Source organism: Micromonospora sp. NPDC002717, from assembly GCF_040295705.1.
Taxonomy (GTDB): Bacteria; Actinomycetota; Actinomycetes; order Mycobacteriales; family Micromonosporaceae; genus Micromonospora.
Genome location: NZ_JBEOVW010000020.1, coordinates 75,217 through 125,375, shown reverse-complemented (window position 1 = coordinate 125,375; position 50,159 = coordinate 75,217). Strand labels below are relative to the sequence as shown.

Genomic DNA, 50,159 nt, shown 5'->3' with positions numbered 1-50,159 from the left:
AACGGAAAGATCCACTCCTGACGGGTCGCCGAGATCACCTGCACCCCGACATGATCCACCATGGACCGACCGCCGAGTTACGAGACGTCCTTTAGCGACTCGACGCCGAGGGGCTGTTGTCGCTGCTGGTTGATGCCCAAGAGGCGAGAAGGGTAAGGGCCTCCGCGGTCGGGGAGGCCGGCTCGGCGGCGTAGATCGTCATGACGAGTCCCTGCTCGGCGATCAGTTCCATGCTTTCGTACGCGAGCTCGAGGTCGCCCACCACGCGGTGGTGGAAGGTCTTGACACCGGTGCCGTGGATGCGCACGTTGTGCGAGCCCCAGCGGCGGCGGAAATCGTCGCTGCGGGTGGACAGCTCGCCGACCAGGTCGTGCAGACCCTTGTCGTGCGGGTCCACGCCGGCTGCGGTGCGCAGGTTTGCCACGAGCATGTCGGCCGCGAGGTTCCAGTCTGGGTAAAACCGGCGCGCGGCGGTGTCGAGGAACGTGAACCGGCCGAAGTTCGGTGTGTGGGTGGGGTCGGCGTAGACGTCGCTGTACATGGCCCGGCCGAGCAGGTTGGCGGCGAGCAGGTCCTGTCGCCGGTTCACCACGATTGCTGGGGCGGTGATGGCATCAAGGGACCATTGGAGGCTGGGCCGTACAGTCCACCGTTTTGACCGCGGGCTGCGCCGCAGCAGCGCGCTGCTGCCGTTGGCCTCCTGCGCGAGGCGAATGAGGTGGGCGCGTTCGGCGTCGTCGAGCTGCAGAGCGCGCGCGATGGCGTCGAGGACGCTGGCGGAGACGCCGGCCAGTTGGCCGCGTTCGAGCTTGGCGTAGTACTCGACGCTCATGCCGGCTAGTGCCGCGACCTCGCTGCGGCGCAGGCCGGGCACGCGGCGCTGCCCGCCGGCGGGGATTCCGGCCTGCTTCGGTGTGATCTTGGCGCGGCGGGAGGTGAGGAAGTCGTGCACTTCGGCTCGGTTGTTCACGCCTTCGACGGTACGACGCGCCGTCTTGAACTGGGATGTACTGCGAGTACACCCATCGTCGGTGGTTCCCCCCGTTACCTTTTTGATCGTCCCCAGCCGGGGACTTCTCGGTCGCCCGGCCTGGTATGACTTACCTCCCCTGTCGTTCCGATGATCCGGGGGGTGTTGTCGCCGGGCCGGGTGGCGTCGATGGACCGCTGATAGGGACACGACCACTCGCGGGGTTGGGGTAGGTCTCTTCGTAACGTGGGTGCCGGCAGTCGACGCCAGACTGGCGACCAGCCGAGGCGACGTCGCGGGGAGGCGATACGTGCACGGCGACTACGAGGTGTTTCTCGGTCTCGATGTCGGTAAGGACGGCCACCATGCCGTCGCGTTGAACCGGGACGGCAAGCGGCTGCACGACGCGACTTTGGTCAACACCGAGGGAAAGCTGCGGCAGGTGTTCGACAAGCTCGCCCGCCACGGCCGGGTACTCGTGGTGGTCGACCAGCCCGCCTCTATCGGCGCCCTGCCGGTCGCGGTCGCCCGGGCCTGCGGTCATCAGGTGGCCTACCTGCCCGGACTGGCGATGCGCCGCATCGCGGACCTGCACCCCGGTAGTGCGAAGACCGACGCGCGCGACGCCTACGTGATCGCCGACGCCGCCCGGACGCTGCCGCACACGCTGCGCCGCGTCGACGTCGGCGACGACGCCGAGTCGCACGGCGGTCAGGTCGCGGTCTTCTCCCGATTGGGTGCCGGTAGCACCTTCGTGTGCTGGCTGCCAGCGACCAACCGCACCGACGATGATCCGCCCCCAAAAACGTTGCCGCTGTGACCAGGTGTTTCGGTTCAGCTGATCTTCGTCCAAGTTGCCGCGCTCTGGCTATTGCTCTCCTACTTCACGCCTGAACCAACGGCTGAAATTTTGGGGTGACATGACCGAGCGAACCACCGTGAAAGACCAGACCCCCCAGGCGCGTAACCACGCCGTAGTGCTTCGGCAGGTCGTACTCGTCGGCGAAACCACCCGGGCCGCTCTGGCCAGCGAGTGTGGCTATCGACCAGCGAGATGCTCGTTTTAACGGTTGCCTGCACCCCGATCTGCGGCGCCAGGCTACGGGTGGATCATTGCTGGTTCGCGGCCTGGTGCTGCTCGTTCGTGACGGGTTCGAGCCAGGTGGTGGGGTCGCCGCCGTCGGGGAGGTTCTCGAGCATGGCGAGGTGGCTCATGAAGGTGTCGGCGGCGGCCCCGTGCCAGTGCTCCTCGCCGGGCGGGCAGATCACGGTGTCGCCGGCGCGGACGCGCAGCACGGTGCCGGCGCGGGTGCCGACCAGGCCCACGCCCTCGGTGACGTGCAGGGTTTGGCCTACGGCGTGGGAGTGCCAGTTGGTGCGGGCACCAGGGGTGAAGCGGACGAGGGCGACGGTCATCCGCGACGGCTCAGTGCCGTTGTAGATGGGGGTCAGGTAGACGTCGCCGGTGAAGTTCTGCGCGGGTGTCTTGACGGTGGGGTTGACGGGCTTGAGTTCCATCGCGTGCTCCTCGGTGTGGTGCTCGGTCAGGGGCGCAGCAGCGTCTTGATCGCGCGGCGTTCGTCCATCGCAGCTGGGCCCTCTTCCAGGGAGAGCGCCACGAGCCGCGGTGACTGCCGCTCCAGGTACGGCGGCAGAAGCCCCGCGGTCGGTTGCGGTCGGGCGTGTCGTCGGCCTCGTGCCCTCTCGCGGGGTTACTGGGCGGTGTAGGCGCCGTCGACAGGGAGGGCCACGCCGGTGACATAGCTCGCCGCGTCGCTGCACAGCCATAGCACCGCGGCGGCGATCTCCTCGGGGCGTCCGAGCCGGCCCATCGGGATCGCGGCGACCGCAGCCTCCGGGTCGAGTTCCCCGCCGGCGGTCATCCGGGCGACCATCGGGGTGTCGATCGTGCCGGGGCAGACCGCGTTGACGCGGATGCCGAGCGGGCCGTATTGCAGAGCGGCGCTCTTGGTCTGGCCGAGCACGCCGTGCTTGGTCGCGTGGTAGGTGGCGCGCCCGTTGCCGCCGACGAGCCCGCCGAGAGAGGAGCAGTTCACGATTGCGCCGGACCCCTGCATGCGCATCTGGGCGAGCTCGTGCTTCATCGACGCCCACACGCCGCGCAGGTTGACCGCGACGATCTTGTCGAACGCCTCCGCTGTCTCGTCGGCCGAGTCGACCGGCGGGAGCATGATGCCGGCGTTGTTGAATGCCATGTCGAGGCTCCCGAACGCCTCCACCGTGCGGTCGACCGCGTTCCGGACATGCTGCTCGTCGGTTACGTCACAGGCGATGCCCAGAGCCCGGTATCCCTCGTCGTTCAGCTTGGCGGCGAACCGCTCGGCGGTCTCGCCGTCGCGATCGGCGATCGCGACTGCGGCACCGGCCTCGGCGAATGCACGCACCGTCGCGGCGCCCATCCCGGCGCTCCCGCCGGTGACGATGGCGGCCTTGCCAGAGAAATCGTAGGTGACCATGACTGCTGTCCTTTCCTTGTGGTCCTGTTGGTCGAGTTGCGCGGTCAGTCGGCCGAGTGCGGGATGATCTCGACGGTCGCCGCCTGCGGGGCGACGTGCGGCCACTCGGCGTGCGACACAGCGGTCCCGCCGGCCGGCGCGGCTAGTGGGAAGGGAGGAACGGGTAGTCGTTGTAGCCTTCGGCGCCGCTCGCATAGAACAGGTCGGGCCGAGTCGGGTTCTCGGGGTGGTCACCCTTCCAGCGTTCGACGAGGTCGGGGTTGGCGATGACGGCCCGGCCCACGGCGACGGCGTCGACGAACGGTGCCTGCAAAAGTGTCCTGGCCTCCTGGAGCGTGGTCGTCGTCGCGAACCCGCTGTTGACGATGATGCTGCCCCTGAAATGCTGGGCGAGCTGCTCGGCGAGCTCGCCGGCCGGCTTGTGATGCAGCACCGACAGGTACGCGAGCCCCGAGGGCTGAAGTCGATTCAGCAGGCCGCCGTAGGTGGCCAGTACGTCGTCGCGGTCGGTCTCGAAGGTGTCCTGGTAGTTGTGCTCGGGCGAGATGCGCACGCCTACGCGTCCCGCCCCCACGGCGTCCGCGACGGCGGTGACGACCTCGATGACGAAGCGTGCGCGGTTGTCCGGGGAGCCGCCGTATTCGTCGGTGCGCTGATTCGATGCTGGTGAGAGGAACTGTTGGAGCAGGTAGCCGTTGGCTGCGTGGATCTCCACCCCGTCCAGCCCGGCCTCGACGGCACGGCGTGCCGCCGCGACGTGCTCTTCAACAGCCTGCTGGATGTCGTTGATGGTCATGGTCTCGGGCACGACGAACCGCTGCTTGCCGCCTGGTGTGTGCACCTCACCGTCGATCGCGATCGGGCTGGGGGCGATGACCCGGCGGCCGCCGTTGGTCTCAGGGTGCGCCGTGCGACCGCCGTGCATGATCTGTAGGACGATGCTGCCACCAACGGCGTGCACGGCATCGGCTACTCGACGCCAGCCGTCTGCCTGTTCGTCGGTCGCGATGCCAGGCTGTCCGACATACGCCTGCGAAGCCGGGCTCGGGTAGGTGCCCTCGGTGACGATCAGCCCTAGGCCTGCCCGCTGCCGGTAGTGCTCGACCAGGAGGTCTCCGGGGACGCCGTTCGGGGCAGACCGCAGCCGCGTCATCGGCGCCATCACTATGCGGTTGGCCAACGCGATCTCCCCGAAGGAGACCGGTGTGAACGGCGACGTCAGGATGGTGTCTGGTTCAGCGGTGTCGAGCATATTCTCCCACTCTCGGTAGATCTTCACATCGTGCAGCAGCCGGACCGGGGCCGGTCCCGGATCGAGCCGAAACGGTGCACGCCAGACGCATCGCAGCCGACTCGTCAGAACTGTCAGTACGAAGGGAGCGACCACGGTGACGGCGAGAACATCGGGCCGTCGATGACTCCCGCGTTGTGGATCACCGTGTCGAACCGTCCGAACAGTTTTGCTTCCTCGGCGACCTTGCGGGCTCATCGATGTCGGCGAGATTCCCGTATACGGTGCGCTGCATCAGACCCAGGACCCCGGAGTCTTCGATGCGTCGCCCATTGCGGGCAGGGTCACTTCGTGCCCGGCCTCTGCGAGCGAGATGGCGGTCAGCAGGCCGAGTCCTGTCGAGGCTCCAGTGACGAGGATGCGAGGCACTGCTGCCGGGTTCCTTTGCGTGTTTAGTCGGCGCGTTCGATGGTCACAGGACGCGAATCGCTCCAGCCTTCGAGGATCGATACATCGCCGTCCACCTGGCCGATCCGCGCGATCCCGTTGAAACGGCCGACGTCGGTGTAGTAGAGCACCAGAGCACGACTGGGTGCGTAGTACCCGATGGTGCCGGCGGGGGCGCTCTCACCTGCCGGCATGCCCTCCATCGTGAGCGGCTGCGGTGGCTCGGCGAGCACCTCTTGACGGCCGTAGTCGGAGAAATCGAGGGTGAGCGGCAACTGGTCGAGTAGTGATTGAGCGGCGGGGTTATCCCAGAGCCTAGCTTCGAGGGTTTGGTCGCCGATGACGATGCGGATGGGGATCTCGCTCATGGTCTCTCCTGACGGCTTCGGCGCGGGCTCTGACGTAGTCGGCGGTGTCGTTTGGGTCGGCGGTGCGGTGGTCGCTGGCGGATCCGTGGCGGCTGATGGTGCCGATTCCGGAGTGTCGTCTGCGGAGAATGCCGTCAGCCCGGCGATGGCGAAGACAAGCGCGAGGACAGTGATGCGCCGCCCCTGGTGTTCGTTGTGCGGTTACCTGGCTTGCTCATGAATTGATAACGCCTCGCTGATCGCGCTGGTCAGTCGGCCCGTTCGATGGTGACGATGAAAGGGGCGCTTCGTCCCTGAACCGCGGACAGGTCGCCGTCGATGCGGCCGAGTCTGGCGCTGCCATTCCAGCAGCCGATATCGGAGTAGTGCACTGAGACGACGCCGCTGGGCGCGTAGTAGCCGAGGTCGCCAGCTACCGGGCAGTCCTCTTCGGGCATGCCCTCCATCCCGATCGGCTGTGGTGGCTGTGCGATCACTTCTCGGCCGCCGTAGTCTGAGAACTCAAGCGTGAGCGGGAGTTGTTCGAGGAGCGACCGCGCGGCGGGGTTGTCCCAGAGCGCCGCGTGCAGCGTCACGTCTCCGATCACGATGCGGACCGGGGTGTCGGTCGTGGTCATCTCGGAGGGCTCGGGCGAGGTGTCCGTGGCAGGTGTCTCAGGCGTCGATGGGACAGTCGTGGACTGCGTGGCCGGTGCGGGATCGTCAGACGCGGCACAGGCAGTCAGCCCGATGCAGGCGAGCACCAGCACAACCGCAGCAGCCCGCCAGCTGTGTCTCCCTCGTGAACCGGTTCCGCGGCGAATCATGCAGCTTCTTCGCCGACCGTGATGCGGAACGGACCGAGCGCTGTGTGGAGGTGCCAGAGGCGCTCGGCGAGTGCGGCGGGATCGTAGAGCGGGTCGCCGCCGCCGATCGCGCCGATGCTGCCGATGACGCTGACGTTCTCCGACTTCGGCGGAAAGGAAAAGGTCGCCTCCCCGACCGGAGAGCTCGACTACACGGATGCTGAGGGCTTGAACCCGGTCGCCGGAGACCTGTTCTCCTACATCCCGTGGGGGAACATCGGGTTCTTCTACACCTCCGAAGGCAACACCGTCTCCAACTCCCTCACCAAGATCGGCTCAACCGATGACATCGACCAGATCGTGCGGCTTGATGGGCAAGAAGTGACCATCGGCATCGCCAGATGACCCCCGACCCCGAGGCCTCCGCCGCGGGCGTGCCGCTCGGCCGACTGGGGTGTCCCGAGGAGGTCGCAGCCGCCGTGCTGTGGCTGTGCAGCGACGCATCCAGCTACGTCACTGGCGTAGCACTCCCGGTCGGCGCCGGCTACGTCGCCTGATCCCGGGACGGTCGGCGAGGAACGAACGGAGCAGAGACCCGTATGACCGAGATGACCAGACGCATCCTCCTCCTTTCCGCGACCGTGTTTGGGGCGGGGTTTCTGGCCGCCTGCACCAGCAGCCCTCGGCAGCGCGAGGACACACCGAGCTCGGCACCCACGATCCCGGCCCCGGTTCAGACCGACGGCAGTGGCCTGGCACCCCGGGGCGAGCTGTACGGGGTGGACATCTACAACACGCAACACGTCGCGGACGAGCTGCGCTACATCGAGGAGAACATCCAACCGCTCACCGACGGCGATCCCAAGCGCATCCTCATCACCGGTTCCACCGCCGGTGTCGGCCAGTTCGCCGCCGCCTACTTCCTCCGGCGCGGGCACACCGTCGTCGCGCACGCACGAAACGCGCAGCGTGAGGCAGACGTCCGGCGCGATCTCCCCGGTCTCGAGGCCGTCGTCGTCGGCGACCTGCTGAATCTGGAGGAGACCCAGGCGCTGGCCGAGCAAATCAGCGCGCTGGGAGCCTTCGACGTCATCATCCACAACGCCGGCGAGTACGGCCTCCCCAACGAGCAGATCCTCAACGCCAACTCGCTGTCCCCGTACCTGCTGACCGCTGTCGTCGACGCTCCTCGCGAGCAGATGATGTACCTCACCTCCGATCTTCACCTGAGCGGCGACCTCAAACTCGACGAGCTGCGCTCCGGCGGAACGAACGTCAACTACAACGACAGCAAACTCCACATGGCGACGCTCGCCACCGGGGTAGCCCGACGGCGCCCGTTGCTCCGCGTCAACGCGGTCGCCCCCGGCTGGGTGCCCACCCTCATGGGGGTTCACAACGGCCCCTACGCCCCCGACGACCTCCGCGAGAGCTACATGACCCTGGTTCTTCTGACTGAAGACACCTACCCGGGAGGCCAGGTCACCGGGCAGTTCCTCTTCCAAAGGAAACCGGAGACGCGCGTGCATCCCGCGGTGCACGACCCTGAATCGCAGGATGCGCTGCTTTCCGCCTTCGCTGAGCGAACGAAGGTATCGCTCAGCTGAGGCGCGACCGACCTCACAACTTTTCGGAAGGATCGACTCCCCATGCACGTCAACAAAGGCACCACACGACACGCCCGCACCCGTCGTGGCAGGCTCGCGGCGGCATCCATCGCCGCCGCCGTAATGCTCATCGTCTTCCCCGCCAATGCCGCGAAGGCTCACCACGGGTTCGACGACTTCGACACCGATCGCCTCTACTACATGGCGGGTACCGTCTCGGAGGTTCGTTGGGGCGAACCGCACTCCTACTTCACGGTGACGCTTGAAAGCGATCTCCCCGCTGACACGCCCGAACTGGCTCTGCCTGAGCAGCTGCAGGCTACCGAAGACAGCGGACCGATCAACGATGCCCCGTCGTACAGCGGCTCCCATGACGTGCTGGAGGTTGTTATCGCGCCGCCGAGCTTCACCGGGAGGTGGGGTCTCGACCGTCCGCTCGTCGACGGTGAGCGGGTCGAAGCGGTCGGCTACATCGGCAGGAGTCACGACGACGAGTTCCGTCCGGTCGTGTTCTGGTTCGAGGACGGTCAACCGGTCAACCAGGTGCTCGGCAGTCAACTGCCGGCGAGGCCGCTGCCGGTTCCGTATCCCGAGAGCGATGCGCCGGCAGCCAACCCAGGCCGGGATGCGTCAGCTGCTGCGGAGGATTCCGAGGGCACGTCGGCGATTGTGGTGTGGGGCACGGTCGGCGTCGTCCTGGTGGTCGTCGTTGTGGGCGGGGCGCTCTACCTACGGGCACGCTCGCGCCGGGCGTGAGGGCGCTCGTCATGGACGACTTCTTCTCCTGGCTCGAGGACGGCTGGTTCGCCGAAGCCATCCGTGGCACGGCCTACCTATATCCGGTGCTCGAGAGCATCCACATCATCGGTATCGCCCTTCTCATCGGCCCGGCCGCGGCCTTCGATCTCCGGCTGCTGGGACTCGGCAGGCAGAAGCTGCGGGTCACGACCGTGGCCAACTATCTCCTCCCGCTGTCACGCCTCGGGTTCGTGATCGCGGCGGTCACCGGCGTCCTCATGTTCCTGCCAGGCGCCAGCCTCATGGCTGACCGTGGCAGCGCTCCGTGGAAGCTCGGCCTCATCCTGATCGCAGGCCTGAACATCCTGATCTTCCACAGGCGCACCTACCGCGGTGTGTCTGACTGGGACTTGGGCGAGCCATCGCCTGTGCCTGCCCGGATCGCCGCAGTCGTCTCCCTGACGTCGTGGACGAGTGTCACGGTCGCGGGCAGGCTCCTGGCCTACACCTGACGCCACAGCGGACAGAACCGTCAAGAAGGATCAACGTCAAATCGCTCCGTTTGACAAGATCGGCGCGATGGCGCCGTGGCCTCGGTGGTGATCGCTGCTCTGACGGCGGCGCTGGTGCCGGTGAGGAAGAGGGCGAACTCGCCAGAGAGACCGAGTGCGGCGGCGCTGCCGGACGGGTCGAGGTGGGCGACCGTGGCGTGCATGCCCGTGGCGGTGGCAAATGATGCCGAGCAGCAGCAGGTAGTGCGGGAGGATGTAGGTGCGGGCGGACACCCGAGTGTGAGTGCGGGGGTCCGCGGCGTCGAGGGCGGGGGCCGCGAGGCGTGTGTCGGTAAAGTAGGCCGAGAGCAGCACTGCGGCCAAGTTGTAGGGCGCGATACGGATCGCGGCGGCGCAGGTCGCGGTGGCCGCCGTTGGATGGTCAGCTGAGGCGGATGCCACCGATCTGGCTGACCATCTTCGGGTCGCGGTGGTCGAAGGCGACGCTGGCATCGGTGTCGAGCGTGGCGATGCGGGTCATCTCGTCGTCGGTGAGCTGGAAGTCGAAGACGTCCAGGTTCTCGGCCGGTCGCCCGGGTGGACGTACCCCGACGTCGAGACCGACCACGACGGGTTCGGACATCCGCATCCACTCCTTGAGATCGACGCCGCGTTCATGCTGGTCGGCCCGGCAAGGGCCGGACCGGGTCAGGGCCTCCAGACTCTAGACGCTCTTGTGGACGCCGCAGGCACCTCTTATCTTTGGCATGTCCTCAAGGGCGTTCATCAATGGGCTGAGGCTGTACTCGAAAACGAGAGTTTGCCCGGCGGAGCGACTCTGCCCTCGGCGGCGTGCGAAGTCTCCTCATGGCTCGGTCAGGCCTTCTCGAAGGTGATGCTCCGCCGGTCGACCGACACCTGCTTTTCCACCACGGTGCCCAACTCTGTGGTGTACCAGCAGTAGAACGGCGTCGTGCCGAAGGGGAACACCGCCTGGTCGGGCATCGCGGCGTCGCACATCGCGGTGCCCGGCCGGGCGTTGTTGTTGGCTGCTTCGCTGTTCCACAGAAACCCCACGTTCGTCCGGGACAGCACGCCGACCGAGGCGACGGCGGACCAGGTCAGGTACTGGTCGGCGATCGACACGGTCACGTCCATCGGCACCGCGAGGTCGTCGAACTTCACCGTGCACCTCGCCTTCACGTTGCCGGTGATGAACTTCTTGTTGCAGGTCACGGACGTATGCGCGGGCGAGCCGGCCTGGTTCAGTACCTGTTGTTGCAGCTCATACATGATCTTCGCGTGCGCTGTACCAGGAGCGCCGTAATCCGTGGTCGTGGCGGGGCCGTCGGCGGTGTACGGGTTGGCGCTCGACACCGGCCGCCCGGGCCGGGGCGGCGCGGCCGGCGTCGAGGAAGGCGCGGTTGCGGCCGTGTCGGGACCCGAGCAGGCAGCGAGGGCAAGTAGCAGCAGTGGTCCGAGGCTCGCACGGAAAGGTCGCATCTGGTCAGGGTATCGACCAACGCCACCATGGCCGGAGTACGACAAACAGCCGTGTTGGAGCAACTTCACTCCGGCAGAAGACCGCAATCGTCACCCCGCCAAGATCCGCGCTGTCGGCGAACGCGCCCTGCTGGTCGGCCGCCCGCCGGGATGCGCGCTCGTGGCGTTCGACTGCTCGGGCGTGAGCGATCGTGAGCAGCCGGTCGATCTCGGGCAGCATCTGCGGGTCGGGCATGACATGCTGCCGAAGCCGTAGAGCGCGTAGCCGGGGTGTGGCACGACCGTGTCCAGCCGGGCGAAGTCGAACTCGTCCCGGTGCTCCTCGAATTCCTTGGGCGGGAAGCCGAAAAGCCTCTCGAACTCGGCTCGGCCCAGGTCCAGGCTGAGCCGGAAGACGCCGGGGCGGTCGAGCTGGGAGGCCTCGTCGAAGCCCGGCACATCATGTTCGACAATGGTGGCGAAGGGCTGGCGGCGGTCCGGGCCGACAAGAAGAACGGGTCGCCCCAGGCATCCTCCGGCGATCCGTTTTCCTCGCTCGCCACGAGCTGCTCGGCGCCGGGCAGCGCGAGGCTACGCTCGGCGAGCATCGTCGGGTCGGTGCCGGTCGGGAAATGCAGCGCCACATCCGGGTGCTCGACAGTGGCCTGATTCAGCGGGAAGTACCGGTAGTCATGCGTCCTCTGCTCGGTCGGTTCCACGACGGACGCGAGGACGTATCGGGGGAGATGGATCTTCTGCTGTAGTTTGCCCTCGTACGGCGAAGGGGCGGGTGCCGAGATGTCGAGCGCGGGACTCGCGCCAAGGCTGCCGACGATCACCGCATACCGGTCGCCGAGCAGGGACCGACGATTGCGCCGGCGCTGAACCAGGACACCTCCATCCCGGCCATCGTCATCGTGCCCGGGTGGCGCTGCAGGTGCCCGTTGTGCGCGAAACCAGCGTCGGCCCGCGAAGCGCCTCGGCTGAGCGGATCGCGAGCAGGTTCTCGGCCATCAGCGCGTCCCGGACCGCGGCCAGGCGGGCGAAGCGTTCGTCCTGTGGAAGCGGCGCTGCGGCCTCGGCGTGGTAGCGCAGCAGTGCGACCGCGCTCGTCGCCTGGGCGAACGCCGCCCGCCAGCCCTCGGGCCGTTGAGGCGCCTGCAGGTACAGCTCCGTCAGCAGGTCGTCGACGATCACCCGCAGGCGCTGGGCGTCGGCCGAGCGTCCGATCGACCTGCCGGGGTCCCAGATCGCGGCCGGATCGCTCCACCGCGCGTCGTTACCGATCAGGCCGTCGATCTCCCCGGCTCGGTTGGAGCCGAGGAAGTCGCACAACTGGGCGAGGTAGCGCCGCGGACTCGGGGCGCTGGCGATCTCCAGCGGGGCGTCGAAGCCGTGGAACGTCAGGCGCTCGGAAGGCGGCCGCCTGGCGTTCCACCGCATCCGGGAGTGTCAAGTTAACGGCTGATCTTGGTTGTTGAGGTGGTCAGTGGCATTGAGGGCGCTGTTGCGCAGGGGCGGCAGCCCTGTGGCAATCGACCTAGAGGTGAAGACGCCGATCACGCGCTGCGCGGCGGTGACGACCGGGAGCTGGTCGTAGTCGTGCGCACGCATCACATCGAGCGCGCTTCCGACTTTCGTTCCCACGGGGACGGTCAGGAGATCCTGGTCGTCGGGCACAAGCTGGCCGACCCTGGCAAATCCCGGCGTCCTGAGCACGGCCGCTGACACGTCGAATGCTGCGCCACTCACGCGGCCGTGCCTCCTCGAATCCGACGGCGACTCTATCCGGCGCAGTTGCGTCAGCTTTCATGCGCCTGCTCCCAAGAATTCCAGGGCACGCGCCGCCCGTCGACCGCTCAGTACGCTGGACCGAGCAGCTGAACGGCCGCTGCGAGCAGAGTACGACGTTCCTGGGACTGGCGAGGCTGGACGCAGGCCGCGGCCGACGTTGCCGGCTGCGAGGGCCCCAAGCAGATGAGGCCTATTGCCTTGAGCTGTCTGGCTCCTGCTCAGGTCCATCGGTGGCTTGGTGTCGTGCTGTCGCCCCCTCGGGCGGTTTCCTCAATTCGTAGAAGGTTGTCGATGATCGCGGCGATGCCGTCTTGGGCGGCGGGTGAGAGTTTGGTGATGGATCGTGCCATCACGCGGACGCGCTGGCTGTGTTCTTCGGGTTCTTCGTGGTCGCCGAGTAGGTACCCGGCGGGCACGTCGAAGAACTGGGCGAGCGCGCGGAGCGTGGATGCTTTGGGGTTGATTCGGGGTGCGCGCAGCAGCTTGCGGATGCCTTCGGCGGTGATGCGGTGGCCGGCCTTGGTGAGTTCCCGGGCAACCTCGGCCTCTGTGTAAGGTGGCCGCCCTTCGGTGCTGGCCTCGAAGAGGGTTCGGAGCCTCGTTTGGATCAGGTGGGAGGCTGCGTCTTCGGCCTGGTCGGCTGGTGTGTCCTTCATGGAGTCTCCCCAACTCCAACCACAGTTGGCCACAACAAAAACTGCGGTTGACGCTCTTTGTGACCTGTGCTTAGCTCTCGGTATCGCTCTCGCAACTGCGGTTCGGTTGGACCCGAACTGGAGTTGCCTGGAGCGTAGCGGATCGGGTTGCCGTACGCGAGACGGCATCCCGGCACGCGGGCGGCGGCGTAGGAGGGGACACGTCGTCGCTGTAGGGCCCGCTTCGTCTGGTCAGCGTCCAGGTCGCGACAGTAACGGGGGACCGGCCGCGTCGATGTTGGCGTCGGTCAGTGCTGTACGGCAAGCCTTACGGGGAGGTGGACGTGCAAGGTCCATCGGACGAGCAGCCCGAACAGCTCGCCGCCCGCGCGCCTTCCGGCGGGCGCGGCGGCGGGCAGGGGGAGCCGGCGGGCAGGGAGAGGGCCCTCCCGCCGGCTCCCACCCCCGAGCAGATCGCGGCCCGAGCCGTGACCTTGGTGCCTTCGGGGCCGCGTCATGTCGGTGAGGCAGCGGTGCGGGAGATCCCGCGGGAGTTCGGCGCGGGAACCCGGGTGGAGAGGCTGTGGTGGCGGGCGGCGTCGCTGCGGGCGGGCTGTCCGCTGGTGTGCGTGTCCTGGGCGGACGGTGGGGTGGGGCGGTCCGTGTTGACCGTCGGGCTCGGCGGGCTGCAGGCTCTTGCTGTCCCCGACCCGCTGGTGGCGGTCGATGCGACCTTACGGGCATGGGGTGGCCGTGTTGAGGAATCGATTCGGAGGCGGCAAGGAGGCAGTACACCGCACCAGCATCGGCGCCCGGTGTTGACGCCGCAGGGTGGGTCGTCATGAACCGCGATCTGACCAAGCTGAAGATGGGTCTGCCCCAGGTGTGGGCGGCGTTCCTCACCGATTGGGATCGGTCGCTGCGGTCGGGAAACTACCCATCGACCACGCGCTACAACTACCTGCTGGCCGCTGCTCAACTGGGCCGGTACCTCGCTGGCGACAGCGAACGGGAGTCAGGGGAGGCGGCACTGACTCCGACCGCCGTGACGGGGCGGCACGTCGAGGCGTTTCAGGCATGGATGATCGAGACCCGGTCGCCGGCCACGGCCCTGAACAAGCACAAGGCCCTGCAGCAGTTCTTCAAGTGGCTCACGGTCGACGAGGAGGAGATCGACCATTCGCCCATGCTGCGGGTACGGCAGCCCAAGACGCCAAAGCGACTCGTCCCAATCATCCGGGACGAGGACACCAAGAAGCTGCTGGATACGTGCAGGGGCAAGGAGTTCGTCCACGTTCGTGACATAGCGATCGTCCGATTGTTTCCAATACCGGAGCGCGGCTGTCCGAGGTGGCCAACCTGCAACTCGACGACGTCGATCTGTCGCTGGACACGGTGTGCTACCACGGCAAGGGCGCCAAGGACCGCCGGGTCCGACTCGGACCCAGAACCGCCCGGGCGGTCAGCCGCTACCTGCGCGCCCGCAGCGGGCACAAGGGCTCCGGGCTACCCCATCTGTGGCTAGCGGTACGCGGTGCGCAGCCCCTGACTGGCCACGGCATCAAACTGATGCTCAAACGGCGCGGTCTGCGCGCCGGGGTCGATGGCGTACATGCACACCGCTGGCGGCACACCTACGCACACGAGTGGAAGCTGGCCGGGGGAGACACCGGCGACCTCATGCTGGTGCTCGGCTGGACATCCGACGACATGCCGCGACGCTACGGCGCTAGCGCGGCCGCCGAGCGGGCCCAGCAGGTGCAAGCTCGACTGGGGATCGGTGAACGTGTCTGACCGCGAGAAGAAGCTGCATACAGGGAGGCGTGGGGGAGAAGGGGGCATGACCCCGGAGCAGCGTCGCCGCCGTGCCCGCATTGCCGCACATGCCTCCTGGGCCAACACCATTGACCGTACGGCCCGCACATCCTCCGGCACCAAGGCGTTCCTCGGCCGGTTTGAGCGCCAGGTCGACCCCGACGGCGCGCTGCCCGAGGGCATCCGAGCCGCCATGGCCAAACACGCGAGGACCGCGTACATGCTGCAACTGGCTGAGCGGTCGGCGGCGGCACGGCGGCGCCGAGCCCAATCGCAGGACCCTTGATTGCGGTCCGGCCTCCTTCCACAGCGACCGGTAGTTTCGGCGGTGCACCAGGAGCCGCCGGCCCGTCCGCCGGTACGTCGGGAACCTGGGTCTGTGGGGCCGCGCGGGCCTCGTCGGCGGCCTCGCTCACGATCTGGGCCACCACCAGGCCGTCGTCGTTCAGTATTCGGGTGATTGCTTCGACCTGTTCGGTAAACCGGACCTGCGGGTGGGCGCCGTACCGGTGTCGGACGTCCCGCAGCAGTGCCTGCTGCCGCCCCGGATTGGGCTGAGCCCGCCTGCTAACCAGCAACTGCCGGAGCCAACGCGTCTCGCCTCGTTTCAGCCGCCGTCGTGGACCGCGGCAATGCTGGTGCGTCGGACGTCCCTCGTATTGTGGTGGGGTGACTGAGCGATCTCTGACGTTGATGGCGGTGCACGCGCATCCGGACGACGAGGCGACCAGTACTGGCGGCGTTCTCGCTCGGTATGCGGCGGAGGGGATCACGACGGTGCTCGTAACTTGCACGGATGGGCGGTGCGGGGACGGGCCCGGCGGGGTGAAGCCGGGCGACCCGGGGCATGACCCGGAGGCCGTGGTGGCGATGCGCCGGGCGGAGCTGGCGGCCAGTTGTGAGGCGTTGGAGGTCACGCATCGCCGAACACCATTAATGTTCGCATTCCTCTGTCTAACCCGGGGGGTGCAATGGCGTACGCAGAAGTCATGATGGCGAGGACGGCGAGAGGGCAATATCCAGATTACAATCTAGCTACGCAGAGTTGTGTCACTTACTGTGCTCAGGTTCTCCGGGCCGGCGGCGTTTCAGACATACCTACCCGCACGAAGGCTGCGACCGAGTGGCTGCTCAGGAAGCATGGTTAGCGTCCATGGAAGCTGATTGTCGGAATAGCGGGGACCGTGCCCATGCCTGATTTTGATTGGCTCAGTGAGGTTCCGGATGAGTGGGAGCCGCCGAGTGAGCTGCTAGAACCTAGTAGGAGTGTTGAGGCGAACCTTGCGATAAGAATGCTGTCGTGCGACTACCTTGGTCACGAGGTTCGCGTGCTTCTCGGGCGCTTCATCGCAGAACACTCCCTGTTTACGCTGTGGTTTTTGAAGGAAGGGAAGACCTCGCAGCATGGGCTTAAGGAGGCGGCTACCCTGGCCGGACTTCCCCTTGAACAGACTCGGGCTGTATATGAGGCGTGGAGGCGCTTCGACGAGGTTTCAGCTATGAAAGAGGCAGACGCAATATTGGGAGAGCGGCGGCAAGCTGCTCGGGAAGAGCTCTCCGCGGCGCTGCAGGCGGGTATAGCGACCCTCTCACGGGCAAGGATTTAAATCCAGAACAAGGGAGTCAGTAAACCGTGCTGATATCCAAAGTTGGCCAAGGGAGTCAGGTAGCGTTCTGGGTAAACGTTGCCTGGCACTTCAAGCCGAATTCCCGATGATTACGCCTCGTAGTCGTCGATTGTCGGCAGTCGCATTCGTCTGCTCGGGTTGCCGTCACCGTTGCCGTCAAAGGCAAGGAATGTATTGCGATCCGGTGTGGAGGTAAGCGTGCGGTGGCGCGCCGCGTAGCGGTGCGGCGTCGATACCGGAAGCGTTCGTTGAGAGTGGCTGGTGAAGGGATCGTCACGGCCCCGGCTGGTCGATGGCCGGGGCTCGTGGTTGGCTCGGTGTTGGTGGGCGTGTGCGGGCGGGGCCGTAGGCCATAGCGCGTGCGCGCGGCCCGGCGTCAGCCGGGCCGTCTTGATCCTGTAGAGCAGTTTTGAGCCAGCCGGATCTTGGCCGAGGGCCTTGGTCCGGCTGGCTTACTGCTGAGTGCGCGGTTGCGGCTGCTGCGTGAGCGCTTGGCGGGCGGCGGGGGCTGCTCGTCGTTGCTGGGCCTGCGGAGGCGTTCGGGCTGCTGGGCGAAGCGAAGCCTCGACGATGGGCTTCTTCGACGGTGTAGACAAGGCGACATGGAATGAGATGCTTCTATAGCTGTCAAGTGGTGCTTGTAGCTGGGCGTGTGCTGGTCAGGGTTCTGAAGAGTTGCCGGCAGATGTAGCGCTTGAGGTTGCGCATGACCTCGCGTTTGGTGCGACCTTCAGCGGTGCGGCGGGTGACGTAGGCACGGGTGCGGGAGTCGTGGCCCATGCGGACCAGGGCGACGGTGCAGAGGGCTCGGTTGAGGCGTCGGTCGCCGCCGCGGTTGAGTCGGTGTCGGGTGGTGTTGCCTGATGAGGCCGGTAGTGGTGATGCGCCGGCAAGGGCGGCGAACGCGGCCTCGGAGCGGATACGTCCGGGGTGTGACCAGGCCAGTAGAACGGTCGCGGCGACGACGGCGCCGACGCCGGGTAGGTCGAGCAGTTGCGGTGCCTGTGTGGTGACTGCTTCGTGCAGGGCGGTGTGGTTGGCGGCGAGTTCGGCGTCGAGAGCGCGGATGCGTCGGGCCAGGCGGACGGCCTCGGCTCGGCAGACGACCAGGGTCGGATTCTCGTCTCGGGTGCGCCAAGCCGCGATGGTGGTGATGGTCGTGGTGGTCGAGGCGCGGCGGGCGTCGACGCCGAGGTCGACGGTGCGTAGCAGCGCGGTCAGCGCGTTGACGGCGCGAGTGCGTTCGCCGCTCATCTGTTCGCGGGCGACGGCGACCTGACGACAACCCAGGCGATGTCGAAGGTCACCGAGGCACGCAAGTCGGTTCGGGCCGCGACCGAGGCAGCGAAACTGGCCGAGGAACTCGGCGCCCAACTGGAAACCCTCGACGTGCTACTGGCCGATCAACACCGCGAGGCCACCGAGATCGGCCGCGATGAGGCAGCGGCGACCACCCAACAGGCCGCCCTGACCGAGCAGATCACCGAACTCACCGAAACCATCGGCGCCATCCGCGGCGAGGACAAGAGCCTGCGGCTACGGATGACTCGACTGGCCCGGGAACTCGCTGAGATCAAGGCCGCAGCGAGCAGCCTGGGGGAGTGGCGCCAGGCAGCAAAGGAACTCACCGAGGCCCACCGTGAGGCGCACCACCACCTGCACCTGTCGGAGTTCGCCGACGCCGTGGCAGCGCGTAGCGCAGCCCTGGCCAACCCCGAGCTGGTCGAACTCCAGGAACGAGTCGACGCCTTCGACAGCGAGTACAACAAAATCGCAGGACGAGTACAGGACCCCACCCTGCTCGCGGCCGCACACGAACCACCACCAGACGTCGAGGGCAGCGAACAGGCCTACCAAACCGCGAGACAACGAGCCACCGAGCTGCATGCCCAGCACGGCCTTGCCGTCGAGCAACACGACCGCCTGAAGCAGCTGGGCCCCGACCTGGTCAACGCCCTCGCCCAATGGAAGCCCATCCGCGCGGAGTACGAGATCGCCAACCGGCTCGCCCAACTCGTCGAGGGCAAGAGCAGCGACAGCAATGCCCGGATGACCCTCTCCACGTATGTGCTGACCTACCGGTTCCGGCACGTCGTGACGGCCGCAAACACCCGCCTCGGGCAGGTCACCTACAACCGCTACCTGCTGCGCCACGTCACCGAGTCAGACACAGGCCGCCGCGCCGGGCGAAGCGGGCTCGGCCTGTCCGTCATCGACGCGTGGACTGGCCAGGAGCGGCGCCCGGCCACGCTTTCCGGCGGGGAAACTTTCCTGGTCTCGCTGTGTCTCGCCCTCGGCCTCAGCGATGTTGTCCTGGCCGAGGCAGGCGGTACCCAACTCGGTAGCCTGTTCGTCGACGAGGGCTTCGGCAGTCTCGATCAGGAGGCGCTCGATCAGGTGCTTGACGCGCTCGATGCCCTGCGCTCCGGTGGCCGGACCGTCGGACTGGTCAGCCACGTCGCGGAACTGCGCAGGCGCATACCATCGCGCCTACACGTGCGCAAGACAGCCACCGGCTCATCCGTGGTCGTCGAGGCTCAGGTGCTCGACTGAGGTCATCGCTGGGACGCTGTGCCGCCCAGTCGCGGTCGGCCACGAGTTTCAACAGTGCAGTCGAGGGGTGGGAGGCAAGTCGCTGCGCGCTGCTTGTCGGCAGGAGCTGGTTGGTGCTTGTCGAAGCAGTGGTGCTACGACTCCTTTACTCGGCCGGTTTATGCTTCAGGCGACCTGGGCAAACGTGCACGAGCATGCCGCTGGGCCACCGGACTACTGGGGGTCAAGGGGTCATCGGTTCGAATCCGGCCGTCCCGACGCATTTGACCAGGGGATATGCCGACGGAGGCATATCCCCTGTGGTTGTTTCAGGGCTGTGTTGTCGCGTTGCTGTCGCATCTACGCACGGATCTTGCAGTGGCGCTCAGGCGGCCCAGGCGTCGGCCGCGTCGAGGGCCGCGCAAATGGCGCTCACGCCGTCGGCGGCGGCGTCGCGGGTGAGGTGGCCGTAGATGTCGACGGTGGTGGCCACGTTCTTGTGGCGCAACGTCTTGGACACCACGGCGATCGGCACCCCTTGGTTGATCATGATCGTGGCGGCGATGTGTCGCAGGTCGTGCACCCGAATTGCCGGAAGCCCGGCGTCGGCGGTGAGGCGGCGCAGGTGGTCGAGCACGTACTGCGGCCGTAGGGGTTGCCCATCGGGTCTGGCGAACACGAGGTCGAGATTGTCGTGATGGCGGGCGGTCACCTGTTGCCGGCATTGGCGGCGGCGTTGCCGCTGCAACGCGTCGACGGCGCGGGTGGACAGGGCGACCCAGGCCCGGCTGCCGTGGGTCTTGGGCGCGTTCAACATGCTGCGGCTGTTGTCGACGCTGACCAACGTCCAGCGCACGAACAGTGCCCGCGCATCAAGGTCCACATCGGCCCAGTGCGGGCCCAGAGTCTCGCCTTTGCGCATCCCGGTGCAGACCGTCATCTCGAACAGGTCCGCGAGCGGATCCTCAACGGCGTGACAGTGCCGCAGGAACGCGCTTGTCTGGCTGGTGCTCCAGCAGGTGAGCTCGGGTTCCGGCGGTCGGGGGAACATGGCGAAGCGGGCGGAGTTGTGGGGCAGCCGGTGGTTGCGGCGGGCGTCGTTGAGCGCGCTCGACAGGGTCGTCACGCAGCGGCGCAGGGTGACTGGGCCGCGGCCGGCGGCGAGCTCACGCTGGATGATCTGGGTGACGTGGTCGTGAGTGAGCCGCTCCAAGGGCACGGCGCCGAGCGCGGGGATGAGGTCGGTCGTTGTGGATGTAGGCGGTGTAGCGGTTCACGGTGTTCGTCTTGAGGCTCGGGGACTTGGTCTCAAGCCAGCAGGTGAGGTAGCTGGCGACCGTTTCGCTGTCGTCGAGGCTGACACCGGCGCGCTCGCACTCAAGCACATGGGAGTGGGCCGCCGAGGCCGCTGCCTTGGTGGCGAAACCGGTACGGCGCATGGTGCTGCGCTTGTTCAGGCTCGGCAGGTCGACGGCGAACGCCCAGCCGCCGTGCCGCGCCTTGGACAGCTTGGGGCACCGGGGGCCGAGTAGTCGGCCGGTGCTGTCACGACAGGCGCAGCAGCGGTAGACGCGGCCCCGGTTCGGGTTCTGTCTCATGACGTCCTCCTCAGTAGAGGTGAGCTTCTGCCACCTCTACCGTTGCCCCGTTTGGCTGCGACAGCATCGCGACAACCCCGTATGTCCTGCCTGCATGTGACGGTCCTACTTGTCGATCCGTCAAGGATGCGCACTCCCCCCCCGGCGTGCACGGGTGGCGGGGGCGGGGGGAAGTGGTGGGCGATGGTCCCGCGGGCCGCCGCCGTATGAGCGGCAGGCGAGGTGTCATGGCCAGCAGGGACGAAGGACCGGAGTTCGACGCGCTTCTACTGTTCTGAGGGCAACCCGGTCGGGGCAGTGGTGTGGCGGCCTCTTCGCGCCCGGACCCTGGGTCAGCGCTAGGTGCCGGGCCGTCAGCTAGCCGACATCACCAACCCTTCGGCAGGTGTCGGCACTAACGCCCCTAGCAGGTCCGCAGGTACCAGCCGGCTGACCCCTGAGCGAGGCTGGATCGATGACGTCCGTGTCACCGAGCACCACCCCGCAGCATCCCAAACCGCAGTGCTGCCCGACCCTGACCCCCGCGCCGAGCAGCATCGCATTTGTCAGCCCTCCATCGCGGCGACGAGCCGCCGGAGGCCGGCGCGTTCTCGGCGGTTCTCGTGGGTGATCCATTCCTTGCCTTCGGCAGCGATGCCCTCTAGCACGTGCAGGGTGCGTTCGAGGCCCGAGGCGTCGAGCGAGACCTGGGAGGCGATGCGGTCGTCGTCGCCGAGTTCCGGCATGCCTGGCCACTCACCGGTGATCGTCAGCTCGTCCCGGGGATCCTGTTCGTGCTCTACACCGCGATCCCTTGGGAGTACCTGCCCAAAGAGCTCGGATTCGGGTCAGGGATGACCTGTTGGCGCAGGTTGCGGGACTGGAACGACGCCGGCGTCTGGCAGCAACTGCACGAGGTCCTGCTCGGCAAACTCCGTGCCACCGGGCAACTCGACATGTCCCGGGCGGTGATCGACGGTTCCCACATCCGGGCGCTCATAGGTGGCCCAAAACCGGTCCGAGCCCGGTCGACCGCCGCAAGCCAGGCTCGAAACACCACGTCATCACCGACGCGGGCGGCATCCCCTCGCCGCGAGCCTGACCGGCGGCAACCCCACGACGTCACCCAACTCATGCCCTTGGTCGACAAGGTCCCCCGGATCAAGGGCATCCGGGGCAGGCCGCGGCAACGACCAAACCTGGTGCGGCGGTGCGGGCAGCAACGCCGGTCGCTCGGGTCGAACCGCGGACGCTTCTCGCTGAGCTGTCGCTGCAGCACCATGATCTGGTGTCGAAGCGCACGTTCTGCTTGCCCAGCTGGCGCTCCTGCACGGTGATCTGATGGCGCAACGCCAGGATTTCCACGTCCTTGTCCCGGTCGCTTATCGGCAGCGGACGCAGCATGGCGAATGCGTTCGTCACGCCCAGGTTAGGCCAGTCGCAGCAGATCGATCATCATGCGGCAGCGATCGCCAGCCGCGCGAGAGGCCGACTCGAGCGAGCGCTGTCGACATCTGGGACCTCCCATGCACCGGCTCCTACCAGGGCGGGTGAGGTTTTCGGCAGGGGGCAAGGTTCAATTGCTCTCTTTGATCGATAAATGCCGCTCGGGGTCGCGGCTGTCCTTCGCGGCGTCCATATGGACTTGTAGTGACTGAGGTGGGATTGCGGCGGTGCCAGAGCTACCACCTCGCGGGTTGCCAGACACGCGGGTGCGGACGTTCGCCACCTCTGCCCGGAGCCTTTGCAGGACGAGGGCCCGGCCGATCGAGCCGGCATCGATAGTCTCGGTCCAGCCCCCATCTCGGGTCGAGCCTGGCGCCAGGTAGGGCGGCAGCCCAAGATCCTTGCGCCACCAGGTGAGGATCGCGTCTTCAACCCTCAGCGCATCCATCCCGTCCTGGAACGCCTCGGTGACGAGTACGGACCAGCCGAGCTTCCTGAACCTCCCGACGCGTGTTGAGCCGACCTGCGTGATCCCGATCTTCAGCGCCTGTAGTTCCGCGTTGTGGAGCAGGTACACGATCGCTGGCTTTGACGCGTTGAACCCTGACACGGCACAGCGGCGACATCCGCGTTGACCGGCGTCGACGTTGCCGATCCGCACCGTGGTGTCGCGCCCGCATCGGCAGCGGCACCGCCACGGGTGCGCCGCCCCGGGATACTCGACCAACGGTTCGTAGCCGGCCGCGCGCAAGCGTTCGGTCGCCTCCTCTGCAAATCGGCTTCGCTTGGAGTTTCCCTGCTTCCTCCTTCGGCAGGTCTCGCAACCGCCGCCACCGTTTGAGACGTTGCTGTACGTGGGCTGCGTGAAGCTTCCGCAGGTCAGGCACTGGCATCGCCACCTCTTGTTCGCGCCGGGAAACGGTTCCTGCGGTTCCAGGTTCACCGCGCGCATCACACCGACAGCGGTCGATTCAAAGCGTTCCCGACGACGCTTGCCGTTCTCTTTCGCCGCACAGAGCTTGCATCCGCTCTCATTGCTCTTGACTGTCTCGTACCGGGGTTTGGCGATCTTGCCGCAGGTCGCGCATGCGCATTCCCATGGCTCGCGCGGGCCCGGGAAGGGACCTGTGGGAATCCAGCCTGCCTGGCGCATCACTTGCTGAGCGGCCTCGTCGGTGATTCGTCCGACCCGTCCGCTGCATCCTGCGCATCCACGCGCGCGGTCCTGTCCGGACATGATCGGAGTCCCGACCGTTCCGCATCTCAAGCACCGGCAGCTCCAGCGCGTCCTTGCACCCGGGTACGGCTCCAGCGGTTCCCAGTCGTATGTCCGCATCCGCCCGATGGCTCGGTCGGCGTTGTTGCGAACCTTGAGCCCGCCGCTTGCCTGGTGCGCTGCCGCCCGCTTCTCGCGTCGACAGCGGCACCGGGGCCGGTCGTCACGCTTCACACGGTTCAGCACGACCGTTACTGCCTCGTGGCAGGTGACGCAGATGGCCGCCCACGCCTTGGTGCTGCCCGGGTACCCCGCGACAGCGCTGTAGCCCAGCGCGGTCAGCTGGTGTCGAGCCTCGGCATCGGTGAAGCGCACGGGCATATGGCGAGTCTCGCATTGTCCGCCGACACTCTGCCCTGGGCAGTCCGTCCGCGGGTGCGCGTCAGATGTGGGTAAGCGCGTCGTGATCTTGGCGTCCGCGTGATCACGCGGCGGCTATGGCGGGGACCGGTACGATCACGAGATCATCGTCAGAACCATCAAAGGTGACCGGCGTTCGCTGTTGTCTAACGTGCCAGTGTCCCATTATCATCACCCGGACTCGCCTGCGGTCGGGGCGTTGTTTCCTGGGCGGGCGAACAGGGCGTCGGTGAGGTCCGGGGCCGCGCGTTCGAGTTCCGGTTGGCGCCCGGCCTCGATCAGAGCTGCGGCCAAGCGAGGAAGGTCTGCATGCTCGGCTCCCTTGCCATCGACGATCGCACGCAACGCCGGGACGAGCACGTGGCGGTCGATGCTATGTGCGTGCTCTCGGATCAGGTCCGAGGTGAGCGAGGCTCCGTAGGAGTCGTCCGCAGCCCTCGAAGCAACCAGGCAATGAATCGCGCAGACGGCCGCGCGCAGGGTCATGCACCCTTCGTCAATCAGCTCATGGACTATCCCGCACACCTTGTCCGGCGGCAGACGGTGCGCTTCGGCGCGCATGGTGCCCAGCACTATTTCCGTGGCGTCCCCGATGGCCTGCGTAGTCCTTTCGTCGAACGGGGCCAGGTCCGCCACGGCGGAGGAAGCGTCATCGCAGGCGGCGACCAGTTCATCCGAGGGGACGTTCAGCGAGACCGCCAGCCACATCCGGATGAGGGTGTGCGCGACCGAGAGGTGGCCGCCGTACTCTCGCTCCGCGAACTGGGTCAACGTCGCAGGTATCCGGCGGATTAGCGGCTCCAGGGCGTGAAGCAGCGTGTCGTCGCTCAAGTGGTTGCTCAGGTGCATGGACCTGAGCGCGGGCGCTATCTCGAAGGCGGCCTTGAAAATTTCGTCTCGGCTCTCGCCGGGTTCCAGACCGTTGATCCAGTAGACGTTCGTCGGATCCGGGAGGTCGGCCGTCCAGGCGCGCGCGTGCTCGACGACGATGTCGCGGCGGCCGTGGTGCCAGGTGCGGGTGACCTTGAGGGCCTTCATGGCGTCCATCCACATGCCGCTGGGAACGGCGGCCTGCCACTGCAAGGCCGAGTTGCGCAGCCAGGCCGCCGGGTCGTTGGTCCGGGTGAACAGTTCTGACGCACGCAGTTCACCGCCGCAGGCCAGGGTCAGCAGGAAGAGGTTGAACGAGTAGGTGGCCATCCAGTGGTCAATGCGCTTGTCGACTGGGCGGTAGCGGCTCTCGGTGTACTGCGGGCGGGTCATGGCCTGGGAGGTGCGGCCAGTCAGCCAGGTGCGGATGCGGTTGCGGTCGGGGCCGTCGAGCAGGCCGGCGATGAACGGCAGGACCGTGGCGCGGGCGGTCAGCGGCGTGAAGCCGAGCAGGGACCGCAGCAGGTCGTCGTCGTTCGCCGGGCCCAAGCGCAGGGCTAGCGTGCCCGCCGACTCGCGGGCCTCGGTGTCGCGGACAGCCTGCACGATGAGCCGGGACACGAGGTATTCGCCGAAGGTTGCGTGCAGGAACTCGTATGTCTGCCGGGTTTGGTCCTCCTGAACTGCTTGGGCGTGCTGTATGAAGAAGAAGCGTCCGACCATCTCCTGACCGGCGGTGAGCGGGCTGCGGAAGGCCTCGGTACGGCCTCGGTGCGGCGGGGTGATGCCGAGGCTGGTGAGGTCGTCGTCCAGCTCGCGCTCGGTGGCCCACAGTCGCAGACGGTGGAACATCGCGAAGGCGACCACCGACAGGTGGAGGAGCTCCTGCTCGACCAGCCCCGGAATGGCCGAGTCGGGCTGTCCGGCGTGTACCCGGCGCACCTCACGCTCGGCGAAGGAGGCCAGCAACCGCTCGTAGAGCTGACCGTCGTCGAGGGCCGCGCCGTCGCCTTGCAGAGCGTTGCCAGTGGCGTCGTAGAGGGCGAGCATGAGTAGCAGCAACGGCTGTTCGGCGAGGTCGCGGAAGCGGAGCACCGCATCCGGCGTCAAGGGTTTGACGAGCCGACTGGTCTCGTTCCAGACGGTCAGCCAGCGCTCGATCTGGGCCTCGTCGAACGGCTCGAGGCGCACGGCAAGGGCACCGACGGGCGGGCGGGCGCGGTCCGCGACGGCGATCCGGCTGGTGACTATGACCGCGACCGGGCGGCCCAACGCTGCCTCCCGCTGCTGGAACTTGGCGACCCGGTGGAGGTAGTCGGACTGGTGTAAGCCGGTGGCCTGCAGGAGCTCGTCGAAGCCGTCGAGCAGGATGACCGGCAGGGCGCCGTCGGCATCGCGGGAGAGCTCTGCCCAGGACACTGTCTCGCCGATCGCGAGGCGCAAGGCCCGTTCGACCTGATCCTGGATTTCGGCTTCGGCGGGCACCTCGCGCAGCGGGACCCGGCAGACGAAGAAGTCGCCGGCGGGCAGGCGGGCGGCGAGGATGCGGGTCAGCGAGGACTTCCCGGCGCCGGGCTGGCCGAGCAGCAGCATCGGAGCCTCGGTGGCCTGGGTCGTGGTCAGGTGGGCGGCGAGGAATCCGGCGAAGTCGTCGCGCACGTTGGCGCCGGCCCACCACTGGTCGTCGGCGGGACGGGCGCCCGGATCGGCTGTCCGGACCCGAAAGCGCGGATCGAGGTACGCGGCTCCGAGGGTCGGCAGAAGCAGTTCCCCCGCGTCGCCGCCGAGGATGGGACGGTCGAGTTCGGCGCGATAGGCGCGGGACAGCGCGGCCCGGTGGAGGCCCGGGTCGCGCCCCGAGCCGGCCCGCAGCAGCAGCGCCTCGAGACGTTCCAGGCCCCGGGCGGTGGCGCGCGCCTCGAGGCGATCGGCCCAGAGCGCGAACTCGGGGATCTCCTCGGCGAGGCGGCGGTGGATCTCGTCGTAGCGGGCGACGGCAGCAGCGGGCAGCCGCCGGTCGAGCAGGTCGGCCAGCATGCGACGCGCGCGCTCGTCGGCCTGGTCCCAGACGGCCAGCCCGGTGAGATGGCGGCTCATGCGTGCCGACTCATCGGCGAACCAGCACTTCAGAGCGGTCAGGAGGCTCGCGTACGGGAGATCGGGCGCAGGCAGTGGGACCGGCGCGCGCAGGAAGCGGTCGACCAGCGTCCCCTCACCTCGACCGGCGGCGAATCCAAGCTGGTCCTCCCGGTTGAAGCCGGGCTCGCGAATACCCGCCGCGGCCAGGCAACCGTCAAGCTCTTCGAAGAACGCGGTGACCACCAGGACAGCGTGCGCGGCTTGGAGCCGCTCACTGCGGTCGTGGCGCCCCAGCCCGCGTACGGAATCACCGATCTTGGCCGTGACCAGGCCGCCGAGCCGGACCACCTCGGTTTTTGCGTCGAAGAGGCTGATCGCGAGATCGCTGCCGCCCGCAGTCGCTACGGTGAGCACGCTGCCGAGCAGGTTGTCGACGGCCTTGGCGAGAGGCCCGGAGCCGCCCAAGATCTTGACGGCGTCAGCATAGGACAGACGATGGGGCATCGCTATATGATGGCGCACCTGGTAAGCGGGCAAAGCGTGGGAAGATGAGCCCGGACATGAGCCATGGCAGCGAGACCAGCAAACGATTGATGCGCTTACCTGGTGCGCAACGAACGACGAGCGCGGATTCGTGGTAGACGTCGCTCTCCGGCATGAATCCCACGGCAGCCGGCCGGTTCCCGCTAGCCGACCGGCGGCGAAGTCACACGCTGCTCGTCGGCTGACAGCAGGGAAGTCGATAGTGACGGGGGAGTGGTGCGACGACTCCTTTACTCGGCCGGTTTATGCTCCAGGTGACCTGGGCAAACGTGCCTGAGCATGCCGCTGGACCACCGGACTACTGGGGGTCAAGTTCAGGTGGCTACCCGGGACGTCTGCCGAATTGATCGTTCTCTGGATCAAGGCGGCCCGCAAGCGGGCCGCGCCGGCCCGGCCCCGGCCTGCTGGCGACCTTCGGCCGGCATCGGCCGGGCCGGCCGGCCACGCTGATGGGACCCAAGAGCTTGAGGGCTGAGGCGGGACGATCGCAGTCGGGGTTGCTTCCCGTCGAGGTTGGGGCGATCGGCTGCCGCGCAGCGGAGCTGCTTGCCCCCGGACTTTCGTAGGCATCGCCCTCGGTTTGATGACGACGAGGACCAGGGCGTGACCCATCCCCCGGGTGCCCGATCCTCTACGCCACCCGCCCGGCGTCAAGGGCGCTGCGCGTCGGCACGCCGATGGCCTACGGCCACCCTTGACCCCGACCGGGCGACGCAGTCTTTGGTACCCCTCCGGGGGATGGGGGCAGACTGGCGGCCACCTTTTTACCGGGAAGCGGATGGCCTACAAGCGCCAGACGATGCCGACCGGGTCAGGTGCGGCCTCTTCAGCCGTCGCACACCGTGTTGGCGTAGCGGGCGAAGTCCTCGGGCGTATGGAACGTGGCGACGTAGCCACCGTGCTCCGCGCCCTCCCACCGTTTGGTGAGGATCACGGCGGAGCCGGTCCGGCCGCGCAGCTCGCTGATCCGGAACGGGAAGTCCTCCACTGCGCCGCCGTCCCTGTTCCACGCGCGCAGGTTGTAAATCTGGCCGTCGTCTAACGTGGGCGGTGCCAGCTTCGTCTGCCAGCCGGCCGCCGGCTCGAGCAGCACGACTTCCTCTGCGGTGCGGGCGCTGCGGCCGGGTTCCCGCTCGAGCCGGATTACCTTGTCGGTGACCCCGCCGTCGTCCTCGCTGAGGTAGAGGGTGATCCCGTCGGTCCTCTTGCCCCGGCACCAGTCGAATACCCCGACCAGCCGGCCGTCGGTGTCCAGCCGTACCCCGACCGCGCCCTCGGTGGCCGGGCTGCAGCCGGTCAGCCCGGCCAGCACCAACGCGCAGATCAGTCCCAGCATCCCTGTCCGTCGCATCCCTTCAGCGTGAGCATCGACGGTCACCAGGCGATCACGACGATAGAACGGCTTGCCGGCATCGAGGATCGGCTTCTACCGGGAGGCAGCGACAGTCCCGTGCCCCTTGCGTGCCCGTTTGGATGGGTGCCGACGGTCAACGGCGGTCAGCTCCTGGGCGTGGCGGCCAGCGTGGCGAAGCAGGCCAAGCCAGGCCACTGCCGAGCGGCCTCCGCCCGTGTCCACACTTCCCTCATTGTGTTACGGCTGCTGGCAGAGTAACTTGCCAGGCGGCAGAGGAAGAAGTATGCATGGACTCTCGGATCACCCGCATCCGACGCAAGTTGACCAAGGTCCCCTATCTCCCATGTCGCAGCTACTCTTTCGGGGAAGAGAAGCATCGCTTCGAGCTCGATCCGCCAATCTCCAACGCGGAGGCGTCTCGATTCGAGGTCGAACACTCGGTCGCCCTTCCTCAGCCTTACCGCACCTTCCTGACGACGTTGGGCGGTAGCGGCGCAGCACCCTTCTTTGGGCTGCTACCCCTGAACCAGGCCAGGTTGTTCACCATGAATCCCCCCGAAGAACCTGACGTCCCGGCTCGATGGGGAAGCCGAGGACTCAGACCTGCCAGCCGCCCCCCGTACTGTGGCGATCTCTTCTTGAACATCATCGAGGCCGGTTGCAGCGATCTGGTCCTACTGGGCAGCGCCGCCCCGATCGCGGCCACCGGGCCGGCGTGGGCGTCGGAGGTGACCAGACGGGCGCCGGACAGGCCGCGGGCGGTCAGGCTGCGTAGGAACGCCAGCCAGCCGGCGCCGTCTTCGTCCGAGGCGACGTCGGCGCCCAACACCTCACGTTGGCCGTCGGCGTTGACCCCCGACGGCGATCAGCGCGTGGACGTTGACCGTTCGCCCGTGTTCGCGGACCTTCAGCGTCAGCGCGTCCATCACACGAACGTGTAATGCGCTGCGTCTAGAGGCCGGTTGCCGAACGCCTCGACCTGGGCGTCCAGGTGAGCGGCCATTTCCGAGACCTGCGACTTGGGTAGCTGCCGGATGCCGAGTTCCTCGACCAGCTTCTCCACCCGCCGCGTGGACACCCCGAGCAGGTAGGAGGTCGCCACGATCGACACCAGGGCCTGCTCGGCCCGCCGCCGGTGCGTCAGCAACCAGTCGGGGGAAGTAGGAGGCCTGCCGCAGCTTCGGGATCGCCAGATCGATCGTCCCGGTTCGGATGTCCCACTCCCGAGGCCGGTAGCCGTTACGGGAGTTGACCTGATCGTCGCTGCGTTGCCCGTACCCGGCACCGCAGATCGCATCGGCCTCGGCGGACGTCAACGCCCGCGCGAACGTTGCATCATCGCCTGCAACACGTCCGGCGTGGCGCCCTCGATCTGCTCGCGCAGCAGGTCAACAGGGTTCACGCTCTCAGATGCGGCCATCGCGTTCTCTTCCCTCTCTGACGTGGTCGCCTTGAAGGATCGACGCGATGGCCGTCTCTCATCTACGCAACACGCCCATCACGGGCAAGTCGTACACCACTCCAGTGGACGCAAACTTCCGTTGGTATTGGCTGCGGAGACGGCAGCTTGACCCGGATTGCGGTATCCGGCAGGTGGCGAGGGTCGGGAGCGGCCTCCAGATGGTGAATCGATGTCCTGGCCAAACCGTTGACGTGGCCTGCGTCACGCTTCTATGGTGAACCACCAGTTCACTCAGTGATCCGACCCGGCGGGGCCGACCGACGGATCTCACGCCAGACGACGCTTCCGAGGGATTCGGAGAGTGCCTGCATGACTGCGACAAGAACCGCCACTACACCGGCTGCCGAGGCTGGACCGGCCGGGCAGGTGGAACGAGTGACACTGCGCCGATCCGGGCGCCTGTCCGCCGCGAGGAAACGCGTGCTGAACGCCGTCGGGGCCGTATTGGTCGTGGCGGCGCTCGCAGGCCTCTGGGAGTGCTACAAGGCGCTGGGGCGCGCCGTCGATGACGTCGTGCCCGGCACCGGGATCGCCTTCCCGGTCGCCACCGACGATCTTTCGATGCCGCACGTCTGGTCGATTCTCGGCGCCCTGGTCGAGCCGGCCCGGCGGGGCGACTCGATGGTGCTGGGCAGCTATCTCCTCGGCGAGACCAGTGTGACGCTCCGCGAGGCGTTCTACGGTCTGCTGGCGGGCTCGTCGCTGGGCCTGGTGCTGGCGGTCGTCTTCCTGCACGTGGTGCCGCTCAGCAAGGGACTTATGCCCTGGCTGGTCGCATCACAGACGGTTCCCCTGGTGGCGATCGCACCGATGATCGTGATCTGGGGTGGGAAGGCCGGCGCGCCGCCCTGGGTGGCGGTGACCGGTATCGCCGCCTACCTCGCGTTCTTCCCGGTCACCATCAACGCCCTACGAGGCCTGAAGTCACCGCCGAAGGTCCAGTTGGAGTTCATGCGCAGCGTAGGCGCGGGCCGCTGGCAGGTGCTGGGGTGGCTGCGGATCCCGGCAGCACTGCCCTTCGTGTTCGCCGGGCTCCGGCTGGCCGCCACCGCGAGCGTGGTGGGCGCGATCGTGGGCGAGCTTTCCGCGGGCACCGGCCGGGGCATCGGCCGGGCGATCCTCACCTTCGCCTACTACTACTCGAACGGGCCGGAGAAGTTGTACGCGGCCGTCCTGGTTGCGGCGGCGGCCGGCATCGTGTTCGTGCAGTCCCTGGCACTCATCGAGCGCGTGGCGCTCCGGCACCGGCACACCCGATGAACATTCCTTCCGCCTCAACAACACCTGGAGAGACGCTGATGTCTGAGGCCGCGATCATTTCCGTGCGAGGAGTCAACAAGCAGTTCACCGGCGGAAACCGTACGGTGACGGCACTTGAGGACATCGACCTGTCGATCAAGCGGGGCGAGTTCGTGTCCCTGTTGGGCCCGAGCGGCTGCGGCAAGAGCACTCTGCTGCGGGTCCTGGCCGACCTGACCGAGCCGACCAGCGGCACGGTGTCGCTGAACGGCAAGACGCCGGGCGCGGCACGGACGGACCGGGACTACGGCATGGTCTTCCAGCAGGCCGGCCTCTTCGAGTGGCGTACCGTGCAGCGCAACGTCGAGCTGCCGTTGCAGGTGGCCGGGGTGGACAAGCAGACCCGGCGGGCCAAGGCCCACGAGATGCTGGAACTGGTCCGCCTCTCCGACTTCTCCCGGCACTTTCCCTGGCAGCTCTCCGGCGGCATGCAGCAGCGGGTGGCGATCGCCCGCGCGCTGTCGGCGGACCCGGAGATTCTGTTCATGGACGAGCCGCTCGGCGCGCTCGACGAGATGAACCGCGAGCGGTTGCAGGGCGAGCTGCTGCGGATCTGGTCGGACACCCAGACCACCGTCGTGTTCGTCACGCACAGCATCTCCGAGGCGGTGTTCCTGTCGTCGCGGATCGTCGTGATGTCCGCGCGTCCCGGACGCATCGCCGCCAGCATCGACGTCGACCTGCCATACCCGCGTACGGCGGCGACCCGGACCACCGAGGCGTTCTTCGCCAAGGTCACCGAGGTGCGTACGGCGCTGCACGGCGTCCCGGCCGAGCAGGCGGCCCGATGAGCACGACGCGGCTCGCGCGGGACACCGTGCCCGGCGTCGGTGCCCGGTCGGCGATCGGCCGGTTCCTCCCGGTCGTCCTCACCGCGCTGGTGATCATTGGCTCGTGGCAGCTGCTGGTGACCGTCTTCGACGTTCCGTCGTTCATCGTCCCGGCGCCGGCCGACATCTCGTCGGCGTTCCAGGCCGAGTTCGGCACGATCATGTCGGCGTCGGTGGTCACCGTGCAGGAGGTGCTCCTCGGTTTGGTCCTCGGCGCGGTAGCGGGGGTCATGGTGGCGTTGGCGCTCAGCCGGTTCCCGGGAGTGTCCGCGCCGGTGCTGACCGCGGCCGTCGTCATCAACTGCGCCCCGATCGTGGCCCTCGCGCCGATCTTCAACAACTGGTTCGGGGTCACCAACCCGATGTCGAAGGCCGGCGTGGCCGCGGTGATGGTCTTCTTCCCGGTCCTGGTCAACACCACCAGGGGACTTCTCCAGGTCTCACCCCTGCACCTGGAGATCATGCAATCGCTCGCGGCGCAGCCACGACAGGTGGCGCTCATGCTGCGGTTGCCCAACGCGTTGCCGTACCTGTTCAACGCGCTCAAGCTCGGCAGCACGCTCGCCGTGATCGGCGTGATCGTGACCGAGTACTTCGGAGGACCGAGCAACGCTCTCGGGGTGTACATCGCCTATCAGGCGGCCCTGCCCCGCTTTGAGTTCGCCTGGGCGGGGATCGCCGTGGCCAGCGCGCTCGGCCTGCTGCTGTTCGGTGCCACGTCTCTGTTGGAACGCCTCCTGATGCCCTGGCACGAGTCCCTGCACGACAGCGACTCGTGAGCCACGGGCCACCACGATCTGTTGGAGTCAGAATGGCCCTGCAACTATGGCGGACCCCGCGGAAGGGTCGCCCCGCCACAATCGCCACTGCCCTCACCGCCGTCCTGCTCGCCGCCTCGGCGTGCGGTGGCATGTCCGACACCCAGAGCGAGTCCGCGGCTGAGGCCGCCAAGAACTGCGAGTCGACCACCAAGGTCCGGGTGGTGCTCCAGTGGGTCGCCCAGGCCCAGTTCGCCGGCTACTACGCGGCCAAGGAGAAGGGTTACTACGCCGAGGAGTGTCTCGACGTCACCATCCAGGAGGGCGGCGTCAACATCGTTCCTCAGCAGGTGCTCTCCGCCGGCAACGCCGAGTTCGCGGTCAGCCACGTCACCAAGACGATGGTGACCCGGGAGCAGGGCGCGAATCTGGTGAACATCGGCCAGGTGTTCCAGCGCGGCGCCTATCTCCAGGTCGCCTGGGCCGACTCCGGCATCAAGGCGCTGACCGACCTGAAGGGTAAGAAGGTCGGGAGCTGGGGTTACGGCAACGAGCTCGTGCTGTTCGCAGCGATGAAGGACGCCGGTGTCGACCCGAGCCGCGACACGGAGATCATCCAGCAACCATTCGACATGTCGCTGCTGCTCCGTCGGGAGATCGACGCCGGTCAGGCCAAGACCTACAACGAGTACGCCCAACTGCTGGAGACCAAGAACCCGAAGACGGGCAAGCTCTACCAGCCGTCCGACTTCTCGGTGATCAGTCTCCAGGACGCCGGCTACACCAGCCTGGAGGACGGCATCTACGCCCGTGGTGACTGGCTGGGGGAGCAGACCAACCAGGACACGGCGGTGAAGTTCCTGAAGGCGTCCTACCGCGGCTGGGGCTACTGCCGCGACGACCTGGCCGGCTGCGTCGACATCGTGCTCGACAACGGCAGCGCGCTGGGGCAGGGACACCAGACCTGGATGCTCAACGAGATCAACAAGCTGATCTGGCCCGCGACCAACGGCGTGGGGATGATGGACCAGGCGGCCTGGGACCAGACGATCAAGATCGCGATCGGTGGCGGCGTGCTGAAGAACGTGCCGGACAAGGACGCGTTCCGCACCGACCTGTCGCAGCGCGCGAACGACGAACTCAAGGCCGACGGGTTCGACGTCAGCGGCAACTCCTACAAACCGCAGACCGTGACGATTACGGAAGGCGGGAAGTAGGCGAGCGGCGTGTGCCGGGCGGCGCCCGCCGTTCGGCACACGTCCGCAGCCAATGACGCCTGCCAAGATATGGGCCGTATACCAAGGCCGATGCAATTGATGGAGGTAGCAATGGCGCCCAGTGAGGCGGGGCTGGTGCGACGTACGATCTGGCTCCTGCGGGCCGTGGCGGCTCACCCCGAGGGTGTCGGACTCAGCGAGGTGGCCCGGGAGGCGGGTATCCCCAAGGCCACCTGCTACCGGGTGCTCACCGTGTTGGAGCGGGAGAGTTGGCTCACCCTCGATCCGGTGACCCGTCGCTACCGTGTGTCGCTCGGACTGCTCTCCATCGTGGGCGGCCTGCTCGACGGCGGCGGCGCGTACGGCCACATGCGGGAGGTGCTGCGGAACCTGGCCGAGGAGACCAGGGAGACCGCGGGCTTCGACGTGCTGCTTCCACCGAAGGTGATGGTCGTCGCCCAGGTGCCGGGGCCGTCGCTGATCGGGCAGACGCTCAAGCCGGTACCCCGTACCCAGCCGGTGTGGGCGACCTCCACCGGGAAGGTGCTGCTGGCGGCGCTGAACCCGGATTCGGTGCGGGCCGACTTCACCGAGGAGTTCGCCGAGCACGCCCCGCCGGAGGTGGGGGACCTGGAGTCCTTCATGGGCTCGCTGGAGGCGGTTCGGAACCGGGGGTTCGCCTTCGCGTACGACGAGCTGGAGGTCGGTGCGGCGTCGGTCGCCGCACCGGTGCGCCTGCGAGGGACGACGCCGTACGCGGTCTGGATCGGCGGGCCCACCTACCGGATCACCCGCGACCGCATCGACATCATGGCGGAGTCGGTGATCAAGGCCGCACGACAGCTCACCGACCTGCTCAGCAACGCTGACATCGATATCCCGAGTGCCTTTGCCGGACGCTAGGCACCCGCCGACCGTACCGGCTCGCCCGTGGCGAGGCCTGCGGTGAAGGAGGAAGCAATGGCCGTACCAGCCGAGGCGTTGGCGGCGGCGATGACCGTGGTCGACAAGACCCCCAAGGGCCTGTACGTCGACGGCGAGTGGCGCGCGGGCCGGGACGGTGCCGTCCTGGCCGTGGAGGACCCGGCGACGGGGTCGACGATCGCCGAGGTGGCGGACGCCTCGGTCGCCGACGGGCTGGACGCCCTGGCCGCCGCCGCTCGTGCCCAGTCCGGCTGGGCCGCCACCTCGCCCCGAGAACGGGGAGAGGTGCTGCGCCGGGCATTCGACCTGGTCATCGAACGCCGGGACGACCTGGCCCGGATGATGACCCTGGAGATGGGCAAGGCGTTCGCGGAGTCCCAGGCCGAGGTTACCTACGCCGCGGAGTTTCTCCGCTGGTTCGCCGAGGAGGCGGTCCGGATCGACGGGGGCTACCTCACGGCACCGGCCGGGAACTCGCGCGTCGTCGTCCTGCGGCAGCCGGTCGGCCCCTGTCTACTGGTGACCCCGTGGAACTTCCCGATGGCGATGGGCACCCGCAAGATCGGTCCCGCCCTGGCGGCCGGCTGCACCGTCGTGGTCAAGCCGGCCAAGCAGACCCCGCTGTCGATGCTGGCGCTGGTGGAGATCCTGGAGCGGGCCGGCCTGCCGCGTGGCGTGGTCAACGTGCTCACCACCTCGCAGTCCGGCCGGGTCACCTCGGCGCTGCTCGCCGACGACCGGTTGCGCAAGCTGTCGTTCACCGGCTCGACCCCGGTCGGTCGGACGCTGCTCGCCCAGTCCGCGCAGCGGGTGCTGCGCACGTCGATGGAGCTGGGCGGGAACGCGCCGTTCATCGTTTTCGACGACGCCGACCTGGAGCTGGCGGTCGAGGGGGCCGTGCAGGCGAAGATGCGCAACGTCGGTGAGGCGTGCACCGCCGCGAACCGGTTCTACGTGCAGCGGTCGGTGGCGCAGCGGTTCGTCGGCGCGCTGGCCGAGCGGCTGCATGGGCTGCGCGTCGGTCACGGGCTGGACCCCTCGACCGAGGTAGGGCCGCTCATCGACCAGGCCGCGGTGGCGTCGGTTGCTCAGTTGGTCACCGATGCGACGCAGGCGGGGGCGAGCGTCGTCACCGGCGGCGGACCGATCGCCGGGGAGGGCCACTTCTTCGCGCCGACTGTCCTGTCTGGAGTGCCCGACGGCGCCCGGTGCGTCCGGGAGGAAATCTTCGGGCCGGTGGCTCCGGTCGTGGTCTTCGACGACGAGGACGAGGCGGTCGGCAGGGCCAACGCCTCGGAGTATGGCCTCGCCGCGTATGTCTTCACGGAGAACCTCGGCCGTGGCCTGCGGGTGACCGAGCGCCTCGAGAGCGGGATGGTGGGGCTCAACCAGGGCATCATCTCCAACCCGGCGGCACCGTTCGGCGGAGTCAAGCAGTCCGGTCTCGGGCGCGAGGGCGGCAAGGCCGGCATCGACGAGTACCTGAACATCAAGTATGCGGCGGTACGGGCGTCATGGTGACCAGGTTCCTGCTCGCCGGGGTCCAACTGGAGCCGGTCTTCGGTGACATCCCGGTGAACATCGCCAAGACCTCGTACTGGATCCGGGAGGCGGCGGGCCGTGGGGCCCGGCTCGTGGTGTTGCCCGAGGCGGCCTCGGCGGGATACGTCTTCGCCGACCGGGCGGAGGCCGCGCAGCATGCCCAGTCGGTGCCGGACGGCCCTACGGTCGCCGCCTGGGCGCGGCTCGCCGCCGAGCTGGACGTGTGGATCGTGGGTGGGGTCACCGAGCGGGACGGGGACCGGGTCTTCAACGCGGCAGTGCTGCTTGGCCCTACCGGCCATGTCGGAACCTTCCGCAAGGCCCATCTGTGGAACGACGAGAAGGAGATCTACGACCGTAACGGGGACGGCTTCCCGGTCTTCGACACGCCGCTGGGCCGGATCGGGATCGGGATCTGCTACGACGCCTGGTTCCCCGAGACGTTCCGCAGCGCGGCGTTGCAGGGTGCCGACCTGGTGGTGTTGCCGTCGAACTGGGTGCCGGTGCCCGGGCAGCCCGAGGCTGCCCCAGCCATGGCGAACCTCATGTGCATGACCGGGGCGCACTCCAACCAGTGCTACGTCGCCGGGGTCAGCCGGATCGGAGTCGAGCGGGGGCAGACGTTCGTCGGCCGGTCCGTCCTCGTGGGACCCGACGGTTGGCCGCTCGCCGGCCCGGCGAGCCCGGACCGGGAGGAACTCGTGCTGGCGGAGGTGGACCTGATCGGCTCGCGTGCCGAACGGTTGCACAACCCGTTCAACCAGCCAGTGGCCGACCGGCGGACTGACCTCTACGTCCATTGACGGACCGGCCGTGAGCTGAGCCGGGGGCCCGTCTCGCCGGTAAGGGGGCGGCGTCCTTCGTGACCTGCGGGGATCGGGCGACGCGCGGGTACTCCGGGCACGGGGATCTGTCCTTGAAGGCTATTGACTTCGCTCTTCCCGCAGAACCAAGATATGGACCGACGGTTCATCCAATGAACCACTAAGGAGTGATCGTGAGCATCCGTGTTCGCAAGCTGATCCGTCACCTCGAAGAGACGCGGCTGGAGAACGGCAGGGAGGTGCAGCCGGCGCACCGGGTCGCCTTCGCCGGCGTGGTCATCGAGAATCCCTACCCCAGCGAGTACGTCCAGGACCTGGTCACCCTCGCCGACGAGATCGGTGAGGAGATCGGCAACCTGGTCGGCCCCGCCTGCGTGGAACTGCTCGGCGAGGAGGTCGAGGCGTTCGGCAAGGCGGCGCTCGTCGGCATCGACGGCGAGATCGAGCACGGCTCGGCGCTGATTCACAACCTCCGCTTCGGCAACGTCTTCCGCAGCGTGGCCGGCGGCACCGAGCTGCTGCCCGCCGCCGAGAAGGTCGGCCTGCCCGGCAGCCCCATCGACATTCCGCTCAAGCACAAGCTGGATGCCAAGACCCGCTCGCACCACCAGACGGTGACCCTCCAGGTAGCCGACGTGCCGCGGCCCCGGGAGATCTTCGTGGTCTGCGCCGCGTCGAACGCCGGACGCCCGCTGGCCCGGCTCGCCGCCTTCGGCGCCGAGCTGAAGAGCAACTGACCCAGCCGGACGGGACGGAGGCCAGCCGATGACGATCACCGACACCGACACCTGGACCAGCCAGCGGGTCAAAGAAATCGACAGGGAGTACGTCATCCACTCCTGGTCGGTGCAGGGCGCGCTCGACCCCATCCCCGTGGCCGGCGGATCCGGATCGTGGTTCTGGGACTACGACGGCCGCCGCTACCTCGACTTCCAGTCACAACTGGTCAACCTGAACCTGGGTCACCAGCACCCCCGACTGGTCGAGGCCATCCGCGCCCAGGCCGAGCAACTCTGCTACATCGGACCCGGCTTCGCCGAGCGCTCCCGGGCGGAGCTGGCCGAGCTGATGGCCGAACTGACCCCCGGCGACCTGAAGATGAGCTTCTTCACCACCGGCGGAGCGGCAGCCAACGAGAACGCCATCCGACTGGCCCGGCATGTCACCGGCCGGCAGAAGATCATCGCCCGCTACCGCTCGTACCACGGCGCCACGGCGGGCGCGATGTCGCTGACCGGCGACCCGCGCCGATGGGCGGCCGAGCCGGGGATGACCGGTGTGGTGCGCATGCTCGACCCCTACACCTACCGGTGCCCGGCCGGGCACCCCGACCCGTGCCCGGTCTGCTCCGGGGGGCCGCACCTGGAGGAGATCCTCCAGTACGAGAACCCGGAGACGGTCGCCGCAGTGATCATCGAACCGGTCACCGGCACGAACGGCCTGCTCTACCCGCCGGACGGATACCTGCGGTCGCTGCGGGAGGTCTGCGACCGGCACGGCATCCTGCTCATCTTCGACGAGGTGATGGCGGGCTTCGGCCGTACCGGTGAGTGGTTCGCCTGCGACCACTGGGATGTCGTGCCCGACATTCTCACCACCGCCAAGGGGCTGAACTCCGGCTACGTACCCCTCGGGGCCATGACGGTCTCCGCCCGGATCTCCGACTGGCTGCGCGACCACATGTTCTGGGGCGGTCTGACCTACGCCGGGCACCCGCTCGCCTGCGCCTCCGGCGTGGCCTCCCTGCGGATCATGCAGGACGAGGGCGTGGTGGAGAACGCGCGGGCAATGGGGGAGCGGCTCGGGGCCGGCCTGGCCAAGCTGGCGGAGAGCCACCCGAGCATCGGCGACATCCGTGGCCGGGGTCTGTTCTACGGCGTGGAGCTGGTGCGCAACCGCGACACCCGGGAGCCGCTCGTCCCGTTCAACGCCAAGGGCCCGGCGGCGGCCCCGGTCAGCCGCCTACTCAAGGCCGCGATGCAGCAGGGCGTCTACCTGACCGCCAACTTCAACGTCCTGCGGCTGACCCCGCCGCTGGTGATCAACGTCGAGGAGATCGATCTCGCGCTCGGCGTCCTCGACGAGGTCCTGTCCCTCGCCGACGAGCACTACCAGGGCTGACGAACGGCGCGACGGGTGGAAGCCCGCCGGGGAGGAGAGGTACGAGATGCCAACGACGTTGATCGCCAACGGCACGGTCGTCAACGCCGATGCGGCGGTCCGCGCCGATGTGCTGGTGCGTGACGGCCGGATCGTCGCCCTCGGCGCCGGGACGGACTGGACCGCCGACCACGTCGTCGACGCGACCGGGAAGCTGGTCATGCCCGGTGGCATCGACGCGCACACACACCTGGAGTACCCGGTCGACGGATTCAGTACCCACACCGCCGACGACTTCCACACCGGGACCGTCGCGGCGGCGTGCGGCGGCACGACCACCGTCCTCGACTTCGTCAAGAAGGAACCGGACCGGTCGCTGTACGACACCTACCTGCGCCGGCGGGACGCGGCGGCGGCCAAGGCAGTGATCGACGTCGGCCTGCACGCCATCGTCCCGCCCCGCGCCGCCCAGCCGGACGTCCTCGACGACCTGCGTCGGCTGGTCACCGAGGGCGCCACCAGCTGGAAGTTCTTCATGGCCTACCCGGGCCAGATGGTAGAGGACAACGAGCTGCTCGACGGCTTCGAGCTGGCGCGCGAGCTCGGCGTACTGCCCATGGTGCACGCCGAGAACGGACACATGGTCGCCCGGGAGGTTCGGCGCCTGGTGGACAGCGGCCAGACAGCCGAGAGCTTCCACCTGCGGGCACACGGGCACGAGTCCGAGGCCGAGGCGGTGCACCGGGCGGTCGTGCTCGCCGACACCATCGGTACACCGCTGTACGTGGTGCACGTCTCCAGCGCGGCGGCGGCCGACGAGATCAGCCGGGCCCGGGCGGCCGGGTCGCGGGTGTGGGGCGAGACCTGCCCCCAGTACCTGGTCGTCGCCTACGAGGACTACGCGGACCTCGGCGAGCACGCCGCCGCGTACGTCTGCTCGCCGCCGATCCGGGAACGCAGCAACCAGGACGGCCTGTGGCGGATGCTCGCCACCGGCGCCCTGTCCACCGTCGCCACCGACCACGCCGGCTTCTGCCTGCACCAGCCCGACGACCTGCCGCCGCAGAAGATGCGCAGCCCCGGCTACTTCCCGAAGGTGCCCAACGGCGTCCCGGGCATCGAGGACCGGCTGATGGTCCTCTGGCAGGCCGGGGTGGCCGGCGAGCTGATCGACCCGTGCCGCTTCGTGGACCTGGTCGCCACCCGGCCGGCCAAGCTGTTCGGCCTCTTCCCAGCCAAGGGGATCGTCGCCGTCGGGGCGGACGCCGACCTGGTGGTCTGGGATCCGGCGGCCGATCACGTGATCACGGCGGCGGGTTCGCACATGCGCACCGACTACAACATCTACGAGGGCATGCGGGTGACCGGCAAGCCGGTACACGTGTTCTCCCGGGGTGAGCACCTGGTCGACGCGGCCGGCCTCCGGCACGACACCCCCGGCCGGGGAACCTTCCTGACCCGCGCCGCGCCGCGCCTCTCCTGACCTACCGATTCCCACCCTCCACCACGTACCGAGCGGAGCTGACACAGTGATGAAACTTCCCCTGGGTATCCATGTCGGCGAGCGACTCAGCCTGGAGCAGACCTACTGGCAGGCCGAGTTCGCCGACCAGAACGGGTTCGAGTCCGTGTGGGTCGCCGAGGGACGACTCGCGCGCGATGGCATCGTCCCGGCGGCGATCATCGCGAGCAAGACGAAGAACGTGAAGATCGGCACCGGTGTGGTCAACAACAAGAGCCGCAACGCGGCCCTGATGGCGGTCACCTTCAAGACCCTGGACGAGGTGGCGCCGGGCCGGGCGATCCTGGGCATCGGCGCCTGGTGGGAGCCGCTGGCGACGAAGGTCGGCCAGCCCTTGGCCAAGCCGATCAAGTCGATGCGCGAGTACATCACCGTTCTGCAGGCCTTCTTCCGCAACGAACTCGTCTCCTTCGACGGCGAGTTCGTGCAGATGAAGGACGTGCGCTTCGACAGCATGTACCGCGAGAACAAGCCGGTCGACATCCCGATCTACATCGGTGCGGTAGGCCCGCGGATGCTCGAACTCGCCGGCGAGATCAGCGACGGCGTACACATGGACTTCCTGCTTCCCCCGTCGTACATGGTCGGCGCCCGTGAGGCGATCGAGCGGGGGGTGGCCAAGCGGACCGACGGCCGCGACGGCATCGACCTGACCCAGATCGTGGCGTGCAGCGTCAACGACGACGACCCGCAGGAGGCCATCGACGCGTGCAAGGCCTTCCTCACCCTCTACCTCTGCCAGCAGCCGCACATCGCCGAGCACTGCGGGGTGGAGCGCGAACTCGTCGACCGGTTGCAGGAGATCGCCGGCTGGCCCGCCACGCCGGAGGACATCAAGCGGGCGATGCAGTTGGTCCCCAACAGCCTGGTGCAGAACGTCACCGCCTGCGGCTCCACCGACGACGCCTTCCAGAAGCTGCAGTCGTACCACGAGGCCGGGGTGCGCTGCCCGATCATCTCCACGCTGGGTGACAAGGAACAGACCCTCACCCGGCTCGCCCAGGCCGCGAAGGGGTGACCCGATGACAGAAAACCTTCCCACCCGCATCGCCGTGGTCGGTGGCACCGGCCCACAAGGCCGGGGGCTGGGCTACCGCCTGGCGCTCGCCGGACACGAGGTCGTCCTCGGATCACGTGACGCCGAGCGGGCCACGGCCGCCGCCGAGGAGCTGACCCAGCAGGCCGGCGTTGCCCGGATCACCGGTGCGGCGAACCTGGCGGCTGCGGAGAGCGCCGGCATCGTGCTGCTCGCCGTGCCGTACGACGGACACGCCCAACTGGTGACCAGCCTGGCGCGTGCGATGGCCGGCAAGATCGTCATCAGCTGCGTCAACCCGCTGAGCTTCGACCGCTTCGGGCCGTACGGCCGCAACGTCCTGGCCGGAAGCGCTGCCGAGGAGGCCGCCGAACTCGTCCCCTCGGCCACCGTGGTCGGGGCATTCCACCACCTGGCCGCCCCCCTCCTGCTCAACCCGGAGGCGGACCTGAGCCACGAGGACGTCCTGGTCTGCGGTGACGACATCGCCGCCAAGGAACGGGTGATGGCCCTCGCGGCCGACGTGACAGGCGGCCGCGCCCTCGACGCCGGCCGGCTGCGCCTGGCCCGGCAACTGGAACCCCTGACCGCAGTACTGATCAGCGTGAACAAGCGGTACAAGACCCGTTCCGGGCTGGCTCTGACCGGCCTGGCCCCGGCTGTCGGAAAGGTCCCCGCGTGAGACTCGCCGCCCTGCAACTTCGCGCCACCGACGACCGGGCCGAGACGATCGGCCGGGCCGCCGACCTGATCGACGACGCGGCCGCCCAGGGCGCTCGGATCCTGCTACTGCCGGAGCTGTTCGCGGTGCCGTTCGTCCAGCCGGAGCCCGACCTCGACTACTTCCAGTACGCCGAGGAACTCGACGGGCCGTCCAACCGGATGGCGGCCGAGCGGTCGAAGCGGCACCGGATGACCGTCGTCTCGTCGATCTTCGAGGCGGGGCAGGTGCCGGGGGTGTACCACAACACCGCCTGCACCTACGTCGACGGCGAACTCAAGTCGGTGTACCGCAAGTCGCACCTGCCGTTCTCCAACGGCTTCCCGGAGAAGTTCTACTTCCAACCGGGCGGCGCCGAGCCGGAAGTGGTCCAGACCGGTGAGACCGGAGTCGGCACCATCATCTGCTACGAGCGGCACTTCCCCGAGCTGAGCCGCATCGTCGCCCTGCGCGGCGGGTCGGTGCTCTGCGTCCCGGTCGCCTCGGCGAGCGCCCCGATGCGTGAGGTGTTCCAGCTGGAGTTGCGCGCTCACGCCGTGTTCAACGGGCTCTTCGTGATCTGCGCCAACCGGGTCGGCACGGAGGGCGTGAAGGACTACTTCGGGCTCAGCGCGGTGTACGGGCCTAACGGTGACGTGCTCGCCCAGACCGCCGACGACCGCGACGACGTGGCGGTGGCCGAGGTGGACCTGAGCCTCGTTGACCTCTCCCGCCGTCGACGCCCCTTCCTCCGCGACCGGCGACCCGAGCTGTACGGCCGGTTGACCAGGATGGAACCCGACGCATGACGGACGGCTCGTGGGTGGTGGTCGTACCGGCAAAACCCTTCGCAGCGGCCAAGACCAGATGCGTTGGCCTCGACGTCTCCGAACGGAGCGCACTGGCCCGGGCGATGTTGCTCGACGTCGTCGGCAGGCTGACGCGGGCCCGTCGGGTGCGTGCCGTCGTCGTCGCCGCGACCGACCCGGAGGTGGTCGGCGCGGCGTTGGCCGCCGGCGCCGTGGTCGCCGGCACCACCTGCGGGCCGGACCTGAACCGGGAGGTCCTCGCCGCGCTCATCGTCGCCGGGGAGGCGCTCCCCGACGCGCGGTTGGCCGTCGCCATGGCCGATCTTGCCGGCGCGCAGCCTTCGGACTTCGACGCGGCGCTGACGGCGGGCGGATCCCACCCACGGTCCATCGTCTCGGATGCCGACGGCACCGGGACCACCATGGTGACACTCACCGATCCCGGCGAGTTCCGGCCTTTCCTCGGCCCTGACTCTCGCCGCCGGTTCCTCGCCGACGGCTACCACGATCTCCCGGTGACCGCGCCTGGGCTGCGGCGGGACGTGGACACCGTCGCCCACCTGCTCTCGCTCGGGATCGACCGCCTGGGCGGGGCGACCCGTGCGTGGGCCGGGTCACCGGGCCCGGCCGCCGATCGGCCGACCTCATCCGCCGCCCGGCACTGATCAAAGCGACACCGGCCCACAGGTCGGTGCCCCACCGCCCCGGGAAGGACACGATGATCCCGATCGCCCGCCGTGCCTCCAGCGACCGCACCTGGCTGGTCGCCGTCGCCGCCAGCCTCTGGGGCTTCTCCGGCCTGCTGCGGGAACCGCTCTCCCAGCAGCTTCCGGCGCTGAGTGTGGTCCTGGCCGAACACGTCGTCCTCGTGATCCTGGTGTCGCCCTGGCTGATCCCGGCCGTACGAACCCTCGCCCGCTGCTCCGTGCGGACGAAGCTGGCCGTGCTGGTGATCGGAGCCGGCTCCTCGGCGCTGGCCACGACGCTGTTCACCGCCGCGTTCCGGCTGGGCGACCCGATCACCCCGCAGGTGTTGCAGAAGCTGCAACCAGCGCTGGCGATCGTCCTGGCCGCCGCGCTGCTCGGGGAACGGGTGAACCGGCGGTTCCCCCTCTTCGCGGTGCCTGCGGTCGTCGGCGCCTGGCTGTTGGCGTTCCCCGACCCGCTGGGGATGCACCCCCGCAGCCTCGCTGCGGCCGGGCTGGCCACCGGGGCCGCGGCGCTCTGGGCAGCCGGCACCGTCCTCGGCCGGATGGTCAGCGCCGAACTGTCCTTCCTGCATGTCACCACGCTTCGGTTCACCGTCGGACTGGTCACCCTCGCCACCTTCGCCGCGGCGACCCGCACGCCGGTCACGGTTCCGGTGGAGCTGGTACCGCGGCTGGTGCTGCTCGCGGCCGTACCGGGCCTGCTCGCCCTGTCGCTGTACTACCACGCCCTCCGGCACACGCCCGCGTCGAGCGCGGCCCTGGCCGAACTGGCCTTCCCGCTGACGGCCGCCGTGGTCGGACTCACCCTGCTCGACGGGCAACTCGATACGAGCCAGTGGACCGGCCTGATGCTGGTACTGACCTCGGTGGTCCTGCTCGCGCTGCACGAGAACCGCAGTTCGCGCCCGGCGGTGCGACAGCGGCCCGAGGACCGTGGCTGGACGCCCGCCTACCAGTCCTGACGTTCTGCACCCCGGTGGTTACGAGATCGGCCCAGCGGCTTCCGAATGGCTCCCCGGCTGGGGCGAACGCACTCTCGCGCAGGGGGAGGCGCTCAATCCCCTCGGCTACCACGTCGGCACCGTCTGGGCCCCTTCGACACCGCCTTCATCGTCTGGGGGCTCCGCCACTACGGCTTCGACCACGAGGCAGGACGCATCGCCGAGGGGGACATCATGGAGTTTCCGGCGCCGCGTCGCCGACCGAGCGCGTGGCACAAGGCGCTGGTGCTGGCCACGGACTGACCGCCGCACCGCGCGATGGGCCGCCCGGCCCCCTGTCGGGGTGGGGACGGGCGGCCCTGTCGCCCTGGCCGGTCCGGCATCGGCATGACATCCGGCCTGGCCCCTGTCCGGCAGGGGTTCCATGCTGGTCCAGGGATGCCGCCTTCGCGGAACGCCGGGCCGCTTGCCGGAGGCACCCCCGTCACTGAGGTGTGCCGTCCGGCGTCAGCGGGTGTAGAGGACCTTGGTGCCTCCCGCGTTGACGGCGGAGACGGAGTTGACCCCGGACAGGTTGGGCACCTGCAGATTCCGCCAGCCCGCGTTGCTCGCCGCCTCGTGCACGCGGCCGTTGTTGACCGTGTAGACGATTCTCGTGCCGTCCGCCAACGAGATGGCGGACAGACCGCTCCCGTAGATGGGGCTACCGTTGTATCCCACGGCGTACGGCGTCCAGTTGCCGCTTCCGGCCTCCCACACCGCGCCGGCGCGGATCGTGTACAGCACCGTGCCGCCGTTGTAGGGAATGGCCGACAGCGCCGACACACCACTCAACGTGGGCACCCGCAGGTTTCGCCAGCCGGCGTTGCTACCGGCCTCGTACACGTAGCCGTCCCGCATCGTGTAGACGATCCGCGTGCCGTCGGCCCGCAGCACCGCGCTAACCGCGTCCGCGTAGATCGGGCTTCCGTTGTATCCCACCGCGTACGGCCGCCAGTCGACGCTGGACGACTCCCACACCGCGCCCGCGCGGATCGTGTAGAGGACGGTCCCGCCGTTGAAGGCGATCGCCGACACGGCTGAGACGTTGTCGAGGTTCGGCACCCGCAGGTTCCGCCACCCGGCGTTGCTCGCCGCCTCGTACACGTACCCGTCACGCACCGAGTAGATGATCTTCGTGCCGTCCGCGCGCTGGACCGCGCTCACCTTCGATGCCACGATCGAGGCCACCGGAAGCGGCTGCCAGCCGGAGTTGTCCGCTGTCTCGTACACCTGCGTGTTCGACGCGGGCGGGGTCGTGCCCGCGTACTGGTTGTAGTAGTTCGTCGCGTAGCTAATCCGCGTTGACTCGTGACAGGTTCCGCAGCGCTCGTAAAGGTCCTGGAACGCGACGGTCGCGTCGGCAATCGTGCTCGACGCCCGCAACTGCGCCAGCCCGTAGCCCGAGATGTTCGTCAGCTCCCACCAGATGAAGCCGAGCTGCGCGTTCAGGCTCCACACGTTCTGGCCGGTCACCGCCGCGTACCAGGTCGCGTTTGCGTTCGCGGTCGTGTCCCAGCGGCCGCCGGTGCTCCACTGCGCGATCCCGCGGCCAGGACCGCCGGGCTCCTGCGCCAGCGGGTTGATGTTGGACTCCTGCGCTAGGTTGCCCAGAATGCCCGCGGTCTGTTCCGCGGTGAGTCCCTTGCCGACGAAGAAGTCCCACGCGGTTCTGGAGTTGTCGGCGGCGCGTGCCTCACCGGGGAAGCCGAGCCCGGATATGGCGATGAGCCCTGCCAGGGCCAGCAGACCAACGCGCCGCGGTAGCGCGTTCGGCAAACGATTCATGGTGTGTCCCGCTCGTCTCGGTGTCACCGGGTGTAGAGGATTTCCGTGCCGCTGGCGTAGATGGCGGAGACGGCAGCGACTCCGCCCAGGTTGGGCACCCGCAGGTTTCGCCATCCTGCGTTGCTTGCCGCCTCGAACACCGCGCCGTCGCGCACCGTGTAGACGATCCGCGTGCCGTCGGGCCGGTGGAGCGCGCTGACCGCATTCGCGTAGATGGGACTTCCGTTGTACCCCACGGCGTACGGTCGCCAGTCGACGCTGGAGGCCTCCCACAAGGCGCCCGCGCGGATCGTGTAGAGCGTCGTGATCCCGTTGCGGGAGATGGCCGACACGACTGCCACGCTGTCCAGGTTGGGCACCCGCAGGTTCCGCCATCCCGCGTTGCTTGCCGCCTCGAACACCGCGCCGTCACGCACGGTGTAGACGATTCGTGTGCCGTCGGACCGCAGCACCGCGCTGACCGCGTCCGCGTAGATCGGACTTCCGTTGTACCCAACGCAGAACGGAACCCAGTCGCCGCTCGCGCATTCCCACAACGCGCCCGACCGGATCGTGTAGAGCACGACCCCGCTGCCGACGGCGATCGCCGAAATCGCCGACACGCCGTCCAGGTTGGGCACGCGCAGGTTGCGCCAACCCGCGTTACTCGCCGCCTCGTACACGTACCCGTCACGCACCGAGTAGATGATCTTCGTGCCGTCCGCGCGCAGGACCGCGCTCACCTTCGACGCCACGATCGAGGCCACAGGAAGCGGCTGCCAGCCGGAGTTGTGCGCCGTCTCGAACACCTGCGTGTCCCCCGCGGGCGCGTCACCGCCAAGGAACGCCAACGGGTTGATGCGCCTGCCGGAGGGGTCGTTCATGTGCCAGTGCAGGTGCGGGCCGGTCGAGGAGCCCGAGCCCGGCGCGCCCGGGTAGCCGCCGGACAACCCGACGATGTCGCCCATCGCGACCCGGGTGCCGTTCGCCACGACGAACCCGGACAGGTGCAGGTACTGGGTTTTGTAGCCGTTGTCGTGGTGGATGACCGCCGTGTAGCCGCCGGTGCCGTTGTCGGGGTCGTTGTAGACCACACCGCCGCCCGCCGCAGGCAGTCGGGTGCCGACGGGCATGCCATAGTCGATTCCGCCGAGCGAGCCGCGGGCCAGGTGCCCCTCCCACGTCTCGGTGATCGGGTACCCCGTGAAGGGGTTGTAGAACCCGGGCACGGCCGCGGCCGCCACCCCAGTCCCCACGGTCACGCCTGCGACGGCGACCGCGCCCGCTGTCGCCGTCACACGCAGGAAAGTCCGCCTATCGATCCCGTCCATGCCCACCACCTGGGTCTCAATGTGTTCACGGAATATCCGGGGACGAAACTAGGAAGCGACAGTCTGCGATACATCGGTTGTTCGACCGATGGCCGATCGACGCAACGACGGGTGCGCCATCCGGGACCTGCCTGGTCCGCGACACCCTCCGCCCTCCCGCCACTCACCGTAGAGAGTGACGGCGCGGCGATCATCGCCGCCGGGGACATCGCCATCGGCTCGCTCTGCAGCGGCGCTCTGGTCCGTGGCGTAGTCGTCAACCACACGGAACACGTACGCGGCAGGAGTGTGAGCCCAGCCGACGAAGCCGGGAACCTGCCGCGCAGGTAACGCGCGTTCATCGACGGATACAACGAGCGCTGCCAGCCGTTCCGCTGGACCACAAGGTGTGAGACCTCGTAGAACCCGTCAGCCATCCAGCGCGGCATGTCGTCATTGCCCTCGCGCTGAACCCCCGAGGCGGGAGTCGGTTGATGGCGGGCGACGGATTCAGCTGCTGCCGTCCTTGGTGCGGGCGGTGGTCGTTGAAGTGGTCGACGTACTCGCCGACAACGGCGAGGGCATGTCGTTCGTGGTAGATCAGCAGCCGGTCGGTGCAGTCCAGAGTGCACCTGGCGGGCAGCATCCACCGTCGGGGCTGGACGTGGAAGCCTTTCCCAGCGCGGCGGGGGTACGCGCTCGACGTCGATGCCGAGCCGAGACTGGAGTACCGGGACCCCTTGGGCGGGCAGACCTCAACTCGGCCTCGCTGATCAGCTGCTTGGCAAGACGCCGCCCATGGCGGGGCAACAGGCCATTACGCAGAGAACCATTGGCGTTCTTGACAGTCTCGGCCCCGTTGGGACACCCTTTGGGCCAGATCGCGCCCGAACGTCCGTGGCTCATGACCGTGCAGCTGCAAGGTGACATTCCAAATTCCGCGTCGATCGTAGACACAAGGAGGTCCATTTGCGTCGCGATATCGCAGTCAGCTTGGCTGCGCTTGTCGCCGTGCTCGGAATCCTGATTCCTCAGGAGTCCGCACTCGCCGGCAATGGCGCACCGTTCAAGCTACCTTACCGGGCTGGACATGCGTACACCATTACCCAGACGCCCGGAAGCGGCTATTCTCACAACGACGGCTATAATCGGCATGCCGTTGACTTCGCCATGCCGCAAGGCACCCCGATTGTCGCCTCGGCGGCCGGCACCGTCTACTACGAGGGGTGGAGCACCGGCGGAGGCATCATCGTCTTGATCGACCACGGCAACAACCGTTGCTCTCAGTACGCCCATCTCAGCGCCACCATCGTCAACAGAGGGCAATTGGTGGCGCAGGGGCAGCATATCGGCACGTCCGGCGCTACCGGAAACGTGACCGGCCCACATCTCCACTGGAATATCGTCTACTGCAATTCTCAGCTCAGCCGCGAAATCCCCAATACCGTGGAGACCGGCACCAACTATCCCACCGGCATCGCACCCGTGAGCCAGAACCGCCTTTCCGCCGGCCTGCCCGGGGCTGACGGCGAACGGGTTTCGGACTTCAGTGGTGACGGTGTCGCCGATGTCCTGGGAGTCGCTGCCAACGGTGACTTCTGGTACTACCCGCACAGCGGAGCCGGCCTCGCCAACCCGGTCGGAATCGGACACGGCTGGGCGACCTTCAAGCACGTCATGGCTGCGGACTGGAGCGGTGACGGTGCCGCCGACGTCCTAGGAGTCGATTCTTCAGGGAGGCTACTGTACTACCCGAACAACAGCTACAAACTGTCTGGCTACACGCAGATCGGACACGGCTGGGCGACCTTCAAGCACGTGATGGCTGCGGACTGGAGCGGTGACGGTGCCGCCGACGTCCTGG

The 50,159-nt window shown here is 68.0% G+C and carries 47 protein-coding genes and 7 pseudogenes; 30 read left to right on the top strand and 24 right to left on the bottom strand.

The genetic code is table 11. The annotated features are described in order from the left end of the window. Positions 1 to 91: 91 nt before the first annotated feature. The gene (locus tag ABT006_RS25745; protein ID WP_350710382.1) at positions 92 to 970 is read right to left on the bottom strand and encodes a helix-turn-helix transcriptional regulator; all 879 of its coding nucleotides are present in this window, start codon (positions 968 to 970) and stop codon (positions 92 to 94) included. 310 nt (positions 971 to 1,280) lie between these two features. On the opposite strand from ABT006_RS25745, the pseudogene ABT006_RS25740 reads away from it, so the two are divergent. Then, a pseudogene (locus ABT006_RS25740) lies at positions 1,281 to 1,664 on the top strand (IS110 family transposase); the annotation flags it as partial. A gap of 416 nt (positions 1,665 to 2,080) precedes the next feature. Here ABT006_RS25740 and ABT006_RS25735 read toward each other — a convergent pair. The 5 genes from ABT006_RS25735 to ABT006_RS25715 all read right to left on the bottom strand — a co-directional run bounded on the left by ABT006_RS25735 (position 2,081) and on the right by ABT006_RS25715 (position 6,110). Further along, positions 2,081 to 2,488 carry a (R)-mandelonitrile lyase gene (locus tag ABT006_RS25735; RefSeq protein ID WP_350710380.1) on the bottom strand — a complete coding sequence of 136 codons (408 nt, stop codon included), beginning with the start codon at positions 2,486 to 2,488 and terminating at the stop codon, positions 2,081 to 2,083. A gap of 194 nt (positions 2,489 to 2,682) precedes the next feature. Next, entirely contained in the window at positions 2,683 to 3,447 is a 765-nt protein-coding gene (locus ABT006_RS25730; RefSeq protein ID WP_350710379.1) for a glucose 1-dehydrogenase, read from the bottom strand. A gap of 142 nt (positions 3,448 to 3,589) precedes the next feature. After that, positions 3,590 to 4,699 (bottom strand): alkene reductase, encoded by a 1,110-nt coding sequence (locus ABT006_RS25725; RefSeq protein ID WP_350710377.1) that lies wholly within the window; start codon positions 4,697 to 4,699, stop codon positions 3,590 to 3,592. Between the two features lie 431 nt (positions 4,700 to 5,130). Next, positions 5,131 to 5,493: a cyclophilin-like fold protein gene (locus ABT006_RS25720; RefSeq protein ID WP_350710375.1), complete on the bottom strand. Its 363-nt coding sequence runs from the start codon at positions 5,491 to 5,493 to the stop codon at positions 5,131 to 5,133. 248 nt (positions 5,494 to 5,741) lie between these two features. Next, a complete protein-coding gene (locus tag ABT006_RS25715; protein WP_350710373.1) occupies positions 5,742 to 6,110 on the bottom strand; it encodes a cyclophilin-like fold protein in 369 nt (122 codons plus the stop codon). Positions 6,111 to 6,413: 303 nt separating this feature from the next. Here ABT006_RS25715 and ABT006_RS25710 point away from each other — a divergent pair, with 303 nt between their 5' ends. The 5 genes from ABT006_RS25710 to ABT006_RS25690 are packed head-to-tail and all read left to right on the top strand — an operon-like array spanning position 6,414 to position 9,135. Then, a complete protein-coding gene (locus tag ABT006_RS25710; protein WP_350710371.1) occupies positions 6,414 to 6,683 on the top strand; it encodes a cyclophilin-like fold protein in 270 nt (89 codons plus the stop codon). Next, on the top strand, positions 6,680 to 6,835 hold the full coding sequence (locus tag ABT006_RS25705) for an SDR family oxidoreductase (protein ID WP_350710369.1): 156 nt from the start codon (positions 6,680 to 6,682) through the stop codon (positions 6,833 to 6,835). Before ABT006_RS25710 ends, ABT006_RS25705 begins: the two co-directional genes overlap by 4 nt. A 42-nt stretch (positions 6,836 to 6,877) precedes the next feature. After that, a complete protein-coding gene (locus ABT006_RS25700) occupies positions 6,878 to 7,885 on the top strand; it encodes an SDR family NAD(P)-dependent oxidoreductase (RefSeq protein ID WP_350710367.1) in 1,008 nt (335 codons plus the stop codon). 42 nt (positions 7,886 to 7,927) lie between these two features. Next, on the top strand, positions 7,928 to 8,641 hold the full coding sequence (locus ABT006_RS25695; protein ID WP_350710366.1) for a DUF6152 family protein: 714 nt from the start codon (positions 7,928 to 7,930) through the stop codon (positions 8,639 to 8,641). 11 nt (positions 8,642 to 8,652) lie between these two features. Continuing rightward, positions 8,653 to 9,135: a DUF6644 family protein gene (locus tag ABT006_RS25690; RefSeq protein WP_350710365.1), complete on the top strand. Its 483-nt coding sequence runs from the start codon at positions 8,653 to 8,655 to the stop codon at positions 9,133 to 9,135. 421 nt (positions 9,136 to 9,556) lie between these two features. Here ABT006_RS25690 and ABT006_RS25685 read toward each other — a convergent pair whose 3' ends face one another. Beyond that, positions 9,557 to 9,757, bottom strand: coding sequence for a hypothetical protein (locus tag ABT006_RS25685; protein WP_350710363.1), 201 nt, complete (start codon positions 9,755 to 9,757; stop codon positions 9,557 to 9,559). 233 nt (positions 9,758 to 9,990) lie between these two features. Further along, positions 9,991 to 10,491 (bottom strand): hypothetical protein, encoded by a 501-nt coding sequence (locus ABT006_RS25680; protein WP_350710361.1) that lies wholly within the window; start codon positions 10,489 to 10,491, stop codon positions 9,991 to 9,993. On the opposite strand from ABT006_RS25680, the gene ABT006_RS25675 reads away from it, so the two are divergent. After that, positions 10,478 to 10,873, top strand: a complete 396-nt coding sequence (locus ABT006_RS25675; RefSeq protein ID WP_350710391.1) for a hypothetical protein — start codon at positions 10,478 to 10,480, stop codon at positions 10,871 to 10,873. The genes ABT006_RS25680 and ABT006_RS25675 overlap by 14 nt on opposite strands. 23 nt (positions 10,874 to 10,896) lie before the next feature. Here the strand turns inward: ABT006_RS25675 and ABT006_RS25670 are convergent. The 4 genes and pseudogenes from ABT006_RS25670 to ABT006_RS25655 all read right to left on the bottom strand — a co-directional run. Then, positions 10,897 to 11,055: pseudogene (locus tag ABT006_RS25670) on the bottom strand (DUF6194 family protein); the annotation flags it as partial. Positions 11,056 to 11,508: 453 nt separating this feature from the next. Beyond that, positions 11,509 to 12,039 carry an erythromycin esterase family protein gene (locus ABT006_RS25665; protein WP_350710359.1) on the bottom strand — a complete coding sequence of 177 codons (531 nt, stop codon included), beginning with the start codon at positions 12,037 to 12,039 and terminating at the stop codon, positions 11,509 to 11,511. 9 nt (positions 12,040 to 12,048) lie between these two features. Then, entirely contained in the window at positions 12,049 to 12,348 is a 300-nt protein-coding gene (locus ABT006_RS25660) for a CBS domain-containing protein (protein ID WP_350710357.1), read from the bottom strand. A gap of 260 nt (positions 12,349 to 12,608) precedes the next feature. Further along, positions 12,609 to 13,046, bottom strand: coding sequence for a hypothetical protein (locus ABT006_RS25655; RefSeq protein WP_350710355.1), 438 nt, complete (start codon positions 13,044 to 13,046; stop codon positions 12,609 to 12,611). Positions 13,047 to 13,866: 820 nt separating this feature from the next. Between ABT006_RS25655 and ABT006_RS25650 the strand changes: the two are divergent. The 5 genes and pseudogenes from ABT006_RS25650 to ABT006_RS25630 form a co-directional block, all read left to right on the top strand. Further along, positions 13,867 to 14,124, top strand: a pseudogene (locus ABT006_RS25650) (integrase); the annotation flags it as partial. A 251-nt stretch (positions 14,125 to 14,375) separates the two neighbouring features. Beyond that, positions 14,376 to 14,819, top strand: a complete 444-nt coding sequence (locus ABT006_RS25645; RefSeq protein WP_350710353.1) for a tyrosine-type recombinase/integrase — start codon at positions 14,376 to 14,378, stop codon at positions 14,817 to 14,819. Between the two features lie 46 nt (positions 14,820 to 14,865). After that, on the top strand, positions 14,866 to 15,126 hold the full coding sequence (locus tag ABT006_RS25640; protein ID WP_350710351.1) for a hypothetical protein: 261 nt from the start codon (positions 14,866 to 14,868) through the stop codon (positions 15,124 to 15,126). 383 nt (positions 15,127 to 15,509) lie between these two features. Continuing rightward, positions 15,510 to 15,770 (top strand): annotated as a pseudogene (locus ABT006_RS25635) (PIG-L deacetylase family protein); the annotation flags it as partial. A 260-nt stretch (positions 15,771 to 16,030) separates the two neighbouring features. Then, a complete protein-coding gene (locus tag ABT006_RS25630) occupies positions 16,031 to 16,447 on the top strand; it encodes a hypothetical protein (RefSeq protein ID WP_350710349.1) in 417 nt (138 codons plus the stop codon). A gap of 648 nt (positions 16,448 to 17,095) precedes the next feature. Here ABT006_RS25630 and ABT006_RS25620 read toward each other — a convergent pair. Beyond that, positions 17,096 to 17,722 carry a transposase gene (locus ABT006_RS25620; RefSeq protein WP_350710347.1) on the bottom strand — a complete coding sequence of 209 codons (627 nt, stop codon included), beginning with the start codon at positions 17,720 to 17,722 and terminating at the stop codon, positions 17,096 to 17,098. Between the two features lie 39 nt (positions 17,723 to 17,761). Between ABT006_RS25620 and ABT006_RS25615 the strand changes: the two genes are divergently transcribed. After that, complete coding sequence (locus tag ABT006_RS25615) at positions 17,762 to 19,021, top strand: SbcC/MukB-like Walker B domain-containing protein (RefSeq protein WP_350710345.1); 1,260 nt, start codon at positions 17,762 to 17,764, stop codon at positions 19,019 to 19,021. 364 nt (positions 19,022 to 19,385) lie between these two features. Here the strand turns inward: ABT006_RS25615 and ABT006_RS25610 are convergent, their stop codons facing one another. The 3 genes from ABT006_RS25610 to ABT006_RS25600 form a co-directional block, all read right to left on the bottom strand. Next, positions 19,386 to 20,219 carry a site-specific integrase gene (locus ABT006_RS25610; protein ID WP_350710343.1) on the bottom strand — a complete coding sequence of 278 codons (834 nt, stop codon included), beginning with the start codon at positions 20,217 to 20,219 and terminating at the stop codon, positions 19,386 to 19,388. Continuing rightward, positions 20,167 to 20,598, bottom strand: a complete 432-nt coding sequence (locus ABT006_RS25605) for a hypothetical protein (protein WP_350710341.1) — start codon at positions 20,596 to 20,598, stop codon at positions 20,167 to 20,169. The genes ABT006_RS25610 and ABT006_RS25605 overlap by 53 nt, the downstream gene beginning before the upstream one ends. Positions 20,599 to 21,143: 545 nt before the next feature. Further along, positions 21,144 to 21,323 (bottom strand): hypothetical protein, encoded by a 180-nt coding sequence (locus ABT006_RS25600; protein WP_350710389.1) that lies wholly within the window; start codon positions 21,321 to 21,323, stop codon positions 21,144 to 21,146. An 18-nt stretch (positions 21,324 to 21,341) separates the two neighbouring features. On the opposite strand from ABT006_RS25600, the pseudogene ABT006_RS25595 reads away from it, so the two are divergent. Then, positions 21,342 to 21,782, top strand: a pseudogene (locus ABT006_RS25595) (IS5 family transposase); the annotation flags it as partial. Here the strand turns inward: ABT006_RS25595 and ABT006_RS25590 are convergent. The 6 genes and pseudogenes from ABT006_RS25590 to ABT006_RS25565 form a co-directional block, all read right to left on the bottom strand. After that, a complete protein-coding gene (locus tag ABT006_RS25590) occupies positions 21,739 to 21,999 on the bottom strand; it encodes a hypothetical protein (protein ID WP_350710339.1) in 261 nt (86 codons plus the stop codon). The pseudogene ABT006_RS25595 and the gene ABT006_RS25590 sit on opposite strands and share 44 nt — an antisense overlap. Positions 22,000 to 22,153: 154 nt before the next feature. Continuing rightward, positions 22,154 to 23,620 (bottom strand): hypothetical protein, encoded by a 1,467-nt coding sequence (locus tag ABT006_RS25585; RefSeq protein ID WP_350710337.1) that lies wholly within the window; start codon positions 23,618 to 23,620, stop codon positions 22,154 to 22,156. Between the two features lie 210 nt (positions 23,621 to 23,830). Next, positions 23,831 to 27,112: an NACHT domain-containing protein gene (locus tag ABT006_RS25580; RefSeq protein ID WP_350710336.1), complete on the bottom strand. Its 3,282-nt coding sequence runs from the start codon at positions 27,110 to 27,112 to the stop codon at positions 23,831 to 23,833. An 865-nt stretch (positions 27,113 to 27,977) separates the two neighbouring features. Next, positions 27,978 to 28,502, bottom strand: a complete 525-nt coding sequence (locus tag ABT006_RS25575; RefSeq protein WP_350710334.1) for a hypothetical protein — start codon at positions 28,500 to 28,502, stop codon at positions 27,978 to 27,980. Positions 28,503 to 28,962: 460 nt separating this feature from the next. After that, positions 28,963 to 29,607 (bottom strand): annotated as a pseudogene (locus ABT006_RS25570) (transposase). 115 nt (positions 29,608 to 29,722) lie between these two features. Beyond that, positions 29,723 to 29,821 (bottom strand): annotated as a pseudogene (locus tag ABT006_RS25565) (hypothetical protein); the annotation flags it as partial. 596 nt (positions 29,822 to 30,417) lie between these two features. On the opposite strand from ABT006_RS25565, the gene ABT006_RS25560 reads away from it, so the two are divergent. From ABT006_RS25560 to ABT006_RS25490, 15 genes are all read left to right on the top strand, one after another. Continuing rightward, positions 30,418 to 31,227, top strand: a complete 810-nt coding sequence (locus ABT006_RS25560; RefSeq protein WP_350710332.1) for an ABC transporter permease — start codon at positions 30,418 to 30,420, stop codon at positions 31,225 to 31,227. 38 nt (positions 31,228 to 31,265) lie between these two features. After that, on the top strand, positions 31,266 to 32,057 hold the full coding sequence (locus ABT006_RS25555) for an ABC transporter ATP-binding protein (RefSeq protein WP_350710330.1): 792 nt from the start codon (positions 31,266 to 31,268) through the stop codon (positions 32,055 to 32,057). Further along, positions 32,054 to 32,875 (top strand): ABC transporter permease, encoded by an 822-nt coding sequence (locus ABT006_RS25550; RefSeq protein ID WP_350710328.1) that lies wholly within the window; start codon positions 32,054 to 32,056, stop codon positions 32,873 to 32,875. Before ABT006_RS25555 ends, ABT006_RS25550 begins: the two co-directional genes overlap by 4 nt. Positions 32,876 to 33,006: 131 nt before the next feature. After that, positions 33,007 to 34,071 (top strand): ABC transporter substrate-binding protein, encoded by a 1,065-nt coding sequence (locus tag ABT006_RS25545; RefSeq protein WP_350710326.1) that lies wholly within the window; start codon positions 33,007 to 33,009, stop codon positions 34,069 to 34,071. 111 nt (positions 34,072 to 34,182) lie between these two features. Then, positions 34,183 to 34,974, top strand: coding sequence for an IclR family transcriptional regulator (locus ABT006_RS25540; RefSeq protein WP_350710324.1), 792 nt, complete (start codon positions 34,183 to 34,185; stop codon positions 34,972 to 34,974). A 57-nt stretch (positions 34,975 to 35,031) separates the two neighbouring features. After that, a complete protein-coding gene (locus ABT006_RS25535; RefSeq protein WP_350710322.1) occupies positions 35,032 to 36,516 on the top strand; it encodes an NAD-dependent succinate-semialdehyde dehydrogenase in 1,485 nt (494 codons plus the stop codon). Next, on the top strand, positions 36,510 to 37,340 hold the full coding sequence (locus ABT006_RS25530; RefSeq protein ID WP_350710320.1) for a nitrilase family protein: 831 nt from the start codon (positions 36,510 to 36,512) through the stop codon (positions 37,338 to 37,340). The genes ABT006_RS25535 and ABT006_RS25530 overlap by 7 nt, the downstream gene beginning before the upstream one ends. A 194-nt stretch (positions 37,341 to 37,534) precedes the next feature. Next, positions 37,535 to 38,098, top strand: coding sequence for an amino acid synthesis family protein (locus tag ABT006_RS25525; RefSeq protein ID WP_350710318.1), 564 nt, complete (start codon positions 37,535 to 37,537; stop codon positions 38,096 to 38,098). Between the two features lie 28 nt (positions 38,099 to 38,126). Continuing rightward, entirely contained in the window at positions 38,127 to 39,482 is a 1,356-nt protein-coding gene (locus tag ABT006_RS25520; protein ID WP_350710316.1) for an aminotransferase class III-fold pyridoxal phosphate-dependent enzyme, read from the top strand. Positions 39,483 to 39,528: 46 nt separating this feature from the next. After that, positions 39,529 to 40,944 carry a dihydropyrimidinase gene (gene hydA, locus ABT006_RS25515; RefSeq protein ID WP_350710314.1) on the top strand — a complete coding sequence of 472 codons (1,416 nt, stop codon included), beginning with the start codon at positions 39,529 to 39,531 and terminating at the stop codon, positions 40,942 to 40,944. 49 nt (positions 40,945 to 40,993) lie between these two features. After that, complete coding sequence (locus ABT006_RS25510) at positions 40,994 to 42,001, top strand: LLM class flavin-dependent oxidoreductase (RefSeq protein ID WP_145835928.1); 1,008 nt, start codon at positions 40,994 to 40,996, stop codon at positions 41,999 to 42,001. Between the two features lie 4 nt (positions 42,002 to 42,005). After that, positions 42,006 to 42,701, top strand: coding sequence for an NADPH-dependent F420 reductase (npdG, locus tag ABT006_RS25505; protein ID WP_350710312.1), 696 nt, complete (start codon positions 42,006 to 42,008; stop codon positions 42,699 to 42,701). Next, the gene (locus ABT006_RS25500; protein WP_350710310.1) at positions 42,698 to 43,528 is read left to right on the top strand and encodes a carbon-nitrogen hydrolase family protein; all 831 of its coding nucleotides are present in this window, start codon (positions 42,698 to 42,700) and stop codon (positions 43,526 to 43,528) included. The genes npdG and ABT006_RS25500 overlap by 4 nt, the downstream gene beginning before the upstream one ends. Then, positions 43,525 to 44,193 (top strand): 2-phospho-L-lactate guanylyltransferase, encoded by a 669-nt coding sequence (gene cofC, locus ABT006_RS25495; protein WP_350710308.1) that lies wholly within the window; start codon positions 43,525 to 43,527, stop codon positions 44,191 to 44,193. Before ABT006_RS25500 ends, cofC begins: the two co-directional genes overlap by 4 nt. A gap of 53 nt (positions 44,194 to 44,246) precedes the next feature. After that, positions 44,247 to 45,200, top strand: a complete 954-nt coding sequence (locus ABT006_RS25490; protein WP_350710306.1) for a DMT family transporter — start codon at positions 44,247 to 44,249, stop codon at positions 45,198 to 45,200. A 486-nt stretch (positions 45,201 to 45,686) separates the two neighbouring features. Here the strand turns inward: ABT006_RS25490 and ABT006_RS25485 are convergent, their stop codons facing one another. Continuing rightward, the gene (locus ABT006_RS25485) at positions 45,687 to 47,006 is read right to left on the bottom strand and encodes a phage tail tip lysozyme (protein ID WP_350710305.1); all 1,320 of its coding nucleotides are present in this window, start codon (positions 47,004 to 47,006) and stop codon (positions 45,687 to 45,689) included. 23 nt (positions 47,007 to 47,029) lie between these two features. Beyond that, complete coding sequence (locus ABT006_RS25480) at positions 47,030 to 48,316, bottom strand: M23 family metallopeptidase (protein ID WP_350710303.1); 1,287 nt, start codon at positions 48,314 to 48,316, stop codon at positions 47,030 to 47,032. A gap of 990 nt (positions 48,317 to 49,306) precedes the next feature. Between ABT006_RS25480 and ABT006_RS25475 the strand changes: the two genes are divergently transcribed. After that, on the top strand, positions 49,307 to 50,159 hold an 853-nt coding region (locus tag ABT006_RS25475), incomplete at its 3' end, for a peptidoglycan DD-metalloendopeptidase family protein (protein WP_350710301.1).

What these genes read in the sequence shown, in the direction of transcription:
- ABT006_RS25545 (WP_350710326.1), top strand. Translation starts at nt 33,007, where the DNA reads ATGTCCGACACCCAGAGCGAGTCCGCGGCTGAGGCCGCCAAGAACTGC.
- ABT006_RS25685 (WP_350710363.1), bottom strand. Translation starts at nt 9,757, where the DNA reads ATGTCCGAACCCGTCGTGGTCGGTCTCGACGTCGGGGTACGTCCACCC.
- ABT006_RS25735 (WP_350710380.1), bottom strand. Translation starts at nt 2,488, where the DNA reads ATGGAACTCAAGCCCGTCAACCCCACCGTCAAGACACCCGCGCAGAAC.
- ABT006_RS25585 (WP_350710337.1), bottom strand. Translation starts at nt 23,620, where the DNA reads ATGCCCGTGCGCTTCACCGATGCCGAGGCTCGACACCAGCTGACCGCG.
- ABT006_RS25725 (WP_350710377.1), bottom strand. Translation starts at nt 4,699, where the DNA reads ATGCTCGACACCGCTGAACCAGACACCATCCTGACGTCGCCGTTCACA.
- ABT006_RS25690 (WP_350710365.1), top strand. Translation starts at nt 8,653, where the DNA reads ATGGACGACTTCTTCTCCTGGCTCGAGGACGGCTGGTTCGCCGAAGCC.
- ABT006_RS25620 (WP_350710347.1), bottom strand. Translation starts at nt 17,722, where the DNA reads ATGAGCGGCGAACGCACTCGCGCCGTCAACGCGCTGACCGCGCTGCTA.
- ABT006_RS25730 (WP_350710379.1), bottom strand. Translation starts at nt 3,447, where the DNA reads ATGGTCACCTACGATTTCTCTGGCAAGGCCGCCATCGTCACCGGCGGG.
- ABT006_RS25490 (WP_350710306.1), top strand. Translation starts at nt 44,247, where the DNA reads ATGATCCCGATCGCCCGCCGTGCCTCCAGCGACCGCACCTGGCTGGTC.
- ABT006_RS25655 (WP_350710355.1), bottom strand. Translation starts at nt 13,046, where the DNA reads ATGAAGGACACACCAGCCGACCAGGCCGAAGACGCAGCCTCCCACCTG.
- ABT006_RS25575 (WP_350710334.1), bottom strand. Translation starts at nt 28,502, where the DNA reads ATGCGACGGACAGGGATGCTGGGACTGATCTGCGCGTTGGTGCTGGCC.
- ABT006_RS25550 (WP_350710328.1), top strand. Translation starts at nt 32,054, where the DNA reads ATGAGCACGACGCGGCTCGCGCGGGACACCGTGCCCGGCGTCGGTGCC.
- ABT006_RS25705 (WP_350710369.1), top strand. Translation starts at nt 6,680, where the DNA reads ATGACCCCCGACCCCGAGGCCTCCGCCGCGGGCGTGCCGCTCGGCCGA.
- ABT006_RS25520 (WP_350710316.1), top strand. Translation starts at nt 38,127, where the DNA reads ATGACGATCACCGACACCGACACCTGGACCAGCCAGCGGGTCAAAGAA.
- ABT006_RS25510 (WP_145835928.1), top strand. Translation starts at nt 40,994, where the DNA reads ATGAAACTTCCCCTGGGTATCCATGTCGGCGAGCGACTCAGCCTGGAG.
- ABT006_RS25540 (WP_350710324.1), top strand. Translation starts at nt 34,183, where the DNA reads ATGGCGCCCAGTGAGGCGGGGCTGGTGCGACGTACGATCTGGCTCCTG.
- ABT006_RS25580 (WP_350710336.1), bottom strand. Translation starts at nt 27,112, where the DNA reads ATGCCCCATCGTCTGTCCTATGCTGACGCCGTCAAGATCTTGGGCGGC.
- ABT006_RS25615 (WP_350710345.1), top strand. Translation starts at nt 17,762, where the DNA reads ATGTCGAAGGTCACCGAGGCACGCAAGTCGGTTCGGGCCGCGACCGAG.
- ABT006_RS25700 (WP_350710367.1), top strand. Translation starts at nt 6,878, where the DNA reads ATGACCGAGATGACCAGACGCATCCTCCTCCTTTCCGCGACCGTGTTT.
- ABT006_RS25665 (WP_350710359.1), bottom strand. Translation starts at nt 12,039, where the DNA reads ATGCGGTGGAACGCCAGGCGGCCGCCTTCCGAGCGCCTGACGTTCCAC.
- ABT006_RS25480 (WP_350710303.1), bottom strand. Translation starts at nt 48,316, where the DNA reads ATGGACGGGATCGATAGGCGGACTTTCCTGCGTGTGACGGCGACAGCG.
- ABT006_RS25630 (WP_350710349.1), top strand. Translation starts at nt 16,031, where the DNA reads ATGCCTGATTTTGATTGGCTCAGTGAGGTTCCGGATGAGTGGGAGCCG.
- ABT006_RS25605 (WP_350710341.1), bottom strand. Translation starts at nt 20,598, where the DNA reads ATGAGACAGAACCCGAACCGGGGCCGCGTCTACCGCTGCTGCGCCTGT.
- ABT006_RS25535 (WP_350710322.1), top strand. Translation starts at nt 35,032, where the DNA reads ATGGCCGTACCAGCCGAGGCGTTGGCGGCGGCGATGACCGTGGTCGAC.
- npdG (WP_350710312.1), top strand. Translation starts at nt 42,006, where the DNA reads ATGACAGAAAACCTTCCCACCCGCATCGCCGTGGTCGGTGGCACCGGC.
- ABT006_RS25530 (WP_350710320.1), top strand. Translation starts at nt 36,510, where the DNA reads ATGGTGACCAGGTTCCTGCTCGCCGGGGTCCAACTGGAGCCGGTCTTC.
- ABT006_RS25600 (WP_350710389.1), bottom strand. Translation starts at nt 21,323, where the DNA reads ATGCCGGAACTCGGCGACGACGACCGCATCGCCTCCCAGGTCTCGCTC.
- ABT006_RS25710 (WP_350710371.1), top strand. Translation starts at nt 6,414, where the DNA reads ATGCTGCCGATGACGCTGACGTTCTCCGACTTCGGCGGAAAGGAAAAG.
- cofC (WP_350710308.1), top strand. Translation starts at nt 43,525, where the DNA reads ATGACGGACGGCTCGTGGGTGGTGGTCGTACCGGCAAAACCCTTCGCA.
- ABT006_RS25485 (WP_350710305.1), bottom strand. Translation starts at nt 47,006, where the DNA reads ATGAATCGTTTGCCGAACGCGCTACCGCGGCGCGTTGGTCTGCTGGCC.
- ABT006_RS25715 (WP_350710373.1), bottom strand. Translation starts at nt 6,110, where the DNA reads ATGACCACGACCGACACCCCGGTCCGCATCGTGATCGGAGACGTGACG.
- ABT006_RS25720 (WP_350710375.1), bottom strand. Translation starts at nt 5,493, where the DNA reads ATGAGCGAGATCCCCATCCGCATCGTCATCGGCGACCAAACCCTCGAA.
- ABT006_RS25640 (WP_350710351.1), top strand. Translation starts at nt 14,866, where the DNA reads ATGACCCCGGAGCAGCGTCGCCGCCGTGCCCGCATTGCCGCACATGCC.
- hydA (WP_350710314.1), top strand. Translation starts at nt 39,529, where the DNA reads ATGCCAACGACGTTGATCGCCAACGGCACGGTCGTCAACGCCGATGCG.
- ABT006_RS25695 (WP_350710366.1), top strand. Translation starts at nt 7,928, where the DNA reads ATGCACGTCAACAAAGGCACCACACGACACGCCCGCACCCGTCGTGGC.
- ABT006_RS25555 (WP_350710330.1), top strand. Translation starts at nt 31,266, where the DNA reads ATGTCTGAGGCCGCGATCATTTCCGTGCGAGGAGTCAACAAGCAGTTC.